This window comes from Arthrobacter sp. ISL-69 (genome assembly GCF_018613775.1).
GTDB lineage: Bacteria > Actinomycetota > Actinomycetes > Actinomycetales > Micrococcaceae > Arthrobacter.
The window spans coordinates 1-56,871 of the sequence record NZ_JAGGPO010000017.1 but is presented as its reverse complement, the minus strand read 5'-3'; the positions used below and the strand labels follow the sequence as shown (position 1 = coordinate 56,871).

Below are 56,871 nucleotides of genomic sequence, written 5' to 3'. Positions count from 1 at the left end.
CATGAAACGGTCGTACCGCTCCACCAAATTCCTGGGCATCCTGGACAAGGTCCGGGAACGGATTCCGCATGCCGCCATCTCGACGGACATCATCGTCGGCTTCCCCGGCGAAACCGAAGAGGACTTCCAAGCCACGCTGGACGTCGTCGAAAAGTCGCGCTTCGCCACTGCGTTCACGTTCCAGTACTCGAAGCGCCCCGGCACCCCCGCCGCTGACCTGCCGGACCAGCTCCCCAAGGCCGTGGTCCAGGAGCGCTTTGAGCGCCTGACCGCCCTGCAGGACCGGATCGCGGCCGAGGAAAACGCCCGCCAGCTGGGCCGCCGGGTGGAGGTCATGGTCACGGCACAGTCCGGCCGCAAGTCGGAGGAAACACACCGGCTGTCGGGCCGGTCGCAGGATCAGCGGCTGGTGCATTTCTCAGTCCCGGAGGGTGCGGAGAAGCCCCGGCCCGGAGACCTTGTGACCGTCACCATCACGGAAGCTGCTGCCTTCCACCTGGTGGCCGATCCGGCATCGCCGGCAGACTACGCGCTCCGCCGGTCGCGTGCCGGTGACGCCTGGGACAGGTCCCAGGCGGACTCCTGCGGCGCCCCGGTGCCCGGCGCCGGCTCCGCTGCGAACGGCGGCAAGAGCGGCGTGTCCCTCGGTATGCCGGCGCTCCCCGTCCGCCGCAGCTAGGCAATGGCCACGCCCACAGGGAACGGCCAGGACGCCTTTGTGCCGTCGGCTGACGCGCGCGGTTCTGACGCCGGTCAGCCGCCTGTCATTGCGGTGGTCGGCCCCACCGGATCCGGGAAATCGGACCTCGCCGTGGCACTCGCGCTGGAACTTGACGGCGAGGTCATCAACGCGGACGCCATGCAGTTCTACCGCGGCATGGACATCGGCACAGCCAAGATCACGGTGGAGGAGCGCAGGGGAGTCCGGCACCACCTGCTGGACACCCTCGACGTCACCCAGGAAGCCAGCGTGTCCGATTTCCAGCGGGAGGCGCGCGCCGCCGTCGCCGATGTCCACGCCCGGGGCAGGCGGGCCATCCTCGTCGGCGGATCGGGCCTGTATGTCCGGGCCGCGCTGGACGTGCTCGAGTTTCCCGGAACGGATCCGGACATCAGGCGCCGTCTCGAAGCGGAGGCCGACGAAACCGGCCTCGCCGCGCTGCGCACCAGGCTGGACGCCGTGGACCCGGTTTCCGCCGCCCGGCTGGGAGACGCCCGCAGGGTTGTCCGCGCGCTGGAGGTCTTCGAGCTGACAGGACGCCCGTTCAGCTCCTTCATGCCGGCCCGGGAGTACTTCCAGCCGGCAGTCCAGATCGGGCTCGAGGTGGACCGGGAGCTCCTGAAGGACAGGCTGGCACAGCGTGTCCACGGCATGGTCGCCAACGGACTGCAGGCCGAAGTGCAGCGGTTGGACGGAGCAGGCCTGAGGAACGGCAAAACCGCGTCCCGTGCCCTGGGCTACTCCCAGTTCCTCAAAGTACTCGATGGTGAATGGGATGCCGGCCAGGCCACGGAAGACACCATTGTGGCCACGCGAAAATTCGCCCGCCGGCAACTCACCTGGTTCAGGGCCGATCCCCGCATCACCTGGCTCGACTGGCAGGACCCGGACCTGGTGGACAAAGCAGCGGCCATCTGCCGCTGAGCCGTGCTGCTCAGCCCGCGCCAGCCCCTTGCGCACGGTTTTCGGGCCCGTCCACCCGTGACTGTAATCTTGAACCATGGACGAAACCCTTGCACCCACCCCTGACCGCACACTCCAGGGGCTGAGCGGCCTGGCCTTCTCCAAGGGCCACGGCACCGGCAATGATTTCGTGCTTGTTGCTGACCCCGGGGGCACCTGGCCCATCGCACCCGAGCAGGTCGCGGAACTCTGCGACCGCCACCGCGGAATCGGCGGCGACGGGCTGATCCGCGCCGTGCCGTCGCGCTACCTCCCCGAAGGGCGCGAGCTGCAGACGGTCCACCCGGACGCCGAGTGGTTCATGGACTACCGCAACGGCGACGGCTCCCTGTCGGAAATGTGCGGCAACGGCGTGCGCGTCTTCGTCCACTTCCTCGTTGCCGAAGGACTGGTCCGGCTCGAGACCGGCGATGCGCTGACCATCGGCACGCGAGGGGGCGTCAAAACGGTCGTGCGGACCGAGAACGGCTACGCCGTCGACATGGGACCGTGGGAGTTCATTTTCCCGGGAGAGGCCACGGCACGGGCCATGGACTCGCTTGTGACCGCCGACGGCCTGGAAGTGCCGCGGCCGGCGCTGTCTGTCAGCATGGGGAACCCGCACACTGTGGTGGCGCTTGCAGAGCTCAGCGAACTTGAGGCAACCCAGCTGTTCAAGGCACCGCACGTTGACCCGAAGCCGGCCAACGGCACCAATGTGGAGTTCGTCGTACCCTCCGAACCGCTGGTGCATGACGGGGTGGGGACCATCACCATGCGCGTCCACGAGCGCGGCGTGGGGGAGACGCAGTCATGCGGCACCGGCGCCTGCGCAGCTGCGGTTGCCATCCGTCACTGGGCCGGGCAGGGCGCTCCGGAAGCCTGGAACGTCAAGGTGCCGGGCGGCGTCGTCGGCGTGAAATTCTTTCCGGGGCCGGAAGGCCACGAGCATGTGGAACTCAGCGGTCCGGCCGTGATCGTGGCTAGTGGGACGCTTTCCTGACCCGAAGGATCCTGAACGACTTCGAGGTGCTCTCCCGGGTGACGGTGAAGCTGCTGTCCAGTTCGGTGCCCAGCCAGCGCTGCAGCGAATCCGAACCAAGGTTTTTCTGGACTACCAGCCAGGCGGACCCGCCCGGGGCCAGCCGGGGCAGCCACAGCAGCAGCAGGGAGTGAAGTTCGTCCTTGCCTATGCGGATGGGCGGATTGGACCAGATGGTGTCGAAGCGGAGGCCCGGATCAACGTCGGCCGGCAGGCTGGCCGTGACGTTGCCAAGCCCCAGCAGGCCGGCGTTTTCGTTGGTCAGTGCGACACAGCGCTCATTCACGTCCACGGCATGGACGTGTGCGTGAGGGGCCCTGAGGGCCATGGTCAGGGCGATCGGACCCCAGCCGCAGCCGATGTCCAGCAGGTTGCCCTGGGGAGACGGGGCCGGCACGTCAGCCAGCAGCACAGCGGTGCCCTTGTCGATCCCGTCGGGGCTGAAGATGCCACTGGAGGTCTGCAGCTTGCGGGTTTCACCGGCGAGCTCCACGGTTAGCGGCTTGCGGGTGAACGGCCCGGCGGGCTGGGCGCTGAAATAGTGTGCAGACTCCATAACTCGCCAGATTAGTTGTCCCGGGCGCGGATGGGAAACGCGGGGGAACGGGACAGGGAAACCGGTCTGCTAGTCTTGAATTCATGTTCTTGATCTTTGAGTAGCCGGCACGGGCCCTGGCCCGTCCCGCAGCGACGCAGGTAATCACCTTCCGCTCAGTGCGCTGTCCTGCCGTGATCCTCCGGCCGGACGTGCTGCCCGAACTACTTGGAGTCCAGCAATGCTGATCATCTGACCTGCCATCGGAATCCCGTCATCCGGACGGCGCGCGTGAACTTCCCCGTGGGAACACTGCTCCGTGCGACAGACTGTCCGCTGAACATTCCGGTGTCACCGACGCCACCGCATCCTGCGCAACGGCGCCTGCCAGGCAGGCCGCCTCGCCACCGCCCATACCGCCGCCCGCTGCGCCGCAGCCGCCGGCACCCCAGGAGCCCGAATGACCAATAGTCGTCAGCCCAGCGCGAATACCGCCCCGCAGACAAGTAATCAGCATTATTCTGAAGGTGTCGAATCTTCAAAGGAGAACATGACCAACCAGCCCAACACCGGATCAGATTCAGCCTCACAGGACATGAGTCCTGAGGAAATCCAGGCTGTCATCGACCGGATTCTGTCCAAGGATGTCCCTGCCCGCTCCGCCAAATCCGACCCGGAAGATCCGCAGGGAGTTTTGGGGTCGGCGCAGGCGATTTCCCGCCAGGACAGTGAACACAGCATCTTCGACGGGGACCAGCAGGACCTTGAAGAACGCCGGGCCCTGCGCCGTACGGCAGGCCTGTCCACCGAACTCGAGGACGTCACCGAGGTTGAATACCGGCAGCTGCGCCTTGAACGCGTGGTCCTGGCCGGTCTCTGGTCCGAGGGAACCTTGGCGGACGCCGAAAACTCACTGCGTGAACTTGCCGCGCTCGCGGAGACAGCAGGCTCGGAAGTGCTTGACGGCATCGTCCAGCGCCGCGCGAAGCCCGACCCCGGCACCTTCCTGGGTTCCGGCAAGGCCCTGGAACTCAAAGACATCGTGATGTCCACGGGTGCCGACACCGTGGTGGTGGATGCCGAGCTGGCACCCTCACAGCGGCGCGGACTTGAAGACATCGTGAAGGTCAAGGTCATCGACCGCACGGCCCTGATCCTGGACATCTTCGCCCAGCACGCCAAGAGCCGCGAAGGCAAGGCGCAGGTGGAGCTTGCGCAGCTCGAGTACCTGCTCCCGCGCCTGCGCGGCTGGGGCGAATCAATGTCCCGGCAGGCCGGTGGCCAGGTGGGCGGCGCGGGTGCCGGCATGGGGTCCCGTGGCCCCGGTGAAACCAAGATCGAACTGGACAGGCGGCGGATCCGCACCCGGATGGCCAAGCTGCGGCGTGAAATCGCCGCCATGAAGCCGGCGCGGGAAACCAAGCGGGCCAACCGCCGTCGTAATTCCGTCCCGTCCGTTGCCATCGCCGGGTACACGAACGCCGGAAAGTCCTCGCTCCTGAACCGGCTGACCGACGCCGGTGTCCTGGTGGAGAACGCCCTGTTCGCGACGCTGGATCCAACTGTCCGCAAGGCGGAAACGGCCGATGGCCTGGGCTACACCCTGGCCGACACTGTGGGCTTCGTCCGTTCCCTTCCCACGCAGCTGGTGGAAGCCTTCCGGTCCACCCTGGAGGAAGTGGCAGACGCGGACCTCATCCTGCACGTCGTGGATGTCTCGCACCCCGATCCGGAAGGCCAGATCGCCGCGGTCCGCGCCGTGTTCAGCGAAGTGGACGCGCGCAAGGTCCAGGAAATCATCGTGCTGAACAAGGCCGACGCCGCGGATCCGTTCGTGGTGGAACGCCTGAAGCAGCGCGAACCCCGCCACGTGGTGGTCTCCGCACGGACGGGGCAGGGCATTGCTGAACTGCTGAAAGCGATCAGCGAGGCCATCCCGCGGCCGAGCGTCAAGATGGAACTGCTGATTCCCTACAATCGCGGGGACCTGCTCAGCAAACTCCACGAAACGGACGCCGAAATCCTTCGCCTGGACCATGAGGAGGAGGGCACGCGTGCCCTCGTCATGGTGCGCGAGGGGCTTGCCTCTGAACTGGAATCCTTCATCAGCAATGTCTGATCCCGGGGCTGGAGAAACCAGCGGCTCTGCCGGCGAGCAGTTCGTCATCGAGCTGCTCGACCGGGCGGTTTCCGGCATGGGCGGACAGAGCCGCAGCGGCCAGCACGAGATGGCCCGGCAGGTGGCACGCGCTATTGACAGCGGCGACCACCTGCTGGTCCAGGCCGGAACGGGCACCGGAAAGTCCCTGGCCTACCTCATTCCGTTGATCGCCCATTCACTGGTCAGCGACAAACCCACGCTCGTCTCCACGGCCACCCTCGCCCTGCAGACCCAGATCGTGGGCAGGGACCTCCCCAGACTCCTGGAAACGATCACTCCCGCCCTTGAACGTCCCGTCAAGGTGGCACTCGTCAAGGGCAGGTCCAACTACGTCTGCCGGCACAAACTCGACGGCGGGTTCCCTTCCGAGGAGCCGTCCGAGGGACAGCTTTTCTCGCTGGGTGAGGACACCAGCGTCCCGCACTTTGCCGCTTCTTTGGGCGGCCCTGCGTCGCAGCTGGGTAAGGAAGTGGTCCGGCTCCGCGAGTGGGCGGAGAAGACGGCCTCGGGGGACCGTGACGAGCTGATGCCCGGTGTGACGGACCGTGCATGGCGGCAGGTGTCCGTGACGTCGATGGAATGCCTCGGAGCGCAGAAATGCCCCATGGCGGCCGAGTGCTTCAGCGAACTGGCCCGGCAGAACGCGGCCGAGGCCGACGTGGTGGTCACCAACCACGCCATGCTGGCCGTCAGTGCCTTCGAAGGCCTCGCCGTGCTGCCGGAGTACGACGTCGTGGTGGTTGACGAGGCCCACGAGCTGCAGGACAGGGTGACGGGAGCAGTCTCCGGCCAGCTGTCCGTGGCCATGGTCCACGCCGCCGCTTCGGGCGCCCGCAAAAACACCGGCATCACGGTTGATGCGCTCAACAACGCAGCCGCGAACCTTGAGGTGGCCATCGCCGGAGTTCCGAGCGGCCTGCTGCCCAACGGGCTCAACGACGAACAGCTCGACTGTGTGGACCAGCTGCGGGAAGCCTGCCGCGCGGCCCTTTCCGACTCCAAAGGGGACAGCGCCAACACGGCCGACGGCGGGCGGCAGCTTGCGCGGTCACGCCTGATGGTCATCCTCGAGCTTTGCGAACGCCTGATTGCCGCCCGGGAAAACCGCGAGGTGGTCTGGTTCTCGCGGGCCAGCACCTTTGACCCGCAGCAGGGCTACTCGCAGCCGGACGACGCCGCGCCGGCCCTGGTCAACATCGCCCCCCTGAGCGTGGCCGGGAAGCTGCGCGACGGGCTGTTCGCCGGCCACACAGTGGTCCTCACATCAGCCACGCTCGCGATCGGATCGGCCTTCGAACCGGCCGCGGGAGGGCTCGGGCTGGTGGGGCCCGGGGCGCCCAGCTGGACCGGTGTGGACGTCGGATCCCCGTTCGATTACCCCAAGCAGGGCATCCTGTATGTTGCCAGCCACCTGCCGAAGCCCGGACGCGGAACGTCGCCCGAAGCGCTGGACGAGCTCGAGAAACTGATCCGGGCCTCCGGCGGCGGGGCACTGTGCCTCTTCTCGTCGCGCCGGGCCGCGGAGGACGCTGCCGAGGCCATGCGGCCGCGCCTGGATGTCAGCATCCTCTGCCAGGGGGAATCAACCATGACCGCCCTGGTGCGCCAGTTCGCCGACGAACCGGACACGTGCCTTTTCGGCACCATGTCACTCTGGCAGGGGGTCGATGTTCCCGGCGGTTCGTGCAGGCTGGTGGTCATCGACCGGATCCCGTTCCCCAGGCCGGATGATCCCCTCATGACGGCGCGCTCCCGGGCGGTGGCCCAAGCGGGCGGCAACGGGTTTATGTCGGTGTCGGCCACGCATGCAGCCATCCGGCTTGCCCAGGGGGCAGGCCGCCTGATCCGTTCTACGGGCGACAAAGGCGTGGTGGCTGTCCTTGACTCCCGGCTGTCCACGGAACGCTACGGGGGCTTCCTCAGGGCTGCCCTGCCGCCGTTCTGGCCGACCACTGATCCTGCGATTGCGGTGGCGGCCCTGAGCCGGCTGGCTAAGGCCCCCGCGTAGTCCGGGCTGGCGGCTGACGCGGGGGAGCGGCGGCTACAGCGAGCGGAGAACCGAAACGACCTTGCCCATGATGTTGGCGTGATCGCCGAGGATGGGCTCGTATTGCGTGTTCTGCGGGAGCAGCCAGGTGTGGCCGTCGCGCTGGCGGAATGTCTTGACGGTGGCTTCATCATCGAGCAGGGCGGCCACAATGTCGCCGTTGACGGCATCACTCTGCCGGCGGACCACCACCCAGTCGCCGTCGCAGATGGCCGCGTCGATCATGGAGTCGCCGGACACCTTCAGCATAAAAAGCTCGCCGTGGCCGACGAGCTGCCGCGGCAGGGGCATGACGTCCTCGACCATCTGGTCTGCCAGGATGGGGCCGCCTGCCGCAATCCGGCCCACCAGGGGGACCATTGCCGTATCCGTCGCCGTGGCCAGTTCGGAAACGGACAAGCCGCCAATCGTGCGCAGCCGGGCAGGCTTCTCCACGCCGGAGATCTTGGCGGTTCCCTCGTCCAGGGTCAGCGGCATGAGCACTTCCATGGCGCGCGGACGCTTGGGGTCGCGCCGGAGGTAGCCCAGCTTCTCGAGCTGTGAGAGCTGGTGGGTGACGCTGGAGAGGCTGGCCAGGCCCACGGTGTCGCCGATTTCACGCATGGACGGCGGATAGCCGTTGTCGTTGACGGACCGCTGGATGGTTTCCAGAATCTTCTTCTGCCGCACCGTGAGGCCCTTGGGCTTCGCTGGTGACTGCTGGCTCCGCTGCGTAGCCCTGCCGCCGGTGGCTTGTGCTGCCATGTTCGCCAACGCCTTTCGTTCCACCCGGCCTCCGTGGCTGCAGCTGCCGGGAACTTCCGGCCTGAAAATGTCAGACCCTGCTGATCAACTGCAGAAGTGGTTGTTCTGTAGCTCAAACGTAGGTCAGCCGCACACGTTTTTCAAACATTTGTTCTAGTGAGTCTCGACAATGTTCGTTAATAAGTGCTAGAACAGAACCAGCAAAGTTCGAATATGTGTTCTAGTCGCAAACCCCATTCGGTTCTATGTTCGAAGAGTTCGATGTTCGAAGGCCGGGACGGGCGGATGGCATCTTTGGGAACATGCCGGGCGGCACAGTCAGGTCCAGGAGGGCTCAGTTCATGTCAGCAACAAGCGCTATTCAGGGTTCCGGTCAGCAGCGTTCGAAAGAGCAGCGTTCCACCAGCCGGGTAGACCACGGCTCCGGAATGCAGGTCTTTAACTGGGAGGACCGTCCTTCAGGGAAGGCCAGGTCCGCCCAGCCGCCGCTCCGCCTGACCCGCCGGGGCCGCATCGTCCTGGTGGGCCTCCCGCTGATTCTGCTGTCGGTGGTGCTCATTTCACTGGCCGGCTTCCTGAACTCACCGGCCAAGGCCGCGGATTCCGTGTCCGAGCTGTCGCTGACCCCAACAGTGTCTGTCACGGTGCAGCCGGGGGAGTCCCTCTGGGGAATTGCCGGGACCGTGGCGCCGGAGCGCGATCCCCGCGACGTGGTGGCGGACATCGTCCAGCTTAACAACCTTGACGGCGGCAAGGTCATGCCGGGCCAGCAGATCTTCGTCCCCTCTAAGTAGAACAGCGGCCCGGACGCCTCCGTGTCCGGGACGTGGCGGGACCTGCCGGGCCCGCCGGGACCTGCCGCCCTGCTGTTGCGGAATCCGGTCCCCGGCGTACCGGAGCGGGCCGGCAGGCGTCACAGTTTCAGTGGCCCGGCCACCCTCACTTAAACTGTTGAAGTGACTGACCAGCTAGAGCGACTGAACCGACTTCCCCTCCGGACCAACCTGCGGGGCCTCACCCCGTATGGAGCGCCGCAGCTGGACGTTCCCATCCTGCTCAACGTCAACGAGAACACCCATGGCGTTCCGGCGGATGTCCTCGCGGCCATTTCCGAGGCCGTGACGGCAGCTGCTGCGGGACTGAACCGGTACCCGGACCGTGAGTTCACCGAACTCCGTGAGCGCCTTGCAGAGTACCTCGGGCACGGCCTGGGAGCGGAGAACATCTGGGCCGCCAACGGGTCCAACGAAGTGCTTCAGCAGATTCTGCAGGCCTTCGGCGGGCCGGGCCGCACAGCCCTTGGCTTCCCGCCCACGTACTCCATGTACCCGCTCCTGGCGAGCGGAACGGACACGGAATACATCGTCGGCCAGCGGGCCGACGACTACGGCCTCAGCGCCGAATCGGCAGCCCGTCAGGTCAGGGAACTTCAGCCCAACATCGTTTTCCTGTGCTCGCCCAACAATCCCACCGGCACCGGCCTGGGACTGGATGTGGTCGAGGCCGTCTACGCCGCCGGCGAGGCCAGCCAGACGGTTGTGATCGTTGATGAGGCGTACCACGAGTTCGCCCACGACGGCACGCCCAGCGCGCTGACGCTCCTTCCCGGCCGTGAGCGCCTGATCGTGTCCCGCACCATGAGCAAGGCCTTTGCCCTCGCCGGAGCACGGCTCGGCTACATGGCCGCCGCCCCCGAAGTTACTGACGCCCTGCGCCTGGTGCGGCTGCCGTACCACCTGTCCGCCATCACCCAGGCCACGGCCCTGGCCGCGCTAACCCACCGTGAAGCCCTCATGGCCGACGTCGAGGACATCAAACTGCAGCGCGACCGGATCGTCACGGAGCTGACGCGAATGGGTCTCAAGCCCGCCGCGTCCGATTCCAACTACGTCTTCTTCGGCGGGCTGGAAAACCCGCACGAGGTCTGGCAGGGACTGCTGGACGCCGGGGTCCTGATCCGGGATGTGGGGATCCCCGGCCACCTGCGCGTCACGGCCGGAACTGAGACGGAAACCACAGCGTTCCTGGAAGCCCTCGAACTGATCCTGACCGGGCAGCCCAGCGTCCCGGCCTAAACTGGAATCAGACCCACGTCACCAGGGCTACCGGTTCTCCCAAGCCGGCTCCCAGACAACACTTCTCCTTCATCTAAAGGACACAACACATGAGCACCACCGGATCCATTGCTGCCGAGGCCCGGACCGCACGCATGGAGCGTGCCACGAGCGAATCGTCCGTGCTGGTCGAGATCAACCTTGACGGCACGGGCGTCTCGGACATCAGCACCTCGGTTCCGTTCTACGACCACATGCTGACTGCCCTGTGCAAGCACTCGCTCATCGACATGACCGTCAAGGCGACCGGTGACATCCACATCGACGTCCACCACACGGTGGAGGACGTTGCCATCACGTTTGGCGAGGTACTCCGCACCGCCCTGGGCAACAAGGCCGGGATCCGCCGGTTCGGCGAAGCAACGGTTCCCCTCGACGAAGCCCTAGCCCACGCCGTGGTTGACGTCTCCGGGCGACCCTACCTCGTGCACGGCGGCGAGCCCGCGGGCCAGGAATACCACCTGATCGGCGGACACTTCACGGGTTCCCTGACCCGCCACGTCTTCGAGGCCATCACCCTGCACGCTGGTATCTGCCTGCACATGAACGTCATCGCCGGCCGGGACCCGCACCACATCGTCGAGGCCCAGTTCAAGGCCTTCGCCCGTGCGCTGCGGGCGGCCGTGGAGCCGGATCCCCGCGTTGAAGGCATCCCCTCCACCAAGGGTGCACTGTGACCGGCCCGGTCCTCCAGGATGGGGCCATCCTGGATCCTGCCGGGAGCGCGAAGCCTGCGTCTCCGGAAGGAAAACCCACCGTCACCGTGCTGGATTACGGTTCCGGCAACGTCCGCTCGGCGGTCCGTGCCCTTGAGCGTGCAGGTGCCGAGGTCATCCTCAGTGCCAAGCCGGAGGATGTCCTGAATGCTGACGGACTGCTGGTCCCCGGCGTCGGAGCCTTCGAGACGGTCATGCGCGAACTGAAGGCCGTGGACGCCATCCGGATGATCGGCCGGCGCGTCGCCGGCGGCCGCCCGGTCCTTGGCATCTGCGTGGGCCTCCAGGTGCTGTTCGAAGCCGGAGTGGAGCACGGCACCGAAGCTGAAGGCATGGGGGAGTGGCCCGGAAAGGTGGAACTGCTGCCTGCCGAAGTGGTTCCCCACATGGGCTGGAACACGGTCACGGTGCCGGAAGGCTCCAAACTGTTCGACGGCGTCGAAAACGAGCGCTTCTACTTCGTGCACTCCTACGGCGTGCAGCACTGGGACTTCGATGTCATCCAGCCCCGCATGGCGGCGCCGCTCGTCACCTGGTCCGAGCACGGCGCCCCGTTCGTCGCCGCCGTGGAGAACGGGCCGTTGTGCGCCACCCAGTTCCACCCCGAAAAATCCGGCGACGCCGGTGCCCGGCTGCTCCGCAACTGGGTCAACGGCCTGCGCCGCGGCAATGGCCCCGCCGCGCAGACAGCCACGCCAAAAGCCGCTGCCGCAACCGGACCGGCCGCCTAGATGTGGTCGATTGTCCTGACGGGCCTCGCCGGCCTCCTGGTTGGCGGAGCTCTGTCCTTCCGGCAGCAGCGCAAGCCGCTCTGGACCCAGATCGTTTTCTACGTACTGGCCGGAATGGCCCTGCTGGCCGCCTACCTGCTTACCCTGCAGGCGAACTAGCCCGGCCTGCATCGCTCCACAAACGCAGCTTCACTACAACCTGAGGACCCGAAGATGACCACCGAAACGCCGCTGCCCGTACTCGAACTGCTGCCCGCCGTCGACGTCGTGAACGGCCAGGCGGTCCGCCTGGTCCAGGGCGAGGCCGGCAGCGAAACGAGCTACGGCACCCCGCTGGAAGCTGCGCTGAACTGGCAGGAACAGGGCGCCGAGTGGGTGCATCTGGTGGATCTGGATGCAGCCTTTGGCCGCGGCTCGAACGCCGAGCTGCTCCGCGAAGTCGTGGGCCGGTTGGATATCAAGGTGGAGCTGTCCGGTGGCCTGCGCGATGACGAGTCACTGGAGAAGGCCCTGAACCTGGGTGTTGCCCGGGTGAACCTGGGTACTGCCGCCCTGGAGAACCCGGAGTGGACGGCGCGCGCCATCGACCGCTATGGCGACAGGATCGCCGTCGGCCTCGACGTGCGTGGAACCACCCTGGCGGGCCGCGGCTGGACCAAGGAAGGCGGCGACCTGTGGGACGTGTTGGCTCGGCTCGAAGAAGCCGGGTGCGCACGCTACGTGGTCACCGACGTCACCAAGGACGGCACCCTTCAGGGGCCCAACGTTGAACTGCTCCGCCAGATGGTGGAGAAGACCGGCAAACCGGTCGTGGCCTCCGGCGGCATCTCCAGCCTTGACGACCTCAAGGTCCTGCGATCCCTCGTCCCGCTGGGCGTCGAAGGCGCCATCGTGGGCAAAGCGCTGTACGCCGGGGCATTTACGCTGCCGGAAGCGCTGGACGTAGCAGGCCGCCGCTAGGCAGGCAGCCACCATGGACCAGCGACCCTCATTGCCTGCCGGCGGCAACCCGGCCGGCCAGGAGTCTCCGACCGGGGACCTTGCCGGCGGCCCGTCGAAGGCTGCGCCGCGGGCATCCCGCGAGCTTCCGGGCCACATCGCCGCCGCGCTTGCAGGTTCCGGCGGCGCCACAGACTCCGCCGGGCAGCCCTGGGCAGGCCGCAGCCTCGCCGGTGAAGACGCTAAGATCCACAACTTCGAGGACGACGACGGTACGGCCGACGCCGGGTACCTCGCCGCGGTTGCGGCTCTTCGCTCGGCGGCAGGCGACGAAGCCGCCGTGGTCGCATCGTTGGCCGCGGCCCGGGTCTTCGTTCCCATCGTTGCCCAGCTTGCCGAGGAAGGCGAAGCCGCCGCTACGCCGCACAGTGACAGCCCGCACGGTGAGACCCTGCACGGTGACAAGCAGGCGGATATGGCGCTCGTGACGCTCAAGGCACCGGATGGCCGGACGGCGATGCCGGTGTTCACGTCGGCGGCGGCGTTGGAGTCGTGGCATCCGGAAGCCCGGCCGGTGGCAGTCTATGCCGCGAGGGCGGCGCTGTCCGCCGTGGCCGAAGGTGCGGAACTCCTGGTCCTGGACCCCGGCTCGGAGTACACGTTCGTTGTCCGCCGGCCGGCCGTCTGGGCCCTCGCCCAGCAGCGCGAGTGGCTGCCGTCCTATGCGGATCCCGAGCTGGCTCTTGCCATGGGCGAGGCAACGGCGGGCTATCCGCCGGTAAGGCGTGTCGAACTTGAACCCGGCGGCGGCGTTGCCTCGGCCACAGCCGGCGGGGCCGTCGTCCCCGGCGGCGGCCCGGGGCCTGAGCTCAGGGTGGTGCTGTACCTGGAAGACGGACTCGACGCTGCCGGTGTCCAGTCAATAGTGGCGGGACTGAACTCCGATTGGTCCCGGAATGCGGTGTTCGCCGAGCGCGTTGACTCGATCGAGGTAAAGTTGCAGCGCGCAGCAGAGTAGCTGGCGGTAAGGGGGACACGTCCCGGACTTGCCGCCGGCAGGATGAAGGACGTAACCCGTGAATTTCGCTCTCTACAAAGAGCTCCTGGCGATCAAGCCTGTGCGGCGCCTGTTGATCGTGGGAATGATAGCCCGCATACCGCACTCCGCGGCGGGTGTGCTGCTGACTTTGCACATCGTCCTCACCCTGGGTGAGGGATATGCCGCCGCCGGCGCAGCGGCAGCCGTCATGACCATCGGCATCGCCGTGGGCGCGCCGTGGCGCGGACGCCGGGTTGACACAGTGGGCCTTCGGAGGGCTCTGATTCCTTCGGTGATCTCCGAAGCCGTCATCTGGTCCGTGGTGCCGCACGTGCCGTACGAATGGCTGCTGGCATTGGTGTTCGTCGGGGGACTCCTCACGCTGCCCATCTTCAGCGTGGTGCGCCAGTCCCTTGGCGTACTGGTTGGCGGCGATCAGCGGCGGACGGCATTCGCCTTGGACGCAATCACCACCGAACTGGTCTTTATGATCGGCCCCGCCGCCGGCGCGATTGTGGCCACCACCGGCCATTCGGTCATCGGTCTGACGGTGGTTGGCGTGTCCACCTCAGTGGCCGGACTCTTCCTGATGTGGTTCAACCCTCCCACCCGCAGTGCGGCGGCGGATGCTGGCTACGAAGCGGACCAGCAGGAAGGCGCCGAAGTGGCCGTGGTCGCAGCGGCTCCGGCGCATCTGCAGGAAGCTGCGGCGGAACTCGCGCCCATGGCGGCTGGCGGGCTCCGGCGTTCGGGGCTGCGGGACAAGGTGGCCCACAACTTTGCCTGGTTCACCGCAGCGGTGGCCGCAGTCTTTGCCGTGGCGGCCGGGGCCGGGATGGTGCTCAGCGGCACGGACGTGGGCATTGTCGCTGCGTTGGAGACCGGCGGGCATCAGGCGGAGATCGGCCTGGTGTTTATCTTCTGGTGTGCGGCCTCCGTAGTTGGAGGGGTGCTCTACGGCGCCATGCACCGGCCAGTTTCGCCGATTCTCCTGCTGCTCGGAATGGCTGCCCTGACCATCCCGATGGGCTTCGCCCAGGACACCCTGACGCTGTGCCTTCTTTCGCTGCTTCCGGGGCTGCTGTGCGCACCAGTCCTGTCCTCCGCCTCGGAAAAGGTGGCCGACCTCGTGGAGGAGAGCCGCCGCGGCGAGGCGATGGGCTGGTACGGGTCCGCGCTCACTGCCGGAGTTGCACTGGGTGCTCCGCTGGCAGGCGTGTTCATCGACGGCATCGGGCCCTCCGCCGGGTTTGTCTCGGTGGGTACCGCCGGCGTCGTCCTCTGCCTCCTGGGCCTGGTGCTGCAGCACCTGCGCCGCCGCCGGATGGCCGCCTGACGGCTGACCGGAACCGGCCTGAAACAACGACGGCGGGCGGACCTTCGTTGGTCCGCCCGCCGTCGCGTTCTGTGGATCGCCTAGTTGACCGGCCCGGTGTACTTTTCGCCCGGCCCCTTGCCCGGGGCGTCCGGAATGATCGACTCCTCCCGGAACGCAAGCTGCAGGGAACGGAGTCCGTCGCGCAATGGACCGGCGTGCTGGGAACCGATCTCCGGGGCGGCAGCGGTAACGAGTCCGGCCAGAGCCGTGATCAGCTTGCGGGCCTCATCAAGGTCCTTAAGCTCTTCGGCGTTCTCCTCGGCGGCGAGCCCGAGCTTGACTGCCGAGGCGCTCATGAGGTGCACAGCGGCGGTGGTGATGACCTCGATTGCGGGAACTTCGGAGATATCGCGGATCTGCTGCGACACCTGTTCCTGGCCGCCTCCCTGGCCGGTGGAGGGCTCGAAAACGTGTGAATTACTGTCTGAAGTGCTCATACTGGTAAGCTTGTCACAGACCGACTGAATGTCGTTATTTTGCTATGTGAAACTCGTGGCTGCGAATGTGCAGCTTTCGTGGTTCTTCTGTAGAATTGATTTTCAGTTTGCAAGCGGAGTTCTCTCCCACCCGCGTCAGCCGTTTTCCCAGGAAGCAATTCCCGCGGAAGCAAGGTTGCCGGGTACCTGGTCGGGCATTCCACGGCGGCGTCAGCCGGGTGGAACGCGTACAGCCTCCCCGGAGGCGTTGTACATCCGATCTTCGAGGCCTTCGATTGCTCCGGCAATTGGGGGCCTTCTCTATTTTGTCGGTGGAATACTCACCTCAACCACAGGAGTTCTAACATTAGCGAGCCAAGAATCAATGAGCGTATCCGCGTCCCCGAGGTGCGGCTGGTCGGCCCTGCAGGCGAACAAGTAGGAATTGTCCGTATTGAGGACGCCCTGCGTTTGGCTGCCGAGTCCGACCTTGATCTCGTTGAAGTTGCACCGCAGGCCAAGCCTCCGGTGTGCAAGCTGATGGACTTCGGCAAGTACAAGTACGAAGCCGCCGTCAAGGCACGCGAGGCCCGGAAGAACCAGACCAACACGGTTCTGAAGGAAATCCGTTTCCGGCTGAAGATCGACACCCACGACTACGAGACGAAGCGCGGCCACGCCCTCCGCTTCCTCGGCGCCGGGGACAAGGTCAAGGCCATGATCCAGTTCCGTGGCCGCGAGCAGCAGCGTCCGGAAATGGGCATCCGCCTGCTCCAGCGCTTCGCCGACGACGTCGCCGAAGTGGGAGTTGTCGAGTCCAGCCCCCGCATCGACGGCCGAAACATGGTCATGGTTGTAGGACCGCTGAAGAACAAGGCTGAGGCCAAGGCCGAAGCACGCCGTGCGACGCAGCGCGCTGAAGCAAAGGCCCAGAACGAAGCCAAGGCCAGCGGCCGGGTGGATGTCAGCCGCGACCAGCCCGCCATGACGCAGTCCCTCGCGGACCTGCTGCCTGAGGGTTACGTTGTTTCGACTGAAGAGGCAGCGCCCGAGGCAGACGTTGAGGCCACTACGGCGTCAACGAGCGTCGAGGCACCCGCCGAAGCGGTTGCGGCACCGGAAGCCGAAGCCCCGGCCAAGGAGGCTCCGAAGCAGGAAGCTCCGGCTGAGGAAGCGCCCAAGCAGGAAGCTCCCAAGCAGGAGGCTCCCAAGGTAGCGAAGCAGGCAGCGCCGAAACGCGAAGCCCCCAAGGCTGCAGAAGCACCGCGTCCAGCAGTCAGCAAGCCGGTTGTGGCCAAGGCGCCTGAAGCGCCGCGGCCTGCTGCGGCTGCCCCTGTGGCGCCGAAGCCTGCTGGAGTTCCCGCGCCGCCGCCCAAGCCGGTAGCACGGCCCGCAGCGCCCAAGCCTGCAGCACGGCCGGCCGCTCCCAAGCCGGGCAGCAAGAAGACCAACTAGTTCAAAGCTGCGCGAAGTGCCTTCGCGCAGCAAGCAACCAGCACGCCGCCCGCAGGGGTGGCTGCACGAAAGACTGCAGACATGTCTGCGGATACGTAAGGAGATCGGTTCCCATGCCGAAGATGAAGACCCACAGTGGTGCTAAGAAGCGCTTCAAGCTGACCGGCAGCGGCAAGCTGCGCCGCCAGCAGGCCAACCGCCGCCACTACCTCGAGCACAAGTCCTCCAGGCTGACCCGTCGCCTCGCCGGCGACAAGATCGTCTTCAAGGGCGACGCCAAGGTCATCCGGAAGATGCTCGGCATCTAAGTTCCAAGTTCTCTGACTGTTAGCCACCTGGCAGCAGTCAACTACCAAAAAGGCTTCTCAGGCCAGCCGGTTGTTCCGGCAGTAGTCGCTTGGGATCAGAATTCTGAAGGAGTACGCACGTGGCACGTGTGAAGAGGGCGGTAAACGCCCACAAGAAGCGCCGGGTTATCCTTGAACGCGCAAAGGGCTACCGTGGACAGCGTTCACGCCTGTACCGCAAGGCTAAAGAGCAGCTGCTGCACTCGTTTGTGTACAGCTACGGTGACCGCAAAAAGAAGAAGGGCGACTTCCGCCGCCTGTGGATCCAGCGCATCAACGCTGCATCGCGCGCCAATGGCCTGACCTACAACCGCCTGATCCAGGGCCTGAAGGCCGCTGAGGTCGAGGTTGACCGCCGCATGCTGGCAGAACTGGCCGTCTCTGACGCCAACGCATTTGCCGCCCTGGTGCAGATTGCCAAGGACTCGCTGCCTGCTGACACCTCCGCTCCGGCCGTCGCTGCCGAAGCCGCCCCGAAGGCAAAGGCTCCGAAGGCCAAGGCCGCCAAGGCCGCCAAGGCAGAGGAAGCTCCCGCTGAAAAGGCCCCCAAGGCCAAGGCTGCTAAGAAGCCGGCTGCTGACGAGGCTGCCGAGTAACATCCCCGTTCAAGAACCGGCTGCCAAAGCAACTAAGGTTCTTATATGAACGAAACCGGGCGCCCGCAAGACTTTCCACTTTCCAACCCCCGAGCTGATCGGGTGAGGAAGGTGGCACAACTTGCCGGGCGCCCGGCCCGTTTAAAGCGCCGCGAGTTCCTGGCGGAGGGTCCGCAGGCGGTCCGCGAGGCCCTGACGCTGCATCAGAAGCGGATTGCTGCGGGGGAGCCCGGCATCGTCTATGAGGTCTACGCGAGCGAGTCCTGCCTGGACCGGCACCCGGACCTGGAGACACTCGCGGAGGGCACCACCGCCTACCTCGCCAGCGACGAAGTGCTCGCCGCTATGGCAGACACAGTCACCCCGCAGGGCATTCTCGCGGTCTGCGGTTTCCTGGACGTGAGCCTTGAGCAGGTACTCGACGCCGGTCCGCAGCTGGTTGCCGTCCTGTGCCAGGTCCGCGACCCCGGTAACGCGGGAACCGTGCTCCGCGCGGCCGATGCCGCCGGCGCCGACGCCGTGGTCCTGACCGCGTCCAGCGTGGACATCTACAACCCCAAAGCTGTCCGTTCGACGGCGGGATCCCTCTTCCATCTGCCGATCGTCCTGGGCGCCGACGTGGCCGAGCTGGTGGCCCGATGCAAGGAACGGGGGATCGGGGTCCTCGCCGCAGACGGTTACGGCCAGCTGAACCTGGACCGACTCCAGGACGAGAACGCGGCCCGCCGTCTGGGGGACTCCGCCGCGGAATCTATTTATGCGCTGGAAGAGCCCACAGCCTGGCTTTTCGGCAACGAGGCCCAGGGCCTGTCCGAGGATGAAATCGCGCTGGCCGATTACCGGGTGGCCGTACCCGTCTACGGGAAAGCGGAGAGCCTGAACCTCGGAACCGCCGCCACGGTCTGCCTCTACGCCAGCGCCCGGTCGCAAAAGCGCAGCTGACCAGCAGCCGCACCCACAACGCAAAGGCGGGGGCCCCCCTTCCGGTGGGCCCCCGCCGTCGTAATCTTCACCATTGGGCATCTCTATGCCCTGAGCGGTGGTGAGTGTAGTTATGTGGTGGTCTTGTTCCGGCCGGTGATGAAGCCGTAGATGCCGGCTACGACCAGGCCGCCGACGATGGCCAGAAGCCAGGAACCGAGGTTCCAGAATTCCATCCTGCCGCCGCCGAACAGAAGGTCGCCGATCCAGCCGCCGATGATGGCGCCGACGACACCAAGCACGAGGCTGGTGACCCAGCCGCCGCCGACCGTACCAGGCATGATTGCCTTGACGATTGCTCCTACAATGAGTCCGAGAATGATCCAGCCAAGAAAGCCCATGTCTCCTCCTACATATTCGTCGGAACTCACTACGGGTCCCGATTATGGCTTCAAGCTAACACAAGGTTTGATTCCTTGTCAGCAGGCTTAGTTTCATTGTTTTTGGTGTCATCCGCCGTGACGCGTGGTGTGTCCGGTCGCGGCTGGCGGGTACGGTATTCATTGCGGGCATCAGCGTTGTGCGGTGATCGCACGTGCAAATTTTCCGGCAATCCCTGAAGAGGTGAAGCTCACTTGGCTGCAAATGGCGGTACCAAGGCGATCGTCGCGGCTCTGGCTGCAAACCTGACCATCGCTGTACTGAAGTTCGTTGCTTTTTTCCTGACGCTGTCGTCGTCAATGCTGGCCGAGGCCATCCACTCCGTCGCCGACTCCGGCAACCAGATCCTCCTGCTGGTGGGCGGCAAACGCGCCAAGCGTGCCGCGAGCCCCGAACACCCCTTTGGCTACGGACGCGAACGGTACATTTATGCGTTCATCGTCTCGATTGTGCTGTTCAGCGTGGGCGGCCTGTTTGCTCTGTACGAGGCCTGGGAGAAGATTCAGCACCCCCACGCCATCGAAGGCGACTTCTGGTGGGTTCCCCTGGCTGTGCTGATCGGGGCAATCGTCGCCGAATCGTTCTCGTTCCGGACGGCGATCATCGAGTCAAACCATGTGCGCGGCAAGCAGAGCTGGGTGCACTTCATCCGCAACGCCAAGCAGCCCGAACTGCCCGTCATCCTGCTCGAGGACCTCGGTGCCCTGCTGGGCCTGGTGTTCGCACTGTTCGGCGTAAGCCTGACCCTGATTACCGGTAACGGTATCTGGGACGCCCTTGGCACCGCGATGATCGGCTTCCTGCTGGTGGCCATCGCCATCGTGCTGGCCCTGGAGACCAAGTCGCTGCTGCTCGGAGAATCCGCCACGAAGGCCGACTCGGCCAGGATCAGCGGCGCCCTCGAGGCCGACGGAACCAGGATCATCCACCTGAAGACCATGCACCTTGGCCCGGAAGAACTGCTGGTTGCGGCCAAGATCAGCGTGGGCGCCGCCGCCACCGGCGCGGAGATCGCCAAGGTCATCGACGACGCCGAAAGCCGGATTCGCGAGGCTGTGCCCATTGCGCGGGTCATCTACCTTGAACCCGACGTGGAACGCGCGCACGTCTGATCCAACCCGCCCGGGCTGCCACGCCCGCCGAAGGCCGCTGGACCGAACCTGTTAGGGCAGGCTAGGAGACCAGCGGCCTCTTGCGTTCCAGCAGGCCGCTGAGGAGGGCAACGGCGAGACCCAGGATGGCCAGGACCGCCCCCACGAGTGCAGGCGCCACATAGCCCCACCCCCACGCGATGACCAGGCCGCCCAGGAAGGCGCCGAGGGCGTTCGCCACGTTCAGGGCCGCGTGGTTGAGCGAGGATGCCAGGGACGGGGCATCGGGGGAGGCGTCCAGCAGCCGGGTCTGCAGGGCCGGGACCAGGAGGGAGCCTGCCCCGCCCACCACAAACACCATCACGAAGGCGGACCACGGCCAGTGGACCGCCACCGCATAGACGACCAGCGCGACCGCGATGCCGGGCAGGACCCAATAGATTGTGCCCATGACGGACTTGTCCGCGATGCGTCCGCCAACGATGTTTCCGGCCACCATGCCCAGGCCGTACAGCGCGACGACAAGCGGCAGCCAGGCGGCCGGGATGCCCGCCACGGAGGTCATGGTGTGCGCAATGTACGTGTAGGTGGCGAAGAAGCCGCCGAAGCCCACGATGCCGATGAGGATGGCGAGCCAGACCTGCAGCCGCTTCAGGGCGCCAAGTTCCCGACGGATGCTGGCGTCAGGGTGCGCTGCCTGGAACGGGACAAACTTCCAGAGCATGCCAAGCGTGACCAGCCCGATTACGCCCACCAGGACAAAAAGCAGGCGCCAGCCAAAGGCCTGGCCCAGCCACGTGGCGAACGGAACGCCGATGACGTTCGAGATCGTCAGCCCGGCCATGACCATGGAGATCGCCCACCCGCGCTTGGTCGGCGCGACCAGCGACGCAGCGATCACGGCCGCCACACCGAAGAACGCTCCGTGCGGCAGGCCGGCCGCGAACCGGGACAGCAGCATGGTGCCGTAATCCGGAGCGATGTAGGACGTGAGGTTGGCCAGGCTGAAGAACAGCATGAGACCCAGCGCGAGGTGCTTGCGGGGAAGCTTAGCGCCGACGGCTGCAAGGAGGGGCGCCCCGATGACAACGCCGAGGGCGTAGGCAGAGATGAGGTGGCCGGCTTCCGGGGTGCCGATGTTCAGGCCCTGCTCCACCTCCTTGAGCAGTCCCATCATGGTGAATTCCGTGACGCCGATGCCGAAACCGCCCATCGCAAGGGACACGATGGCCAGGGCAAGGTGTTGGGCTCCTGCCTTTGGCTTGGCGGGGCTGAGGGTGGGCGTGGAGGTCATTGGCCTGCTCTTCGAGAGTTCCGGTTCTGGCGGGTCTGCTTCAGGCGGTCACCGTTCCCGGCGGTGCGGGAAGCACACGTAGTGGCTGAGGCGCGACTGAATAAATCTGATTACTGCAACGATGGGGGAGTGGTCCGTATTCCGGTGTGGCGGCCATTTTCGGGAACGGCGGTGGAATCGGCCACAACCATTGTCCCCCATAGACTGTTGCAGTGACTGGACTCATCAATGTTGTTGGCGGAGCGGTTGTTGATTCGCTGAGTGCCCCTGCCCGGCTCCTGGTGGCGCGCCGGACGTCGCCGCCGCAGTTCGCCGGGATGTGGGAGTTCCCGGGCGGAAAGGTGGAGCCGCTCGAATCCGCGGAAGACGCCCTGCACCGCGAACTCCGCGAAGAATTGGGCATCGGCATCCGGCTGGGCACTGAATTGCTGGCGGAATCCGCCGCCGGCTGGCCGCTCAATGCCAAGGCCTCCATGCGGGTCTGGTTTGCCGAGATTGCGGACGGCGAACCCCGCCCGCTGGAAGACCACGACCAACTGCGCTGGATCAGCCTGGCGGAAAGTGATGAAGCTCTCACCCTGCCCTGGATACCGGCGGACTTCCCGATTGTCCGGGCCCTGCTGGCCGCCGTTGCCGGTTCAGAGCGGGTTCCACTGGAATCGTGAAATTATCCGAGTGCTGAACTCCGTTTCGGCGGAATAAATTCGGATCGGCCGCCTTCAGTGGCTTGGCAGAATTCTTAAGTTGGGTGCGGACGATGTCCGCACCCGCTTTTGCGGAAAATCGTTCCGGGAGGATTTGAGCCACCACAGGGAGCCCCATGATTTCCGTAGACCGGGTGTCGAAGAGCTATGGCTCAGGGGAGGCAGCGGTCCGGGCGCTTGACGACGTTTCGCTGACCGTCGGCCGCGGTGAGATTTTCGGCGTCGTCGGCCAGAGCGGTGCCGGCAAGAGCACCCTGATCCGGACCATCAATTCGCTGGAGCGCCCCGATTCCGGATCTGCCACAGTGGACGGCCGCGACGTCACGTCCCTGCTCAGCAAGTTCACCGAGATCGAGAACGCCAGCCTGCCGCAGGCACTCAACGACAAGGACGCCGCGATCGTGACGCTGGCATTCGCCCTGCCGGCCGGACTGAGCGCCGACGAGCAGCTGCTCGTGGAGGGCAAGGACAGTGCCTACTACAACGTCCTGGCCGTCAAGGCTGAAATGAAGGACGACCCGCGCGTGCAGAAGCTGTTCAAGATCCTGACGTCGCAGGAGATGAAGGACTTCATCAACACGAAGTTCAAGGGCCTGGTCATCCCGGCGAGCTGACCACCCGTTAGCCGCCAGCCATTCCGGCCACCCTACCAGCGTGGCACTGGCCACGCACCGCGGCTCCTGTCCTGCCCATGGCAGTGCCGGAGCCGGTGCGTTTAAGCCGCATGCGCTCCACGGGCGGCCGCCTGCGGGCTTCCGGCCGAGGGTCAGAACAGTGTGGGCTGGGCGGAATCCTCACTGGAGGCATGACCGCCCCTGCCGGCGTTTGCTGCGGTGCCTCGGAGGCCCGTTGTCCTCCCCGGGCCGGCTCCCGCTTCGGGCATGCTGCCGGCGGGATACTGTGCTTCCTCTTCCCTGGGGTCCTGGGCCAGATCGCGGTGGCTGAAGCCGTGTGAACCGGAAAAGCCATGCCGGGCCTTGAAATAGCGGATCCGCCCCGCGAGCCATTCGCGGTACTCCTTGGACGCGTATGACCCTGTGCCGTAGAGCCGGCGGTAACGGCCTGCCAGTTCGGGGTGGCGGGCAGCGATCCATTGCATAAACCATTCGCGCGTCCCCGGCTTCAGGTACAGGGCTCCGGCCGTAACACCCGTAGCACCTGCCGCGGCGAGTGAGCCAAAGAGCGAGTCCAGTGCTTCGTCGCTGTCGGAGAGCCAGGGCAGGATAGGCATGGCCATGACGCCGCACGGCAAGCCGGCTTCGCGTAGCCTCGAGACCAGCTTGAGCCGCGCCCTGGGTCCCGGAGTGCCGGGCTCGACTGCCTCGGCCAACTGTTCGTCAGTCATGGCCAGCGAAATCCCTATCCCGACCGGCACCTGCGCAGCGGCGTGCTTCAGCAGCGGGATGTCCCTGGCCAGCAGGGTGCCCTTGGTGAGGATGGACAGCGGCGTTCCTGAATCGGCAAGCGCGCTGATGATGCCCGGCATCAGCTGATACCGGCCCTCGGCGCGCTGGTAGGGATCCGTGTTGGTGCCCAGGGCCACGTGATGATGGCCCCAGGAAGGCTTGGCGAGTTCCTTCCGCAGGACTTCGGCTGCGTTGATCTTGACCACCACCTGGCTGTCGAAATCCAGGCCGGCATCAAAGTCCAGGTAGGTGTGGCTCTTGCGGGCAAAACAATAGACGCAGGCGTGGCTGCAGCCGCGATAGGGATTGACGGTCCATTCGAAGGGCATGCGGGAACCGGCCGCCACTTTGTTGAGCACCGATTTGGCGGTGACCTCATGGAAAGTGACCCCGGCGAATTCGGGGGTTGAGACGGAACGCACAAGTCCGGCCAGCGGCAGCAACGCGTCAACGGCTGGGGCGGCTGCTGATGCGTTGCCTGCGGTGTTGCCTGCGGTGTTGCCTGCAGTCGCCGGCCGGAGTGCTTGTGCGTCCCATCTCATGGCTACCATTCGAAGGTATGTTCGAATAGAAGTCAAGACCCTGACCCCCGTGTGGAGCCGCTGTTGCTACGCTGGGGCCATGATTCTCCTGACCGGGTTCGAACCGTTTGGCGGCGAAACCACCAACCCGTCCTGGACCGCCGCGGAGGCGGCGTCCGGAATCCTGCAGGGGGAGGGCCACGCCGTCGCTGCTGTGGAACTGCCGTGTGTGTTCGGGCAGTCCATCACAGTGCTGGAGGACGCACTGCGGCGCTACAACCCGGAGCTTGTGATCTGCGTCGGCCAGGCCGGCGGGCGGCCGCGGATCTCCCTGGAGCGGGTCGCCATCAACTGCGACGACGCCCGCATCCCGGACAACGCCGGAAACCGCCCTGTGGACGAGGAAGTGGTCGCCGGCGGCCCGGCCGCCTATTTCAGCTCACTGCCAGTGAAGGCGGCGCTGCTTGCCCTTCGTGCCGCCGGGATCCCGGCCGAGGTTTCCCAAACCGCCGGCACCTACGTCTGCAACCACATCTTCTACGCACTGATGCACTCGCTGAACACCGGAATCGGCGCCCCGGCAACGCGGGGCGGCTTCATTCATGTCCCGTATGAGACCCGGCAGGTGCCCCAGGCCAGCGGTACCCCGTCGCTGCCCGCAGCCGTGATGGCGGAGGCGCTCGCCGTCGTCGTCCGTACTGCCCTGGCCGCGACGTCGGACATCAAGCTGTCCGCCGGTACAGTCCACTAACCTCGCCTCGCGTCGAGGCGCTCGCCGGCCGCGGCGCTAGCTGCGTTCGCGAAGCTCCCAGACGACGCCCACCGTTGCCGACACGCTCGACTGCCCGGCCTCGATCCCCACGGAATCCGTGGCCATGGCGCGCTGCATTTTCGCCACCGGAATCGGTCCCGGGGCGCCGGGCTGCTGGGTGACGGAGACCACCGGACCAAGTTCAGTGTCCGCCAGCGACGCGAACTGACTGGCCGTGGCAAGGGCGTCCTGCCAGGCGGCCTCCCGTGCCCGTGCCGTGACGGCGGCAGGGTCCGCGAAGCCGAGGTCCAGCCCGTTCAGCCTGACGTCGTTGCCGCCGGCCCCCACCGCCCCGGCGATAACCTCCGAGGAGCCGGCAACGTCCCGCAGCCGGACGGACAGGATGCTTGAGGCCACATACCCCGCCACGGTCTGGCCCTCGCCTTCCTTCCAGACGACGTCGGCGCGGACGTTGAGGCCGGACGTGCTGATGTCCCGGTCATCCACACCGTGCTCCCGCAGGACTGCCGATATCCCGGCCGAGGCCCTTCCGGCCGCCGCATACGCGGCGCCAACGTCCTCCCGGCGGCACTCGACGCCGACGGACACAGTCAGGAGGTCCGGCACTGCCTCAGCCGTCCCTGAGCCCGTCACCGCTACTGTCCTCGCGATTTTGGTCATGTCATGCCTCAATTCCATCGGGGGCTGAGTTGCCCGTACGGCGTCGGGCCTTACGGCGCTTGTGCGGTTTGCGGGTGCGCATATCCACGTATCCGCCGGCCTCCAGTCCTGCGAGGCGTTCGAAGATGTTCGCGGAGCCGGGGTTTCCCGTCCGCAGCTGCGACCAGCCGGCTGCGATGAAGTACAGCGGCAGGAACGGCAGGCCGCAGCACCAGGCATATTGGCTGCTGTGCCGTTCCTCATGCCGCAACAGCACCCGATTGGCCAGGGCTTCCGGCGCGTCGGCACGGAACAGCACCACGTTCCCCACGGTGAACGCCTGGGCAAAGGGGAGGCGCCACCGGTAGCCGGTGGCGATCAGCAGGCCGCGCGGTCCGGTGCGGACAGCCGTGCGGGCACACCGGGCCAGCAGCAGGCCCAGAAGCGTCGATGCATTCAGCGCGTTGGCGATCTGCCGCAGCCGCTGTCCGGAGGTCATGAGGCCATGGTAGCGGCAGCCGGTGATCGCTGCTCCTGCCCGCCGTTCCTCCCTGCAGGACTGTCACGTTGGGTGCTGTGGCACGTTCAGCCGGGCGCCTTCAACTAGACTGGGGGAGAGTGCCCGCCGGACGAATTCCGGCGAGCCCTGCCCTTTGTCACTTCACGCGTCCGCGGAAAACGGTCGCGTGGAAAGACAAGTCAGTGACGGACACGCTGCCGGTGGACCCGAATGCAGCTGGACAGGTCGCTGGCGATACCCGACTCGTAGCTAAGAACAGTAGATGACTGAAACTTTGCCGGGCGCTGCCATCCCGAACCCTCTGGATGAAGCTGCCATTACTGCCGCCGTAGACCACGCCGTCGCCGCCATTGCTGCTGCCTCCTCCCTTGATGAGCTCAAGGCCGTGAGGCTCGCGCACACCGGGGAGAAGTCGCCGCTGAGCCTCGCCAACCGTGAAATCGGCGGCCTGGCGAAGGACCAGAAGGCCGCCGCCGGAAAACTCATGGGCGCCTCCCGCGGACGCGTCAACAAGGCGCTCGCGGACCGCACCGCCGAGCTGGAAGCCGAAAATGACGCACGGATCCTCGTCGAGGAGACCGTGGACGTCACTGCCGCCCCGCGCCGCCGCCGTGCCGGTGCGCGCCACCCGCTGTCCACGCTGCAGGACCGTGTGGCGGACATCTTCGTCGGGATGGGCTGGGAAATCGCCGAAGGTCCCGAGGTGGAATCCGAGTGGTTCAACTTTGACGCCCTGAACTTCAAGCCGGACCACCCGGCGCGCGAAATGCAGGACACGTTCTTTGTGGAGCCCCCCGAGGCCCACCTCCTGATGCGCACACACACTTCCCCGGTGCAGGTCCGTTCCATGCTGGAACGCGAAGTGCCGATCTATGTGCTGTGCCCGGGCAAGGTGTTCCGCACGGACGAACTGGACGCCACGCACACCCCGGTGTTCCACCAGTTCGAGGGCCTGGCCATCGACAGGAAGCTCAGCATGGCGGACCTTCGCGGAACGCTGGAGCACTTCGCCCGGCAGATGTTCGGTGACGAGGCCCAGATCCGCCTGCGCCCCAACTACTTCCCGTTCACCGAGCCGTCCGCGGAGCTGGATATCTGGCACCCGGGCGCCAAGGGCGGTCCCCGCTGGATCGAATGGGGCGGCTGCGGCATGGTCAACCCCAACGTCCTTCGGGCTGCCGGCATCGATCCGGACGTCTATTCAGGTTTTGCCTTCGGCATGGGCATCGAGCGCACCCTTATGTTCCGCAACGAGGTGGGCGACATGCGCGACATGATCGAAGGCGATGTACGTTTCAGCGAGCACTTCGGGATGGAGATCTAACAGTGCGTATCCCACTTTCCTGGCTGCGTGAGTTCGCGCAGGTACCGGCCGGAGCAACGGCCGAAGACGTGATGGCCGAACTGGTCAAGGTCGGTTTTGAAGAAGAAGCGGTGCACCGCCCCACGGATGCGCTCAGCGGTCCCATCGTGGTGGGCCAGGTCCTGAGCCTGGTCAAGGAACCGCAGACCAACGGCAAGACCGTCAACTGGTGCCAGGTCCGCGTGGTCCCCGAGGGCCAGGAGCAGACCCTCACCGGCAAGGGCATCGACCCGTCCGGGGTCCAGGGCATCATCTGCGGAGCCCACAACTTCGTGGAGGGCGACAAGGTCGTAGTCACCCTTCCGGGCGCCGTGCTGCCCGGCGACTTCCACATCTCCGCGCGGAAGACCTACGGCCACCTGTCCGCCGGCATGATCGCCTCCGTCCGCGAACTGGGCATCGGCGAGGACCACGACGGCATCCTGGTGCTGTCCCGGATCGGGCTGGACCCGGAACTCGGCACCGACGCCATGGAACTGCTCGGTCTCTACGACCAGGCTGCCGAGATCAACGTGACGCCGGACCGCGGCTACGCGTTCTCCATCCGTGGCGTGGCCCGCGAATACGCCCACGCCACCGGAACGTCCTTCACGGACCCGGCGGCAAAGGTGCAGGCACCGGCTGAACTGGCCGGCGGCCATGGCGTCAAGCTCAATGACGACGCTCCCATCTACGGCAAGCCCGGCTGCGACCGCTTCGTGGCCCGGACGGTCCGCGGAGTGAACGCGACCAAACCGACGCCGCTGTGGATGGTTTCACGCCTGCGGCTTGCCGGCATCCGCTCCATCTCCCTTCCGGTGGACATCTCGAACTACGTAATGCTGGAACTCGGCCAGCCGACGCACTGCTACGACCTGGACAAACTGTCCGGCGACATCGTGGTCCGGCGCGCCGTGGCGGGGGAGAAGATCACCACCCTGGACGACAAGGAGCGCAAGCTCGACGTCGAGGACCTGCTCATCACTGACGGTTCCGGAGCGATCGGCATCGCCGGCGTTATGGGCGGCGCCGCCACCGAAGTGTCGGATTCCACCACGAACGTCCTTGTTGAGGCGGCACACTTCGACGAAGTGTCGATCGCCCGGTCGCGCCGGCGGCACAAGCTGCCCTCCGAGGCGTCCAAGCGTTTCGAACGCGGCGTTGACTGGCAGGTTGCGGGCATCGCCGCGCAGCGGGTGGTTGACCTCCTGGTCGAGCTGGCCGGCGGTACTGCCGACGACGCCGGCACCGACGTCGGCACTGCGCCTGACGCCGTGACCATCGAGCTCCCGGCGGCCTTCCCGGCAGCACGGATCGGCATCGATTTCACCGACGCGCAGGTCGTCACCTCGCTCGAGGACCTCGGCGCTGCCGTGGTGACGAACGACGGCGGCTGGACGGTCACTGCCCCGAGCTGGCGGAACGACCTGGAAACCAAGGAAGACCTCTCCGAGGAAATCGCCCGGCTGGTGGGTTACGACCAGATTCCGGCGACGCTCCCCGTGGCGCCCCCGGGACGCGGCCTCACCCGCGTGCAGCAGCAGCGTCGCCGCCTGGTCCAGGCACTGGCCGATGCGGGGCTCACCGAGGTCCTGGCCTACCCGTTCGTGTCCAAGGCCGCCAACGACACTTTTGGCGTGGCCGAGCAGGGAACGGCCCGCAAGGCCGTCAAGCTGGCCAACCCGATCAGCGAGGAACAGGGCTACCTGCGGACGTCCGTCCTTCCCGGCCTGATCGAGGTGGCCAAGCGCAACCACTCGCGCGGCTTCCGCGACCTGGCGGTCTTCGAGGCCGGCCTGGTGTTCCTGCCGGGTGACTCCGTGGGTACGCCGTCCATCCCGCCGCTCGGCGTCAAGCCCTCCGATGAGGTGCTGGATGCCCTGTACGACGGCGTTCCGGACCAGCCGCTGCACATCGCAGCGGTCCTGACGGGCCATGACTCGCCGGCTGCCGCAGCCCACACGCCCCGTGCCTGGGACTGGGCAGACGCCGTGGATATAGCCCGCCTGGCCGGAGACGTCCTCGGCGTCGAAATCGTCGTCAGCCAGGGCCACCACCAGGCCTACCACCCGGGACGCACAGCCCAGCTGGCCCTGCGTTCGGGCGAAGGTGTCGGCTACGCCGGCGAACTGCACCCCAAGCTGCTGGCCGCGCACGACATGCCGGCACGTTCGGTGGCGCTCGAGTTCAACGCCGACGCCCTCTTCGACGCTGCAGCCGACGTCATCGTCGCGAAGCACATCTCCGGTTTCCCGGTGGCCACCCAGGACGTTGCCCTGGTGGTTCCCAAGGAAATCCCGGCCGACGACGTCCTGGCCGCCCTCCGTGAAGGCGCCGGCGAGCTGCTGGAAGACGTGGCACTGTTTGACGTGTACGCAGGAAAGGGCATCGAGGCCGGCAAGAAGTCGCTGGCCTTCGGCCTCCGCTTCCGTGCCGCGGACCGGACGCTGACGGCGGACGAGGCGTCTGCCGCCCGTGAGAGCGCCGTTGCAATGGCCGCCGAGCGCTTCGGGGCCGTTCAGCGCTAGGCGGGTCAGCGCCAAGCGCTCAGGGCTAAGACCGGAAGGGCGGGGCCATGGCGTCACAGCTTGTTGTGCGTGCCTGCCCGCCCTTTCGCGTACCCGGGCAGGATTCAGCACGGGCGGCAGCGGAGCTGGAACGCGATGCCCGGCAGTTCCTGGACCCGCCGGAGCTGCAGCGCGCCCGCGCCATGATGGCCGTGCCACGGCAGGATTTCCTGGCCGCAAGGATGGCCCAGCGCCTGCTCGCGGCGGAACTGCTTGGCGTGCGCGTGCAGGACCTGACCGCCCGTTACAGTTGCCCGCAGTGCGGCAGCGGTCCGGCCATCACCCACGGCAGGCCCGGCTACATGCTGGATGGAGCGCCCGCACCCCTGCTGCTGAGCCTGTCGCGGGCAAAAGGCTGGACCCTGCTGGCGGCCATGACAGAACCCGGTCCGGAGCAACAGCTGGGGGTCGACGTCGAAGATCCGCAGCGGCTGGATTTTGACGGATTCGACGCCGTGGCGCTGACGACGGCGGAACGCCAGGCTGTGGCATCCCTGTACGGGGATGACCTCCTGCGCGGACGCGCCCGGCTGTGGGCGCGGAAGGAGGCCTTCCTGAAGATGACCGGGGAGGGCCTCAGCCGGGCGCCGGAGACGGTTGACGTGCTTGAGCGCCCCGGCGTCAGGGACCTGGCCCCCGCTGACTCCGGACTGCCGGTGGACCTGGTGGCCGCCGTCGCCGTCGGGTGATTTCAAGGTCCGGCCGAAGTAGCCAGGCGCGCTAACGGGCCGGAAGGGGCGGCAGTGTCTCCTCGAACAGCCAGGGATGGAGCAGGGCTTCCGAATCGATGCCCGCCACACGGTCCGCGGTCTGGATGAACCCGGCGGTGGAAACGGATCCGTGGCGGTTGTTCGCGGCCCAGTCGTGCAGCAGCGCAAAGAAGGCGAGGTCGCCGCACCGGATCCGCAGTGCGTGCAGTGCGAGGGCGCCGCGCTTGTACACGCGGTCATCGAACATGAGCTCAGGGCCGGGGTCGCCAACCACGATGTCCTGGCTCCCGGCGTAGAGCTTCCGCCAGGCGGCAGCGGCGCGCTCTGCGGCGCTCATGACGCCGGCAGCCTCTGACCAGATCCACTCCGCGTAGCAGGCGAATCCTTCATGCAGCCAGATGTCGCTCCAGGCCGAAACTGTCAGGGAATTGCCGAACCACTGGTGGGACAGCTCGTGGGCGATCAGCCGCTGCGATTCCCAGCCGGTGTCCAGATGGTTGGGGCCAAAGATGGAGAGCGTCTGGGATTCGAGGGGTATTTCGAGCTCGTCCTCGGCCACCACCACCGTGTACTCCTGGAAGGGGTAGGGGCCGAAGCTGTTGACGAACGTCCGCATCATCTCCGGCTGGCGGGCCAGGCCGCGGCGTGCGGAATCTGCCAGGGCCGCGGGCACCGCGACGTGTTGCGGGACGCTGCCGGCAACGGGCGTCGTGTCCAGGGTGAGGACATCGTAGCGGCCGATCTGGACTGTGGCGAGGTAGGTCGACATCGGCTCGGCCTGTTCGTAGGTCCACGTTTCACGGCTGGACCCTGTCCTGCGGGAGATCAGCAGTCCGTTGCACACGGCACGGTAATTGACGTCCGTGGTCACTGCGATCCTGTAGCTGGCTTTGTGCCGCGGGTGGTCGTTGCAGGGAAACCAGGAGGCGGCGCCGTTGGGCTGGCCTGCCACCAGTACTCCGTCGGTAAGTTCCTCCCATCCCACTTCGCCCCACAGGCCGCTGCGGGGACCGGGATTTCCCTCGTACCGGATGTCCAGGATGAAGCGGTCTCCCGGGAGCAGGGCGGCGTCAGGGACCACCACCAGCTGCTCAGCGCGCTGGCTGAATTTCCGCACCTTTTTGCCGTTGAGTGAAATTTTGACGGCGCGCATTCCCGCGAGGTCCAGGACAATGGCCGACGCCGCCCGGTCCGCCTCCGCGTGCAGGACTGCCCGGCCGTTCAACCTGTTGCTGGCCAGTTTGTAGTCAAGGTCCAGTTCGTACCTGGTGACCCGGTAGGCGTTCGTGCCGTGCCCCGGGACGTAGGGATCCGGGGAACCTGACGGTTCGTCCGGCCGCCGCACGCCGTCGGGGCTGGATGTTGCTGCAAAACTCATAGAGCGGGCCTTCGTACTGCGAACGTTGCGGATCCGGGGGACATGCCGTGCTGGAGCTACTTGAGCCGCGGAGCCGGGACTGCCGGGCCTGCCCACGGGCTGACCGGATTGCCCATCCAGTACGTCGCGGCGGGAACGGTTTCGCCGCGCATGACCAGGGATGCCGGCCCCACGGTGCCGCCCCTCGCGATGCGTGCCCGCGGAAGGATGACGCCATGTGGTCCCATCGTGGCTCCGTCTTCGAGGGTAACAGTGTCGATGCTCATGATGCGGTCGTGGAAAAGGTGGGTTTGGACCACACACCCCCGGTTGACCGTTGAACTCTCGCCCAGCGTCACAAGATCGGCCTCGGGCAGCCAGTAACTCTCGCACCACGTGCCGCGGCCGATCTTCGCGCCCAGGCCCCGCAGCCACCAGACGAGGGCCGGCGTTCCCGAAGCCGAGCGGGCGAACCATGGTGCGCTGACCATTTCGATGAAGGTATCCACAACCTCGTTCCGCCAGATGAAGGAACTCCACAGGGCGTGCTCGCCGGCCCTGATCCTGCCCACCAGCAGCCATTTGGCGGCGACGGCACTGGCCGCGGCGACGGCACCTGCTGCAAGGAGCACGAGGCCGCCCAGCAGGGCCGCGATACCGTAGCCGGACACCGAGGCGAGCCAGTCGAACGCGAGCATCACGCCGGCGGCCAGGGCCACCGTGAGGATCACCGGGATGAACCGGCAAAGCTCCCACAGGGCGCGCGCCAGTTTCAGCCGCAGGGGCGGCTGGAACGTCAGGGTGTTGTCTGTGGCGATGGCCGTGCGCCGCAGCCGCACGGGCGGACTGCCGAGCCAGGAGGTGCCCGACTTGGCCTTGGCCGGGGTGGCCGAGAGGACGGCCACCAGCGAGTTCTTGGGGACGCTGCGTCCCGCACCGGTCATCCCGGAGTTGCCGAGGAAGGAGCGCTTGCCGATCTTTGCCGGGGCAATCCGCATCCATCCGCCGCCAAGCTCGTAGGACGCCACCATGGTGTCGTCCGCAAGGAACGCACCCTCGCCCACGGTTGTCATCTTGGGGAGCAGCAGGACAGTGGACGCCTCCACGTTCTTCCCCACCTTGGCTCCGAGCAACCGCAGCCAGACCGGGGTGAAGAGGCTGGCGTAAATGGGGAACAGGACATCGCGGGCCAGGTCCAGCACCCGTTCCGTAGCCCAGACCTGCCAGCCGATCCGGCTCCGCACCCGGAAGTAGCCTTCAGTGAGACCCACGCCCAGCAGGCGGGTCGTGGCGAGGATCAGCAGGAGATTGGTGATGAACCACGCCAGCGCCGCCAGCGGCAGCGAGGCCAGGACCTGGGGCACCGCAGCCGAGAGGGATTCGCTGCCGCGGATGAAGAGGAACACCACGAACGCCCCTGCGAAAGCGGACACGTAGGGGATGGTGGCCAGAACGGCGGAGGCTGCGGCAAATGCACCGAACCAGAGCCTGCCGATCAGTGGATGGGCGGGCGGCGTCTCCGGCCATGAGTGTTTGGCCTTGCCGATCCGCTCGGCGGGGGAACCGGCAACGAGTTGCCCGGCCTTGACTTTTCCGAGCACGGCGGAACCCGGCTCCACCTGGCCGCCGGCGCCGATGCTTGCGCCCGGCATGAGCGTGCTGCGCGCCCCAACCGCTGCGCCCGCCCCGACATGGACCCGGCCGATGTGGACGGAATCGCCGTCGATCCACCACCCGGACAGATCCACTTCGGGTTCGATGTTGCAGCCGCGCCCCAGCGACAGCATTCCGGTGACCGGCGGAAGGGAATGCAGCTGGACATCGTTGCCGATCTTCGCGCCAAGGGCCTTCGCATAATAGGGAACCCAGGGAGCGCTTGCGAGGCTGATGGCGCCGGACAGATCCTGGATCTGTTCCGCCAGCCACAGCCGCAGGTGCACCTTGCCGGACCGGGGGTAGGTGCCCGGAACCACCTTCCGGAGCAGGGTCCTGGCAGCCAGGACAGAGATGCCCATCCGGCCGGCCGGGCTCACGAACACCAGCCAGGAGGCGGCCACCCACCACCACGAGATGACCGGAGCCGCCGAGAAGCCGGCAAAGGCTGCCAGCAGGTTGTTGGCCGCCATGACGTAGGTGAGCCAGCGCATGCCCACCAGGATGTGCAGGGGGACGCCCATCAGCGTCTGGAAAATCTGCGACTTCAATGCCGTGGGGCGGACTTCCCGCTCGGGCGCCGGACCGGCCACCCCTTCAGGCAGGGATTGACGGGCGGCGTCGATCAGTGCGCCCACCCTGGGGGTGGCGTAGATGTCGGCCACGGTGATGGTGGGGTAACGGACCCGCAGCGCCGAGACCAGCTGCGCTGCTGCGAGGGATCCGCCGCCGTGGGCGAAGAAGTCCGCATCCAGGTTGGACGCCGGTGTCCCCAGGACGCGGCCCCACTGCTCCACGATCCAGCTGGCGTCGTCCGACAGGTTCAGTGGGGCATTGTCCGCGTCGGCAGCCCCTGCTCCGGCCAACGGCCAGGGCAGGGAGTGGCGGTCAACTTTTCCGCTTGTCTTCGTGGGCAGGGATTCAACCACCGTTAGAAGTGGGATGAGCGCTGCCGGAAGGCTGGCCCCCAGCAGACCACGCGCGGCGGTGAGGTCGATGTCCGCGGTGCCCGCAGGGGCAAGGTAGCCGACCAGGATCTGGTTCCCGGCCGCCGTCGTGCGCACCGCCGCCGCCGCGCCGGCAACCCCCGGCAGTGCCTGCAGCGCCGCGTCGATCTCGCCGAGTTCAATCCGCCGGCCACCGAGCTTCACCTGCTCGTCCGCGCGCCCCATAAAGACCAGGCCCTCCGCTTCGTAGCGGACCAGGTCTCCGGACCGGTAGGCCCGGGCCCAGCCAAGGGATGGCATTGGCGCGTACTTTTCGGCATCCTTGGCGGGGTCGAGGTACCGGGCCAGCCCCACGCCGCCGATGATGAGCTCGCCCACTTCGCCCGCTGCCACCGGAACGCCGCCCGCATTAACCACGGCAAGGTCCCAGCCGTCCAGCGGCAGGCCGATCCGGACGGGACCGGGCAGGCCCAGCGGCGCCGCGCACGCCACTACGGTGGCTTCGGTCGGTCCGTAGGTGTTCCACACTTCCCGGCCGTCCACGGCGAGCCGCTCCGCGAGCTCCGGCGGACAGGCCTCGCCGCCGAAAATCAACAGGCGCACGTTTTCCAGCGCTTCGGCCGGCCACAGTGCGGCGAGGGTGGGCACCGTGGACACCACTGTTATCCCGTGGCTGATCAGCCACGGACCGAGGTCCATTCCGGTGCGGACCAGCGATCGCGGAGCGGGGACGAGGCATGCACCGTAGCGCCAGGCCAGCCACATCTCTTCGCAGGAAGCGTCGAACGCCACGGACAGTCCGGCCAGGACGCGATCCTGGGGGCCAATGGGTTCGTCCCGCAGGAAGATCCGGGCTTCGGCATCGACGAATGCGGCCGAGGACCGGTGCTGCACGGCGACTCCCTTTGGCGTGCCGGTGGAGCCGGAGGTAAAGATCACCCAGGAGTCGTCGTCGGGCTTCGGCATCCGGGGATCCGGGAACGGCTGCGGGCGCTTGCCCCCTGTGACGATCTCGCCGTCGGCCCGGAGGATGGCAGCCACACGGGCTTCACCGAACACCAGCTTGGCACGTTCGTCGGGGTCATCAGCATCCACCGGGACGTACGCGGCCCCGATCAGCAGGACCGCCAGGATGGAGACGTACAGCTTGTTGGTGCCGGACGGGATGCGGACGCCGATCTTGTCGCCGGCCCCGAGGCCCGCCTGGTGCAGCTCACGCGCGGTTGCCCGGACGTCGGCCATCAGCTGTGCATAGCTCAGCCGCCGGTGGCCGTCGTCCAGGGCCGAGGCCTCCGGGTACTTCCTGGCCGTCTCCTGGAGGATGTCGATCAGCGTCCGCTCGGGCGGCGCGGCGGCGCCCGGCAGTTGCGGCAGGTACAGGTTCCGGAGGGCCGGACGCGCATCGGTGCCGGTCTCCGGCGCGGAGCCGGGAGCTTGCGGTTGTTCAGTCACGGGGTGATTCTTTCCGCACAAGATGAACAGAAGGTGTCGCAGTTCGCCGGGGGTTCGCAGGGTGTTTGCGCCGCGTTTACCGGGGTCGCCTATTACCGGCCCTCCTGTATCGGGTCAGGGAACCAGGATGACCTTGCCGGTGGTGCGGCGCTGTTCCAGGTCGTCGTGGGCCTGGGCTGCCTTCGCCAGGTCGTAGCGGCCGCCGATCCGGACCTTGAGGCTGCCGTTGGCGGCCGCCGCGAAGATCTCATCGGAGCGCCAGCGGCGTTCCTGGGCGTTGCGCAGGAAGTGGTTTATGGTCGGCCGGGTCAGGTACAGGGAGCCGCCGGCGTTAAGCCGCTGCGGATCGAACGGCGGAACCGGTCCGGATGCGGCTCCGAAGAGAACAAGCGTGCCGCGGACACGCAGGGCAGCCAGGGAACCGTCGAACGTGTCCTTCCCGACGCCGTCGTACACCGCGTCCGCGCCGGTTCCGTCGGTCAGTTCCCGGACCCGCGCGGCGAAGCCTTCGTAGCGCAGCACATGGTCGGCGCCGGCTTCGCGGGCCAGCTTCCCCTTGTCGTCGGTGGAGACGGTGGTGATGACGCGGGCGCCCTTCGCCTTGAGCAGCTGGATCATGAGCAGGCCGACGCCGCCGGCTCCGGCGTGCAGCAGCACCGTGTGGGCCGGCTCGACGCGGAAAGAGGAATTGATCAGGTAGTGCGCGGTGATGCCCTGGAGCGGAAGGGCGGCCGCGGTGAAGTCGTCCACGCCGCGGGGGACAGGCAGTGCCTTGTCCTCGTTGATGAGGATGTATCCGGCATAGCAGTTGGTGCCTTCGGCAGTGGCCACCCGGTCTCCGACGGAGAACACCGTTACGCCCTCGCCCAGCTCCTCCACCGTGCCGGCTGCCTCGGAGCCCGGAGTGAACGGATAGGGCACCTTGTACGTGCCGCTGCGCTTGTAGGTATCGATGAAGTTCACCCCGGTGGCGGCGACTTTTACCAGGAGCTGGCCGGGACCGGGCACCGGCCGAGCCACCTCTGCCAGCTCCAGAACATCCGGACCGCCCGCCTGGCGGGCGACGATTGCATGCATCATGTGTCTCCTTCCCTGGGCTGGGATTTCCAGGCCCGGATACTGGATCCATCCTAGGGACACCGCTGCCAACGACGAAGTGACGGCCGGTAACCGGCCGTCACTTCGGGTCAAACGTGGAATGCGGGTGGGCGCCTAAGCGGCGTGCGCCTAGTAGCGGCGGGTGACGGTAGCCATGGGGCATTCGAAGTGGCGGCCCGCGGAGAGGCCCACGTCATTGAGGTAGCGGACGATGATGCCGTAGGACTGCAGCAGGGTGGTCTCCGTGTAGGGAACCTGGTGCTTGGCGCAGTATTCGCGGACGATCTTGGCGGCCTTGTCCAGCTGCGGTCGGGCCATGTCCGGGAACAGGTGGTGCTCGGCCTGGCGGTTGAGGCCGCCCAGCAGGATGTCCATGAAACGGCCGCCGGAGATGTTCCGGGACGTCAGGACCTGGCGGCTGAAGAAGTCCACGCGGCTGTCCGCGGGCAGGACCGGCATGCCCTTGTGGTTCGGGGCGAAGGAAGCGCCCATGTAGAAGCCGAAGACGGCGAGCTGGACGCCGATGAACGCCAGGGCCATGCCCCACGGCAGGAAAGTGAAGGTGAGGACCGGCAGCAGGCTCAGGCGTGCCAGGAGGATCGGGATTTCAACCCAGCGGTGCGTGACCTTGGCGCGGCGGAAGATGAACTTGACCGAATCGATCTGCAGGCCGAGGCCCACCAGGAACAGGAGCGGGAAGAAGAACCAGCCCTGCTTGCGGGTGAGGAAGGCGAACCGTCCCTGCCGGGCGACAACCGCTTCGGTGTGGAAAGCGATGGGCCCGGGCGCGATGTCGGGGTCCTTGGAAATGACGTTCGGGTGGTTGTGGTGAGCGCCGTGCTTCTGTTCCCACCAGGAATAGCTCATGCCGGCCACGGACGTGGCGAGCAGCCTTGCGGCCCAGTCGTTGGCACGGCGGGAGGCGAAGATCTGGCGGTGCCCGGCCTCGTGGGCCAGGAAGCTCAGCTGGGTGCACAGGATGCCCAGGGCGGCGGCGATCAGGAGCTGGAACCAGCTGTCACCGATGAGCGCGAAACCGAACCAGGTGGCGGTCATGAGGAGCACCAGGATGGAGAACACCGTGACGTAGAAGCCGACGCGTCGTTCGAGCAGGCCCGCTGCCTTGACGCTCTTGAGGAGTTCTGAGTAGCTCAGGACAACCGCATTAGGCTGCCGGACGCGCGACTGGGGGCGCTCCGAAGTAGTTGTGGGGGTCATGGACTCGGGGCCTCGTAACTGTTACGGGCAACGCTGCAGCCGACATTCGGACCGCACGGTCAGGATCACCCTTCTCCAAGCATACGCTCACGCTCATAATGAGGGCAGGTGGGAGTTGATGCATAAATATCGGCCTCTATGCATAGTCTTGCTGTATAGTCATTCCCATGACTATTTCTGTTGCCGTTTCCGGTGCAAGCGGTTACGCCGGCGGCGAGGTGCTTCGGCTCCTGGCCGGACACCCTGACGTCACCATCGGCGCCATCACAGCGCACAGCAACGCCGGTTCCAGACTAGGCGAATTGCAGCCGCATCTCCATGGTTTGGCCAGCCGCATCCTTGAGGACACCACCGTGGAGAACCTCTCGGGCCACGACGTGGTGTTCCTGGCACTGCCGCACGGGGCCTCCGCGGAAATCGCGGCGCAGTTGCCCGAGGGCACGGTCGTGATCGACGCCGGCGCCGACCACCGGCTGGAAGATCCCGCAGCCTGGGAAAAGTTCTACGGTTCCGCGCACGCCGGGACGTGGCCTTACGGGCTGCCCGAACTTCCGGGCCAGCGGGAAAAGCTCAAGGGAGCCAAGCGGATCGCCGTGCCGGGCTGCTACCCGACGTCGGCCCTGCTGGCCCTGACGCCCGGGTTCGCCGGCAGGCTCCTGCAGCCCGACGACGTCGTGATTGTCGCTGCCTCGGGCACTTCGGGTGCCGGGAAAGCCGCGAAGGTCAACCTCATCGGCTCCGAGATCATGGGGTCCATGAGCCCCTACGGCGTGGGCGGCGGACACCGGCACACCCCCGAGATTGAACAGGGGCTGGGCAATGCCGCGGGCGCGGCTGTGACGGTATCCTTCACGCCCACCCTTGCCCCGATGAGCCGCGGCATCCTCACCACCGCAACGGCAAAGGTGAAGCCCGGCGTCACGGCGGCAGAGCTGCGCAGCGCCTGGGAAGAGGCGTACGACGACGAGCCGTTCGTGCACCTGCTCCCCGAAGGACAGTGGCCCGCCACGAAGGCCGTCCAGGGCTCCAACCACGCCGTGATGCAGCTTGCCTTCGATGCCCACACCGGCCGCGTCATCGTCACGTGCGCCATCGACAACCTGACCAAGGGGACCGCCGGCGGCGCCGTGCAGTCCATGAATATCGCCCTTGGCCTGGCGGAAACCGCCGGCCTCAACCTGCAGGGAGTTGCCCCGTGACCGTTACCGCATCCAAGGGATTCCGGGCCGCCGGCGTCAAAGCCGGACTGAAGACGTCCGGGAACCCGGATCTTGCCCTCGTCGTCAACGACGGCCCCTCGAAGGCGGCAGCGGCGGTGTTCACGTCGAACCGCGTGGCCGCGGCCCCTGTGCACTGGTCGCGCCAGGTGGTCAAGGACGGCCGCGTCGACGCCGTCATCCTCAACTCGGGCGGCGCCAACGCCTGCACCGGCCCGCAGGGCTTCCAGAACACCCACGCCACTGCGGAAAAGACCGCCGAAGTGCTGGGCGTCTCGGCCACGGATATTTTTGTCTGTTCCACCGGCCTGATCGGTGAGCAGCTGCCCATGGACAAGATCATCCCGGCCATCAGTGCGGCGAAGTCGGCCCTCAGCGCCGACGGCGGCCCTGCCGCTGCCACGGCGATAATGACCACGGATTCCGTGTCCAAGGAGGCCGTCTTCACCGGCAAGGACACCGAAGGCAACGAGTACACCATCGGCGGCATGGCCAAGGGCGCCGGCATGCTTGCTCCCGGGCTGGCCACCATGCTGGTGGTCATCACCACCGACGCGGACGTCCAGCCTGAAATGCTCGACGTCGTGCTCCGGGACGCCACCCGGGTCACCTTTGACCGGGCGGACTCGGACGGCTGCATGTCCACCAACGACACCGTGGTGCTGCTGGCATCCGGCGCCTCGGGTGCCGTGCCCGCCGCCAGGGACTTCGGTGCCGGACTGACCCAGGTCTGCGCCGAGCTGGCCCGCAAGCTGATCGGCGACGCCGAGGGCGCCAGCCACGACATCGCGATCCGCACTTTCAACGCCGCCAGCGAAAGGGACGCCGAGATCGTCAGCCGCGCCGTGGCCCGTTCCAACCTGTTCAAGGCCGCCATTTTCGGCAAGGACCCCAACTGGGGGCGCGTGCTCTCCGCCGTTGGCACCACCGATGCCGCATTCGAACCGGACCAGCTGAACGTTTCCATGAACGGCGTGCAGATCTGCCGGAACGGAAGCATCGGCGAGGACCGCAGCCTCGTGGACCTCGAGCCCCGCGAGGTTCTCGTGGAGATCGACCTGCGGGCCGGAGAGGCAGAGGCCACGATCTGGACCAACGACCTCACGCACGACTACGTCCACGAAAACAGCGCCTACTCAAGCTAGGTGGCGCACCCACCTTCCGGGGAGACAGCATGAACACCCAGACACGCGACACCACGTCGATCGGCGCCGATTCGGCAAAAACTGCCCAGGACAAGGCCGGCACGCTGATCGAGGCCCTGCCATGGATCCAGCGATTCGCCGGCTCCACCATGGTGATCAAGTACGGCGGCAACGCCATGGTCAACGAGGAGCTGCGCCGTGCATTTGCTGAGGACGTGGTGTTCCTGCACCATGTGGGAATCCACCCCGTCGTGGTGCACGGCGGCGGTCCGCAGATCAACGCCATGCTCAGCCGCCTGGGCATAGAGTCCGAATTCAAAGGCGGCCTGCGCGTCACCACCCCCGAAGCCATGGACGTGGTCCGCATGGTGCTGACCGGCCAGGTGGGCCGCGAACTCGTGGGCCTCATCAATTCCCATGGCCCCTACGCCGTCGGCATGTCCGGAGAGGACGGCGGCCTGCTGCGCGCCGTCCGCACGGGAACCGTCGTGGACGGCGAAGAAGTGGACCTGGGCCTCGTCGGCGAGGTCGTCGGCGTCAACCCGGAAGGCATCGTTGATATCCTCGCTGCCGGCCGGATCCCGGTGATTTCGACTGTTGCCCCGGAAATCATTGACGAAGGCAGCAGTGAGGAGGGTACCCGGCGGTTCCAGACCACCGGGCAGGTCCTCAACGTCAACGCGGACACCGCGGCGGCCGCCGTCGCCTCTGCCCTGGGCGCCTCCAAACTGGTCATCCTCACCGATGTCGAGGGCCTGTACGCGAACTGGCCGGACAGGTCATCGCTCATCTCGTCCCTGACGGCGTCGGAGCTGCGGGAGATGCTGCCGCGGCTTGAGTCGGGCATGATCCCCAAAATGGCCGCCTGCCTGAAGGCGGTCGACGAAGGAGTGGAGCGGGCGCACATTGTGGACGGGCGCCTGCCGCACTCCATGCTGCTGGAAACATTCACTGCTGCGGGCATCGGCACGCAGGTTGTCCCGGACGAGGAAACGAACGCATGAGCCAGATTGAAAAGTCCCCGGTTGTCGAACTGGTGGAGACCCGTGGCCACACAACCGGGGCCGAGTGGCTGACCCGGTACTCCTCCTCACTCATGGGCGTCTTCGGCACGCCGCAGCGTGTCCTGGTCCGCGGCGCAGGATGCCTGGTCTGGGACGCGGACGGCAAGGAGTACCTCGACCTGCTGGGCGGCATCGCCGTGAACGCCATGGGCCACGCCCACCCGTTCGTGACGTCGGTGATTTCCAGCCAGCTGGCCACCCTGGGCCACGTCTCCAACTTCTTCACCAGCCCCACGCAGATCGCGCTGGCCGAAAAGCTGCTCGAACTCAGCAAGGCACCGGCCGGTTCCAAGGTGTTCTTCGCGAACTCCGGAACCGAAGCCGTCGAAGCGGCGTTCAAGCTGGCGCGGCGCAACTCCGGCGCCGGTCTGTTGTCCGGCGAAGCCGGGAGCGGGAAAACACGGACCAAGATCATCGCCCTTGAGGGCGCCTTCCACGGCAGGACCATGGGTGCCCTGGCGCTGACCGCCAAGGAAGCGTACCGGGCGCCGTTTGAACCGCTGCCCGGCGGTGTGGTGCACATTCCGTTCGGGGACATCGACGCCCTCGTGGCCGCCATCGATGAAACGACGGCGGCTGTCTTCCTCGAACCGATCCAGGGCGAAGCCGGTGTCCGGCCGCTGCCCGCCGGCTACCTGCAGGCCGCGCGCGAAGCCACCACGAAGGCAGGCGCACTGCTGATTCTCGACGAAGTCCAGACCGGCATCGGCCGCACCGGCAAATGGCTTGCCAGTGAAGACGCCGGGATCGTGCCCGACGCCGTGACCCTCGCCAAGGGCCTGGGCGGCGGCTTCCCGATCGGGGCGCTTGTCACCTTCGGCCCTGAGACGTCCGCACTCCTGACGGCCGGCCAGCACGGCACCACTTTCGGCGGGAACCCGGTGGCTACAGCCGCCGCGCTGGCCACGCTGCACGCGATTGAGAGCCAGCGCGTCCTGGACAACGTCCGCAGTGTGGGGGAACGCCTCCGCGCGAAGCTGGCCGAGGTGGACGGCGTCACGGAAGTGCGCGGCGAAGGCCTGCTGATCGGCTTCGACCTGGACGCGGACGTCGCGCCCGCCGTGGTCACCGCCGGATTGGAGGCCGGTTTCATCGTCAACAGCACCGGTCCGCGGACCATCCGCCTCGCCCCGCCGCTGATCCTGACCGCCGAACAGGCCGACAGCTTCGTCCAGGCACTGCCCATGCTCCTCCAGACCGCAAAGGATGCCCAGTGAACGCCCCTGTGACAGCATCAGTAACCACCCGTCACTTCCTCAAGGACACCGACCTCACCCCGCCCGAGCAGGCCGAGGTCCTGGACCTCGCCGTGCGCATGAAGGCCGCGCCCTACAGCGTCCAGCCGTTCGCCGCTGAAGGCAGCGGACGGAAAACTGTCGCCGTCATCTTCGACAAGACCTCCACCCGGACCCGGGTCTCCTTCGCCACCGGCGTAGCGGACATGGGCGGAAACGCCCTGATCATCAACCCGGGGGAGGCGCAGATCGGCCACAAGGAATCGGTGGAGGACACGGCCAAGGTCCTGGAGCGCATGGTCTCCACCATCGTCTGGCGGACCGGCGCACACGCCGGGCTCGTGGCCATGGCCGAAAATTCCAAGGTCCCGGTCATCAACGCGCTGTGCGACGACTACCACCCCTGCCAGCTGCTGGCCGACCTGCTTGCCGTCAAGGAACACAAGGGCGAGCTCAAGGGCCTCACCATGAGCTACCTTGGCGACTCCGCCAACAACATGGCGAACTCCTACCTGCTGGCGGGCGTGACAGCCGGGATGCATGTGCGCATCGCCGGTCCGGACGGCTACCTGCCGTCCGCCGACATCGTGGCTGCGGCGGAAGAGCGGGCAGCGGAAACGGGCGGCTCGGTCCTGATCACCACGGACGCCGCGGAGGCGCTCAAGGGCGCCGACGTCGTCGCCACCGATACCTGGGTGTCCATGGGCCAGGAGGCCGAGAAGGAAGCCCGGCTCCAGCTGTTCCGCGAATACTCCGTGGACGAAGCGGCGATGCAGCTGGCGGCGCCGGACGCCGTCGTGCTTCACTGCCTGCCGGCGTACCGGGGCTATGAGATCTCCGCGGGAGTCATTGACGGCCCGCAGTCGATCGTCTGGGACGAGGCGGAAAACCGCCTGCACGCCCAGAAGGCACTGATGGCCTGGCTCATGCACCAATCGGGGCTGGCCGTTGTTGACGGGCTGGCACCGGTCGGGGGACGCGGATAATGTCCGTCCCCCCGGCGGCGCAGGGCCCGAGTCCGGCCACCAAAACGGCCAGGCTGGCGCGGATTACCGCGATCCTGACCGGCGAGTCGGTCCGCTCGCAGGCGGAACTGGCCGCGCTGCTGGCGGACGACGGCGTCCAGGTCACCCAGGCCACGCTGTCCCGCGACCTCGTGGAGCTCGGCGCAGTCCGGGTCCGCGGCAAGGACGGGGTACTCGTCTACGCCGTTCCGGGGGAGGGCGGGGAGCGTGCGGCCAAGTCCGGCGTCACGCAGGAGATCCTGGACGCCCGCCTGGCCCGGCTGTGCGGCGAACTGCTCGTCACGGCCGAAGCTTCGGCGAACATCGTGGTGCTCAGGACCCCGCCGGGAGCGGCGAACTTCCTCGCCCTGGCCATCGACCATTCGGTCATGCCCTCCATCCTGGGGAGCATCGCCGGGGATGACACCGTGCTGCTGGTCACGCGGGACCCGATGGGCGGCGCGGAGGTGGCCGCCCGCTTCCTGCAGTTCGCCGAGGAAGCCGGCAGCCAATAGCCCGGCGGAACGCCGCGGGATTGGGCCCGCCACAGCGATGTGACAGGCTCTTAGCAGGCAGCTTCACCAACAACTTTCATCAGACATCAAGCATCACCAAACAACTAAGGAGCATTTCCGTGACTGAGCGTATTGTTCTGGCCTACTCCGGTGGCCTGGATACTTCCGTAGCCATCGGCTGGATCGGCGAAGCCACCGGCGCCGAGGTCATCGCCGTGGCGGTCGACGTCGGACAGGGCGGCGAGTCGCTGGAGACCATCCGCCAGCGCGCGCTGGGCTGCGGCGCCGTCGAAGCGTACGTGGCCGACGCCAGCGATGAGTTCGCCAACGAATACTGCATGCCCACGCTGAAGGCCAACGCCCTCTACCAGGGCCACTACCCGCTGGTCTCCGCGATTTCCCGCCCGGTGATCGTCAAGCACCTGGTCAAGGCCGCCCGCGAGTTCGGCGCCACCACCGTGGCCCACGGCTGCACCGGCAAGGGCAACGACCAGGTCCGCTTCGAAGTCGGCATCCAGACCCTCGGCCCGGACCTGAAGTGCATCGCTCCGGTCCGCGACCTCGCCCTGACCCGCGACAAGGCCATCGCCTTCGCCGAGGAAAAGGGACTGCCGATCGAGACCACCAAGAAGAACCCGTACTCGATCGACCAGAACGTCTGGGGCCGCGCCGTCGAAACCGGCTACCTCGAGGACATCTGGAACGCCCCCACGAAGGACATCTACGACTACACCGCCACCCCGGAATTTCCGCCGGCCCCGGATGAGGTCACCATCTCCTTCGAAGCCGGTGTTCCGGTAGCGATCGACGGCGTCAAGGTCACCCCGCTGCAGGCCATCAAGGAACTCAACCGCCGCGCCGGCGCCCAGGGCGTGGGCCGCATCGACGTCGTCGAGGACCGCCTCGTCGGCATCAAGTCCCGCGAGATCTACGAAGCTCCGGGCGCCATGGCGCTGATCACCGCGCACAAGCACCTCGAGGACATCACCGTTGAGCGCGAGCAGGCCCGCTTCAAGGCCACTGTCGGCCAGCGCTGGTCCGAACTGGTCTACGACGGCCAGTGGTTCTCCCCGCTCAAGCGCTCCCTGGACGCCTTCATCGAGGACACCCAGAAGTACGTCTCCGGCGACATCCGCATGACCCTGCACGGTGGCCAGGCAGTAGTCAACGGCCGCCGCTCCGACACCTCGCTCTACGACTTCGACCTCGCCACCTACGACACCGGCGACACCTTCGACCAGTCGATGGCCCGCGGCTTCATCGAGCTGTGGGGAATGTCCGCCAAGGTTGCCTCCGGCCGCGACATCCGCGTCGCAGGAAAGTAGCCCCTGTGGCTGAAAAGAAGTCAGAAGCTACCAACACGGGCGCCCTGTGGGGTGGCCGCTTTGCCGGCGGCCCCGCGGACGCCCTGGCGGCACTGAGCAAGTCCACCCACTTTGACTGGCGGCTGGCCCGCTATGACATCGCCGGATCCAAGGCGCACGCCCGCGTGCTGCACAAGGCCGGGCTGCTGGACGACGCGGAGCTCGAAGGCATGCTCGCTGCCCTGGCGCAGCTGGACGACGACGTTGCCTCCGGCGCCTACCTGCCGGCGGAGTCCGATGAGGACGTCCACGGCTCGCTGGAACGCGGACTCATCGAGCGCGCCGGAACCCAGCTGGGCGGCAAGCTCCGCGCCGGGCGGTCACGCAATGACCAGGTGGCCACGCTCGGCCGGATGTTCCTGCGTGACCACGCCCGGATCATTGCCCGCGGCGTGCTGGCAACGATCGAGGCGCTGGTGGGCCAGGCCAAGGCGCACCAGGGTGTGGCCATGCCCGGACGGACCCACCTGCAGCACGCCCAGCCGGTCCTGCTCAGCCACCACCTCCTGGCCCACGCCTGGGCGCTGCTGCGCGATGTGCAGCGGCTCCAGGACTGGGACAAGCGCGCTGGCGTTTCGCCCTACGGTTCGGGGGCCCTCGCGGGCTCCTCGCTGGGCCTGGACCCTGAGGCCGTGGCCGCGGACCTGGGCTTCTTCTCGGCAACGCACAACTCGATCGACGGCACCGCCTCGCGCGACGTCTTCGCCGAGTTCGCCTGGGTCACCGCCATGATCGGCGTGGACCTGTCCCGGGTCTCGGAGGAAGTCATCCTGTGGGCCACGAAGGAATTCTCCTTCGTCACCCTGCACGATTCCTACTCCACCGGGTCCTCGATCATGCCGCAGAAGAAGAACCCGGATGTGGCTGAACTGGCGCGCGGGAAGGCCGGCCGGCTGATCGGCAACCTGACCGGGCTGCTGGCCACGCTCAAGGGCCTCCCGCTCGCGTACAACCGCGACCTGCAGGAGGACAAGGAGCCGGTTTTCGATGCCGCCGACACGCTGGAAGTCCTGCTCCCGGCAGTCTCCGGCATGATCGCGACGTTGAAGTTCAACACCGAACGGATGGAGTCGCTGGCACCCCAGGGCTTCGCGCTGGCCACGGACATTGCCGAATGGCTGGTCCGCCAGGGCGTTCCGTTCCGCGAGGCGCACGAGCTCTCCGGAGCCGCGGTCAAGCAGGCCGAAAGCCGGGATGTTGAGCTGTGGGACCTCACGGATGAGGAATTCGCCGCGATCTCGGAGCACCTGACGCCGGAGGTCCGCACGGTCCTCAGCACCGAAGGTTCGCTCAACAGCCGCAACTCCCAGGGCGGAACGGCACCGGCCGCCGTCGAGCGCCAGCTGCTCGCGCTGGAAGCAGAGCTTGCCGGCGTGCGGGAGTACGGCGGCTAACAGCCGCACGCTCTCTCACTTCCTGCAGCTTTACGGCCAACGCTCTCTCACTTCCTGCAGCTTTACGGCCAACGCTCTCTCACTTTCCTCAAGAAAGTGAGAGAGCGTTGCCGATTTTCCTGCGAAAAGTGAGAGAGCGTTGCGCGTTAACGAGCGAAAACTCCCCGCTACCATGGCGCCATGAGCGAATCCTTCCGCCAGTACCTCCGTGCCCTGCCGGACTTCCCGGAGGACCTTCCGGATTTTGACGCGGCGGCGGCCCCCGCGGACCCGGCCGAACTGTTCCGGTGGTGGCTCGCGGAAGCGCTGGCCGCGGGGGAGCCGCAACCCCACGCGTGCAGCCTGGCCACCGTGGGTGCCGGGGCGCAACCGTCGTCCCGGATGCTGATCCTGAAGGACATCGACGACGGTGGCTGGCACATCGCGACGTCCCGCACCTCACGCCAGGGGCGGGAACTCGCAGCAAACCCGAAGGCGGCGCTGAATTTCTACTGGCCGCTGCAAGGCAGGCAGGTCCGTGTGGCCGGCCGCGTCGTGGAGCTTTCCGCGGAGGCTTCGGCGGCGGACTGGGACGCCCGGCCCGCGGCGGACGGCAGCCGGAACCCGGACTGGCAGCTTTATGCCATCCAGCCACTGGAGATTGAGTTCTGGCAGGCCCGCCACGACCGCCGCCACGTGCGCCACCGCTATGGTCCGGGCCGGGAAAACGGGCTGCGTTAAGTCGGATTAACTGTCCGCTACGATTGCCGTATGACCGCAATCACACCCGACGCACTGCTCACCGAACTCCACAAAGCTGCCGACGTCGTTGCCTCCCAGGCCGGCAAACTCACCGAAGCCGACGTCCCGGCACCGTCCACGTTGCCCGGCTGGACGCGCGGGCACGTCCTGGCGCACATCGCCGGGATCTCCAACGCCATGGCCCGGCAACTCGAATTCGCCGGCCGCGGGGAGACGGTTGATCTCTACGACGGCGGCTATGACGGCCGCACGAAGGCCATCGGGATGGCTGCCGGGCACACCCTGGCGCAACACCGTGCCGATTTGGACTCTGCGCTGGAACGGGCACTGCGGGCCTTCGATTCTTTGGATGCTGCCGGCTGGCAGGCGCCGATTTCCTACCGCGGCGGAGTGGTGCTGGACGGCGGTTCCGCACTGTGGCGGGAACTCGTGATCCACACCTCGGACCTCAACACCGGACTCGGTCCGGAAACCTGGAGCCGCACGTTCTGCGAGCAGCTGTTCGGATTCCTGGCGGCGCGCGTGCCTGAGGGGCAGAAGTTCGTGCTCCAACCCCTGGGCCTGCCGCCGGTGAGCATTGGCACGGGAAACCGGTCCACTGTCATCAACGGAATGCTGACCGACATCGCCGCCTGGCTGGCGGGACGCGAACCTTCGCTGGGAAGCCTGCGTGCATCTGCTGCTGCCGACGGAGTTGACCTCCCGGAGCTCCTGCCCTGGCCCTCGGGCGTTCCGATCACCAAATAGCCGGCAGCGCACGCCGCTGGTGTCAGCGTTTTTCCCGTCCCAGCAGGCTCTCCTTGACCGTGAGCCCCCACCTGAATCCGCCCAGGTTGCCGTCCGTCCGCACCACGCGGTGGCACGGCACGAACAGGGCTGCCGCGTTGAAGGCACACGCGCTGGCCGCGGCGCGGACAGCCTTCGGGTTCCCGGACAGTTCAGCGTATTCGGTATACGTCACCGGCCGTCCGGGGCTGACGGTCCGGAGCACGTCCCAGGCATGGCTGCGGAACGGCCCGGACTTCTGCAGCACCGGCACCCGCATGGCGGGCTCCGGATCGCCGGCGTAGAAAGCATCCACGGCGTCAGAAATTTCGCCCAGCTCAAGAACCGGAACGAACTCATCCGGCAGCAGCTCAGGATGGATCTGGCCGGTCAGCTCCGCCGGCTCCGCGGTCCAGCCGGACGCCAGCACGGCACCGTCGCGGGCAATGATGGTAAACGGGCCGTCCGGAGTGGACATGGTCAGCAGTTCGGCTTTCATGGCTTTGTTTCCTTGGGTTGAGTCTTCGTGGGTCACGTCTTTTGGGTCACGTCTTTTGGGTCAAACTGCCGGAACGGCAGACACCGTGGGTGCCGGGAGCTTGGGTTTGGACTTGGTGCGCAGGGCCGCGGCGCGCCAGAGGTGCATGGTGGCATACGAACGCCAGGGCCTTACTTCGGTGAAGTCCGAACTGTGTTCGCCGGGCAGCCGGTGGTCCTCCTGTGTTGCAGCGTCGAGCGCGAGGATCCCGTTTTTCACCGCGGCGTCGTTGGCCAGGAACACGTCCGGGGCACCGATCACCCGCATGGCAACGTATCCCACGGTCCACGGTCCCACCCCGGGGAGCGGGAGGAGCTTGGCCTGCAACCCGGCGAGGTCGTCGCCGTAGCCAAATTCCAGGCCGCCGGAGGCCATCGCGGCAGCGGCGGTACGGAGGGAATCGATCCGCCGCTGCGGACCACGCAGCAGGCCGAAGCCGGGGTCGGCGATCTGGGCGGCCGTGGGGAACAACCTGTGCAGGCCGTCCGCGGGCACCAGGCTCTCGCTTCCGCAAGCGGACAGCTGGGTCAGTGCGGTCCGGGCAGCCGCGACGGTGATCTGCTGTCCGATCATGGCGCGGATCAGCAGCTCCTGCGGATCCACGGCCCCGGGCATCCGCATGCCGGGCAGGGCCTTTACCGCCGGAGCCAGCCGCGGATCGGCTGCCAGCGCGCTGTCGATGGCCACCGGGTCGGCATCGAGGTCGAGGAGCCGCCGGACCCGGCTCAGCAGTGATGGCAGATCCCGCAGGTCCACCGCCCCGATGGTGAGGACCAGGGGCCGCCCCGGGGCGCCGTCGTCGTACTCAACGCTGAAGCGGGCATCGGCGTGGGGGAGCCGCAGGGTCCTGGCGTAGGAGGTTGCGGTGCCGGTCTCGATCCCGGGGATGGACCGGACCGCGAGGAAGCCGAAGATGCCCGGATCGAACGGTTCACGGTAAGGCAGGCTGAGCGTCAATGCCGTGGTGGCGGCCGGTGCCCGGTGGTGGCGGGCGGTGCCCCGCAGCGCCGTCGGCGTCATGGCGAAGACCTCGCCGATGGTTTCGTTGAACTGGCGGACGCTGCTGAACCCGGCTGCGAAGGCAACGTCGGCAAGCTTCATCCGGGTGGACACCAGAAGGGTCCGGGCGGTCTGCGCCCTGCTGGCCCGTGCCAGCGACAACGGACCGGCGCCCAGCTCGTGGCTCAGGATCCGGTTGAGCTGCCGTGAGGAGTATCCGAGCCGCGAGGCCAGCCCCTCCACGCCGTCGCGGTTGATCACGCCGTCGTTGATGAGCCGCATGGCCCGGCCCGCAATGTCGGAACGGATGTTCCACGCGGGCGTGCCCGGAACGGCTTCCGGAAGGCAGCGCTTGCAGGCCCGGTACCCCGCGTCATGGGCGGCAGCGGAGGTTTCGTAGAACGTGACGTTCTCCGCCTTTGGCGTCCTGGCCGGGCACGACGGACGGCAGTAGATGCCCGTGGTCCGGACAGCCGTGTAGAACTGCCCGTCGAAGCGGGTGTCGCGGGCATCGATTGCCCGGTAGCGCTGCCAGAAGTCCATGGCTCCATCCTGTCAGCTCGCCGCACCCGGTGCTAGCGGAAATCGGACACGGCCGTGGCGGCCTAGTTGAGGCGGTCTTTGTTAAAGTCGATGCATGAGCAGCAGCCCGCCACGAGCCGGACACGAACACTCCGTGCGTCAGCTGCTGTCCGGGGACGCCCGGCACGTGGCGCCACAGCTGCTCGGTGCAGTGCTCAGCTACGCCAGTCCCGAAGGTTCGGTCTCGGTGCGGATCACCGAGGTGGAGGCCTACCTCGGTCCGTACGACTCGCAGCACCCGGACCCCGGTTCGCACACTTTCCGCGGACCCACTGGACGCAACAAGCCCATGTTCGGACCGGCCGGGCACCTGTACGTCTACTTCACTTACGGGATGCACTACTGTGCCAACATTGTCTGCGGACCGCCGGGCGTTGCCTCTGCGCTCCTGCTCCGCGGCGGGGAAATAGTGGGCGGCCAGGAACTTGCCCGCGCCAGGCGTCCGACGTCGAAATCCCCCAAGGACCTGGCCAGTGGACCTGCCCGGCTGGCCACGGCGCTGGGACTGACGACGGCGGACAGCGGCCGGGACGCCCTCAGCGAACCGTTCAGGTTGGAGCTGCCGGTGTCCCGGGCACGCGACATCAGCACGGGGCCGCGCGTCGGGGTTTCAGGTGCGGGCGGCAGCCACGCCTATCCGTGGCGGTACTGGCTGACCGGTGATCCCACGGTCTCGCGCTACAAGGCCGCGAAAGCCCGTCCGGTTTAGGCGCCGTCGCTACTGGGGTTTACGCGCCGCTGCTACACGGGGCGGACCGTGAAGAATGGCCGCCACCGGCATAGGGTGGATGCGTGAATCAAAGCGAGCCGGGCCAAGCCAGAAGAACCGTTCCCGTGGACCAGCTGATCAACAGCCTGTGCGCCACGGTACCGGACTACCCCAAGCCGGGAATCGTGTTCAAGGACCTGACGCCCGTCTTTGCCAACGGTGCGGCGCTGCACGCTGTTGTGGACGCACTGGTTGAGCCGTTCAAAGGACAGTTCGACGCCGTCGCCGGAGTTGAGGCCCGCGGCTTCCTGCTGGCAGCCGCTGCCGCTTACGCCACCAACACGGGCGTCATCACAGTCCGGAAAGCCGGCAAACTCCCTCGCAAGGTGGTCGCGGAGGACTACGCGCTGGAGTACGGCACCGCAACCCTTGAACTGCACACCACCGACCTGCCGGCCGGAAGCCGTGTACTGATTCTCGACGACGTCCTGGCCACCGGCGGCACGCTCGGCGCCGCCACGAGGCTGTTCGAACGCTGCGGAATCCACGTTGCCGGGGTGGGCGTGGTTATGGAGCTCGGCGAGCTGCGCGGGCGTTCGGCACTTACCGGCCACCGTGTCCGCTCGCTCATCAGGATATGACGTGGTCCCGCCGGGACCGGTGCCGTGGGGAGTCCGGCCGCGGGGAGTTTGGCGCCGGAGTTTGGCGCCGGAAAACGGCGAAACTGAAATGTTTCAGGCGCGTTCATCAAAATGGTTGTAGAATGGACGGTCCGTCTTTTGCGATAGGGGAAAGTCTCGATGCTCGACGCTGATTTGGCCCATGAACGGGACTATGTTGCTGGACTGTATGCCCGCTTGGATGAACTGCGCGCGGAAAAGCGCACTCAACTGGCCCAGGTCCGCCGTGCCGGAGCCGTGGGAACCATGCAGAATGTTTCCGAACGGGACGCCTTCGCGGCCCTCTATGAGGACCGCCTGGCGCAGCTCGATGCTGTAGACGACCGGCTGGTATTCGGCCGCCTCGACCTGGACTCGGGGGAGGCCCAGTACATCGGCCGTATCGGCCTCACCACCGACGACCTCCAACGGCTCATGGTTGACTGGCGCGCGCCCGAAGCCGGGCACTTCTACCAGGCCACGGCCTTCGACCGCCAGGGCGTACGCCGCCGCCGCCACCTGATCCTGCAGGGCCGCGAGGTCAAGGCCATTGAAGATGACGTCCTTGACGCCGGCATGCTGGCCGACAATGAATCGCTGCAGGGGGAGGGTGCGCTGCTGGCGGCCCTGAACTCCAAGCGCACCGGACGCATGTCGGACATCGTGGGCACCATCCAGTCCGAACAGGACAGGATCATCCGCTCCTCCATCTCCGGAGCCGTCGTCGTCCAGGGTGGCCCCGGAACGGGCAAGACCGCCGTCGCACTGCACCGGGCCGCGTACCTGCTCTACACCCACCGCGACCGGCTCAAGACTGCCGGCGTGCTCCTCGTGGGCCCGTCGTCGTCGTTCATGAAGTACATCGAGCGCGTCCTGCCGTCCCTCGGCGAGACGGGCGTTGTCATGGCGAGTGTCGGGCGGCTGATGCCGGGCGTCAATGCCGTACCGGAACAGGAATCGGACGTCGCAGCGGTTAAGGGACGGCTGTCCATGGCCGAGGTGGTGGCCAATGCGGTGTCCAACCGGCAGCGCATTCCGGCCGAGAACCGGATCCTTGAAGTGGACGGCCGCAAGCTGGTCCTGACCCCGCGCCAGGTGCGCCGGGCACGGGAAAAGGCCCGCGCCACCCACAAGCCGCACAACGAGGCGCGCCTGACGTTCGTGAAGATCCTGCTTCGCGAGCTGACCGAACAGATGACCGAGCTCGTCGAGGCCGGCAGCATCGGCAACAACGCGGACCGCTCGTATCTGGCCGAGGACGTCCGCACGGCGCGCGATGTCCGGATCGCACTGAATCTCTGCTGGATGCCGATGACACCGGAAAAGCTCATCTCCGAGCTGTTCAGCAAGCCGGCCATCCTGGAAGCCTGCACCCCTGACCTCACCGACGCTGAACGCGCCCTGCTCAGCCGTCCGGCTGACAGCCCGTGGACCGAAGCGGACGTGCCGTTGCTGGATGAAGCCGCCGAACTGCTCGGCGAGCTTGATCCCGCGGCCGGCCGCGGACTGGCCCAGCAGGAGCACGACCGCGCACGGGACATCGCCAACGCGAAGCAGACGCTGGTGAACATGGAAACCGCCGGCGTGGACGTGCTGATGACGGCCGAGGAACTCGTCGACCAGAACCAGGAGCGCGAAGCGCGGCTCACTGCGGCGGAGCGGGCAACCAGCGACCGCACCTGGGCCTTCGGGCACATTGTGGTTGACGAGGCCCAGGAACTCTCGCCGATGCAATGGCGCCTGCTGGTCCGGCGCTGCCCGTTGAAGTCGTTCACGATCGTCGGCGACATCGCCCAGACCAGTTCCGTAGCGGGTGCCAATTCGTGGCAGGGCGCGCTGGAACCGATGTTCGGCGACCGCTGGCAGCTTGAGGAACTCACGGTCAACTACCGCACGCCGTCACAGATCGCTGAAGCAGCCGCCAGGATGGCCACCGCTGCCGGGCTGGTTGTTTCGGCCCCCAAGGCCGTCCGCGAAGGCCGCTGGTCACCGATCATTGACCGTGTGGATGACGGTTCGGTGGTCAGCCGGCTCGTGGAGGTCATCCCGGACGAGCTGGACGCGCTCGACGGCGGCTTGCTCGCCGTGATTGCCGACGGCGAACTGCTGCCGCAGGCCACGTCGGCGCTGCGCGCCGCCTACGGCCGACGCGTCGGTACCGGTGCCGGCAGCTACGAGCAGGACATTGTCGTCATCAGCCCGAGGGAAGCCAAGGGCCTGGAGTTCGACGGCGTTGTGGTGCTGGAGCCGGCCATGATGCTCAACCATGAGCACGGACGGGTGGGCGATCTTTACGTTGCCATGACCCGGCCAACGCAGCGGCTGCGGCTGATCGCAGCCGCCCCGGTGCCGGCAGGCATCGAACGCTAATCCCCGATGGCGGGAGGACCGGACCCTACCGGCCTCCTGCCGCCCGGCGGCACCGTCGCACTGCGCTGGCCGGACTTGTCACGCTGCGCTGGCCGGACTTGTCACGCTGCGCTGGCCGGACTTGTCACGCTGCGCTGGGGACCAGCCAATCCTGCTAACTTAGATCACGTGTCCCAACTAAATGATCTCGAGTCCCAGCAGAACGATCCGGGCTTTGCCAACATCTGGCAAGAGCTCAACTGGCGCGGCCTAGTCCACGTTTCCACTGATGAAGTGGAACTGGAGAAGCTGCTCGCCGGGGACCCGATCACCTATTACTGCGGGTTCGACCCCACAGCACCCAGCCTGCACCTGGGCAACCTCGTGCAGTTGCTCCTGATGCGCCGGCTTCAGCTGGCCGGGCATAAGCCCCTGGGCCTCGTTGGCGGGTCGACAGGACTGATCGGTGACCCGCGGCCGACGGCGGAACGCACCCTGAACACCAAAGACACCGTCTCCGAGTGGGTCGGGTACCTCCAGGCGCAGGTCCGCCGCTTCCTGAGCTTCGAAGGCGAAAACGCCGCCAGGATGGTCAACAACCTGGACTGGACCGCCCCGCTAAGCGCTATCGACTTCCTTCGCGAAATCGGAAAGCACTTCCGCGTCGGCACCATGCTTCGCAAGGATGCCGTTGCCTCCCGCCTCAGCTCGGATGAAGGCATCAGCTACACCGAGTTCAGCTACCAGATCCTCCAGGGTATGGACTACCTGCAGCTCTTCCGGGACTACGGTTGCGTCCTGGAGACTGGGGGATCGGACCAGTGGGGCAACCTGACCAGCGGTACCGAACTCATCCGCAAGGTTGAAGGCAAGCACGTGCACGCACTCGGCACGCCGCTCATCACCAATTCGGACGGCACCAAGTTCGGCAAGAGCGAAGGCAACGCCATCTGGCTCGATCCGGAGATGTGCAGCCCGTACGCCTTTTACCAGTTCTGGCTTAACACGGCCGATGCCGACGTTGCGGCGAGGCTGAAGGTCTTCACTTTCCTGACCCGCGCCGAAATCGAAGCCTTGGAAGTTTCCATCGCCGAACGTCCCTTTGCACGGGAGGGCCAGCGGAGGCTTGCGTTCGAAGTGACCTCGCTTGTCCATGGCGTGGAAGCAACTGAGAAGGTCATCGCCGCCTCGGCGGCACTGTTCGGTGGCGGGGACCTCGCAGCTCTGGACGAGCGCACCCTTGCGGCCGCAACCGCTGAACTGCCTTTGGCCCGCGTTAACGCCGACGGCCTCGGCATCGTTGACCTGCTCGTGGCCTCCGGGCTCTCGGACAGCAAGTCGGCTGCCCGCCGGACCGTGGGTGAAGGCGGCGCCTATGTAAACAACACCAAGGTGACCGATCCCGACGCCGTCATTCCAGGAACCGAACTACTGCACGGGCGCTACCTGCTGCTGCGCCGGGGGAAGAAGAATCTTGCGACCGTGGAAGTAGCATTGTCCTCGAACTAGCAGTCTCCAGGAGTCAACCGCACGCTCCTTTCCGGCCGATTTGCACGGCCGGGGAGGAGCGTGTATTGTTTTCTGAGTCGCCGCCGCTGAGTGGTGACAGACCCCCTACAAATGAGAAGCAATTCTTCATGCGCAAGGCGCAGAGATGGAAAATTGCTTCACGTTTTGCTGGGCGGATTCATTCCACCGAGTGAATTTCTGGAGAATATCCGGATTTGCAAAGTGGAAATGAATGAAATAAGCTAGAAACATCGCAGCGAAGAAATACTAACAAAGAATTCATCGGAATTCAAATATTTGTTTGAGAAGTATTCGAATGTGTCTGTTGTTTGAGAACTCAATAGTGTGCCAAGTTTGTTGATACCAATTTATTTATATGGATTGGTTGAATTGACTGGATTGTGCCACCCCGTGGTGTGATCTGGTTGTTTTTCAGCTGGTTTCAAATTTTGTGCAGCCTGGTTCCGCGTTTTCCCGTGGTGCTTGGTTGTGTCTGTTTTTGTTTT

The 56,871-nt window shown here is 66.6% G+C and carries 52 protein-coding genes (1 of these 52 only partly in view); 38 read left to right on the top strand and 14 right to left on the bottom strand.

Annotation, left to right across the window (positions count from 1 at the left end):
• The 3 genes from miaB to dapF all read left to right on the top strand — a co-directional run.
• Positions 1–679, top strand: partial view of a tRNA (N6-isopentenyl adenosine(37)-C2)-methylthiotransferase MiaB gene (gene miaB, locus J7I79_RS11375; protein WP_214953223.1) — the end only. Its footprint begins 890 nt before the window's first position; the window shows 679 of its 1,569 coding nt (coding positions 891–1,569); its start codon lies off the left edge, out of view; the stop codon is at positions 677–679.
• Positions 680–682: 3 nt separating this feature from the next.
• Positions 683–1,645 (top strand): tRNA (adenosine(37)-N6)-dimethylallyltransferase MiaA, encoded by a 963-nt coding sequence (gene miaA / locus J7I79_RS11370; protein WP_214953221.1) that lies wholly within the window; start codon positions 683–685, stop codon positions 1,643–1,645.
• Between the two features lie 76 nt (positions 1,646–1,721).
• Positions 1,722–2,666 carry a diaminopimelate epimerase gene (gene dapF, locus J7I79_RS11365; RefSeq protein ID WP_214953219.1) on the top strand — a complete coding sequence of 315 codons (945 nt, stop codon included), beginning with the start codon at positions 1,722–1,724 and terminating at the stop codon, positions 2,664–2,666.
• Here the strand turns inward: dapF and J7I79_RS11360 are convergent.
• Complete coding sequence (locus tag J7I79_RS11360) at positions 2,647–3,261, bottom strand: class I SAM-dependent methyltransferase (protein ID WP_214953217.1); 615 nt, start codon at positions 3,259–3,261, stop codon at positions 2,647–2,649. The genes dapF and J7I79_RS11360 overlap by 20 nt on opposite strands.
• A 529-nt stretch (positions 3,262–3,790) precedes the next feature.
• On the opposite strand from J7I79_RS11360, the gene hflX reads away from it, so the two are divergent.
• Entirely contained in the window at positions 3,791–5,359 is a 1,569-nt protein-coding gene (gene hflX, locus J7I79_RS11355) for a GTPase HflX (protein WP_214953216.1), read from the top strand.
• Positions 5,352–7,409 (top strand): ATP-dependent DNA helicase, encoded by a 2,058-nt coding sequence (locus J7I79_RS11350; RefSeq protein ID WP_214953214.1) that lies wholly within the window; start codon positions 5,352–5,354, stop codon positions 7,407–7,409. Before hflX ends, J7I79_RS11350 begins: the two co-directional genes overlap by 8 nt.
• A 33-nt stretch (positions 7,410–7,442) precedes the next feature.
• Here J7I79_RS11350 and lexA read toward each other — a convergent pair whose 3' ends face one another.
• A complete protein-coding gene (gene lexA / locus J7I79_RS11345) occupies positions 7,443–8,192 on the bottom strand; it encodes a transcriptional repressor LexA (protein WP_104172827.1) in 750 nt (249 codons plus the stop codon).
• Between the two features lie 428 nt (positions 8,193–8,620).
• On the opposite strand from lexA, the gene J7I79_RS11340 reads away from it, so the two are divergent.
• The 8 genes from J7I79_RS11340 to J7I79_RS11305 all read left to right on the top strand — a co-directional run bounded on the left by J7I79_RS11340 (position 8,621) and on the right by J7I79_RS11305 (position 15,067).
• Positions 8,621–8,986 carry a LysM peptidoglycan-binding domain-containing protein gene (locus J7I79_RS11340; RefSeq protein WP_214953484.1) on the top strand — a complete coding sequence of 122 codons (366 nt, stop codon included), beginning with the start codon at positions 8,621–8,623 and terminating at the stop codon, positions 8,984–8,986.
• A 162-nt stretch (positions 8,987–9,148) separates the two neighbouring features.
• The gene (locus tag J7I79_RS11335) at positions 9,149–10,267 is read left to right on the top strand and encodes a histidinol-phosphate transaminase (RefSeq protein ID WP_214953212.1); all 1,119 of its coding nucleotides are present in this window, start codon (positions 9,149–9,151) and stop codon (positions 10,265–10,267) included.
• An 89-nt stretch (positions 10,268–10,356) separates the two neighbouring features.
• A complete protein-coding gene (gene hisB, locus J7I79_RS11330; protein ID WP_104172458.1) occupies positions 10,357–10,983 on the top strand; it encodes an imidazoleglycerol-phosphate dehydratase HisB in 627 nt (208 codons plus the stop codon).
• Positions 10,980–11,753: an imidazole glycerol phosphate synthase subunit HisH gene (hisH, locus tag J7I79_RS11325; protein WP_214953210.1), complete on the top strand. Its 774-nt coding sequence runs from the start codon at positions 10,980–10,982 to the stop codon at positions 11,751–11,753. Before hisB ends, hisH begins: the two co-directional genes overlap by 4 nt.
• Entirely contained in the window at positions 11,754–11,912 is a 159-nt protein-coding gene (locus J7I79_RS11320) for a hypothetical protein (protein WP_214953208.1), read from the top strand. It abuts the gene before it with no gap.
• A gap of 54 nt (positions 11,913–11,966) precedes the next feature.
• On the top strand, positions 11,967–12,713 hold the full coding sequence (priA, locus tag J7I79_RS11315; protein ID WP_214953206.1) for a bifunctional 1-(5-phosphoribosyl)-5-((5-phosphoribosylamino)methylideneamino)imidazole-4-carboxamide isomerase/phosphoribosylanthranilate isomerase PriA: 747 nt from the start codon (positions 11,967–11,969) through the stop codon (positions 12,711–12,713).
• 13 nt (positions 12,714–12,726) lie between these two features.
• Positions 12,727–13,710 carry an SseB family protein gene (locus J7I79_RS11310; RefSeq protein WP_251042693.1) on the top strand — a complete coding sequence of 328 codons (984 nt, stop codon included), beginning with the start codon at positions 12,727–12,729 and terminating at the stop codon, positions 13,708–13,710.
• A 58-nt stretch (positions 13,711–13,768) separates the two neighbouring features.
• Positions 13,769–15,067, top strand: coding sequence for an MFS transporter (locus tag J7I79_RS11305; protein ID WP_214953205.1), 1,299 nt, complete (start codon positions 13,769–13,771; stop codon positions 15,065–15,067).
• A gap of 80 nt (positions 15,068–15,147) precedes the next feature.
• On the opposite strand, the gene J7I79_RS11300 is transcribed toward J7I79_RS11305, so the two are convergent.
• Positions 15,148–15,546 (bottom strand): DUF1844 domain-containing protein, encoded by a 399-nt coding sequence (locus J7I79_RS11300; RefSeq protein WP_104172453.1) that lies wholly within the window; start codon positions 15,544–15,546, stop codon positions 15,148–15,150.
• A 387-nt stretch (positions 15,547–15,933) separates the two neighbouring features.
• Between J7I79_RS11300 and infC the strand changes: the two genes are divergently transcribed.
• From infC to J7I79_RS11280, 4 genes are all read left to right on the top strand, one after another.
• Entirely contained in the window at positions 15,934–16,980 is a 1,047-nt protein-coding gene (gene infC / locus J7I79_RS11295; protein WP_396020193.1) for a translation initiation factor IF-3, read from the top strand.
• Positions 16,981–17,093: 113 nt separating this feature from the next.
• Entirely contained in the window at positions 17,094–17,288 is a 195-nt protein-coding gene (gene rpmI, locus J7I79_RS11290; RefSeq protein WP_009358635.1) for a 50S ribosomal protein L35, read from the top strand.
• 119 nt (positions 17,289–17,407) lie between these two features.
• Positions 17,408–17,923 (top strand): 50S ribosomal protein L20, encoded by a 516-nt coding sequence (rplT, locus tag J7I79_RS11285; RefSeq protein ID WP_214953203.1) that lies wholly within the window; start codon positions 17,408–17,410, stop codon positions 17,921–17,923.
• A 45-nt stretch (positions 17,924–17,968) separates the two neighbouring features.
• Positions 17,969–18,865 carry an RNA methyltransferase gene (locus J7I79_RS11280; protein WP_214953201.1) on the top strand — a complete coding sequence of 299 codons (897 nt, stop codon included), beginning with the start codon at positions 17,969–17,971 and terminating at the stop codon, positions 18,863–18,865.
• Between the two features lie 110 nt (positions 18,866–18,975).
• On the opposite strand, the gene J7I79_RS11275 is transcribed toward J7I79_RS11280, so the two are convergent.
• Entirely contained in the window at positions 18,976–19,245 is a 270-nt protein-coding gene (locus tag J7I79_RS11275) for a GlsB/YeaQ/YmgE family stress response membrane protein (protein WP_214953199.1), read from the bottom strand.
• 234 nt (positions 19,246–19,479) lie between these two features.
• Here J7I79_RS11275 and J7I79_RS11270 point away from each other — a divergent pair, with 234 nt between their 5' ends.
• Positions 19,480–20,397: a cation diffusion facilitator family transporter gene (locus J7I79_RS11270; protein WP_104172449.1), complete on the top strand. Its 918-nt coding sequence runs from the start codon at positions 19,480–19,482 to the stop codon at positions 20,395–20,397.
• A gap of 61 nt (positions 20,398–20,458) precedes the next feature.
• Here J7I79_RS11270 and J7I79_RS11265 read toward each other — a convergent pair whose 3' ends face one another.
• Positions 20,459–21,670 (bottom strand): MFS transporter, encoded by a 1,212-nt coding sequence (locus J7I79_RS11265; RefSeq protein ID WP_214953197.1) that lies wholly within the window; start codon positions 21,668–21,670, stop codon positions 20,459–20,461.
• Positions 21,671–21,882: 212 nt separating this feature from the next.
• Between J7I79_RS11265 and J7I79_RS11260 the strand changes: the two genes are divergently transcribed.
• Positions 21,883–22,335 (top strand): (deoxy)nucleoside triphosphate pyrophosphohydrolase, encoded by a 453-nt coding sequence (locus J7I79_RS11260; RefSeq protein ID WP_214953195.1) that lies wholly within the window; start codon positions 21,883–21,885, stop codon positions 22,333–22,335.
• A gap of 155 nt (positions 22,336–22,490) precedes the next feature.
• Positions 22,491–22,988 carry a MetQ/NlpA family ABC transporter substrate-binding protein gene (locus J7I79_RS11255; protein WP_214953193.1) on the top strand — a complete coding sequence of 166 codons (498 nt, stop codon included), beginning with the start codon at positions 22,491–22,493 and terminating at the stop codon, positions 22,986–22,988.
• Between the two features lie 152 nt (positions 22,989–23,140).
• Here J7I79_RS11255 and J7I79_RS11250 read toward each other — a convergent pair whose 3' ends face one another.
• Positions 23,141–24,322 carry an Rv2578c family radical SAM protein gene (locus J7I79_RS11250; protein ID WP_214953191.1) on the bottom strand — a complete coding sequence of 394 codons (1,182 nt, stop codon included), beginning with the start codon at positions 24,320–24,322 and terminating at the stop codon, positions 23,141–23,143.
• A gap of 79 nt (positions 24,323–24,401) precedes the next feature.
• On the opposite strand from J7I79_RS11250, the gene pcp reads away from it, so the two are divergent.
• Positions 24,402–25,052 carry a pyroglutamyl-peptidase I gene (pcp, locus tag J7I79_RS11245; protein WP_214953189.1) on the top strand — a complete coding sequence of 217 codons (651 nt, stop codon included), beginning with the start codon at positions 24,402–24,404 and terminating at the stop codon, positions 25,050–25,052.
• Positions 25,053–25,088: 36 nt separating this feature from the next.
• Here the strand turns inward: pcp and J7I79_RS11240 are convergent, their stop codons facing one another.
• Together J7I79_RS11240 and J7I79_RS11235 are read right to left on the bottom strand one after the other, a co-directional pair.
• Positions 25,089–25,733: an SIMPL domain-containing protein gene (locus J7I79_RS11240; protein ID WP_214953187.1), complete on the bottom strand. Its 645-nt coding sequence runs from the start codon at positions 25,731–25,733 to the stop codon at positions 25,089–25,091.
• A 1-nt stretch (position 25,734) separates the two neighbouring features.
• Positions 25,735–26,211 carry a DUF4157 domain-containing protein gene (locus J7I79_RS11235; protein WP_214953185.1) on the bottom strand — a complete coding sequence of 159 codons (477 nt, stop codon included), beginning with the start codon at positions 26,209–26,211 and terminating at the stop codon, positions 25,735–25,737.
• A gap of 283 nt (positions 26,212–26,494) precedes the next feature.
• Between J7I79_RS11235 and pheS the strand changes: the two genes are divergently transcribed.
• Genes pheS through J7I79_RS11220 form a run of 3 tightly spaced genes read left to right on the top strand, consistent with a single transcriptional unit; the run spans position 26,495 to position 30,830 of the window.
• Positions 26,495–27,556, top strand: a complete 1,062-nt coding sequence (gene pheS, locus J7I79_RS11230) for a phenylalanine--tRNA ligase subunit alpha (RefSeq protein WP_214953183.1) — start codon at positions 26,495–26,497, stop codon at positions 27,554–27,556.
• Between the two features lie 2 nt (positions 27,557–27,558).
• Positions 27,559–30,102 carry a phenylalanine--tRNA ligase subunit beta gene (gene pheT / locus J7I79_RS11225; RefSeq protein ID WP_214953181.1) on the top strand — a complete coding sequence of 848 codons (2,544 nt, stop codon included), beginning with the start codon at positions 27,559–27,561 and terminating at the stop codon, positions 30,100–30,102.
• A 47-nt stretch (positions 30,103–30,149) separates the two neighbouring features.
• A complete protein-coding gene (locus J7I79_RS11220; RefSeq protein ID WP_214953179.1) occupies positions 30,150–30,830 on the top strand; it encodes a 4'-phosphopantetheinyl transferase superfamily protein in 681 nt (226 codons plus the stop codon).
• A gap of 31 nt (positions 30,831–30,861) precedes the next feature.
• On the opposite strand, the gene J7I79_RS11215 is transcribed toward J7I79_RS11220, so the two are convergent.
• The 4 genes from J7I79_RS11215 to J7I79_RS11200 all read right to left on the bottom strand — a co-directional run bounded on the left by J7I79_RS11215 (position 30,862) and on the right by J7I79_RS11200 (position 38,576).
• The gene (locus J7I79_RS11215) at positions 30,862–32,229 is read right to left on the bottom strand and encodes a M1 family metallopeptidase (RefSeq protein ID WP_214953177.1); all 1,368 of its coding nucleotides are present in this window, start codon (positions 32,227–32,229) and stop codon (positions 30,862–30,864) included.
• 56 nt (positions 32,230–32,285) lie between these two features.
• A complete protein-coding gene (locus tag J7I79_RS11210) occupies positions 32,286–36,260 on the bottom strand; it encodes a Pls/PosA family non-ribosomal peptide synthetase (protein ID WP_396020192.1) in 3,975 nt (1,324 codons plus the stop codon).
• 114 nt (positions 36,261–36,374) lie between these two features.
• The gene (locus tag J7I79_RS11205; protein WP_214953175.1) at positions 36,375–37,340 is read right to left on the bottom strand and encodes a quinone oxidoreductase; all 966 of its coding nucleotides are present in this window, start codon (positions 37,338–37,340) and stop codon (positions 36,375–36,377) included.
• A gap of 147 nt (positions 37,341–37,487) precedes the next feature.
• On the bottom strand, positions 37,488–38,576 hold the full coding sequence (locus tag J7I79_RS11200) for an acyl-CoA desaturase (protein WP_214953173.1): 1,089 nt from the start codon (positions 38,574–38,576) through the stop codon (positions 37,488–37,490).
• A gap of 167 nt (positions 38,577–38,743) precedes the next feature.
• Between J7I79_RS11200 and argC the strand changes: the two genes are divergently transcribed.
• From argC to J7I79_RS11150, 10 genes are all read left to right on the top strand, one after another.
• Positions 38,744–39,775: an N-acetyl-gamma-glutamyl-phosphate reductase gene (gene argC / locus J7I79_RS11195; protein WP_214953171.1), complete on the top strand. Its 1,032-nt coding sequence runs from the start codon at positions 38,744–38,746 to the stop codon at positions 39,773–39,775.
• Positions 39,772–40,938 carry a bifunctional glutamate N-acetyltransferase/amino-acid acetyltransferase ArgJ gene (gene argJ, locus J7I79_RS11190; protein ID WP_214953169.1) on the top strand — a complete coding sequence of 389 codons (1,167 nt, stop codon included), beginning with the start codon at positions 39,772–39,774 and terminating at the stop codon, positions 40,936–40,938. Before argC ends, argJ begins: the two co-directional genes overlap by 4 nt.
• A 29-nt stretch (positions 40,939–40,967) precedes the next feature.
• On the top strand, positions 40,968–41,942 hold the full coding sequence (gene argB / locus J7I79_RS11185) for an acetylglutamate kinase (protein WP_214953167.1): 975 nt from the start codon (positions 40,968–40,970) through the stop codon (positions 41,940–41,942).
• Positions 41,939–43,219: an acetylornithine transaminase gene (locus tag J7I79_RS11180; protein ID WP_214953166.1), complete on the top strand. Its 1,281-nt coding sequence runs from the start codon at positions 41,939–41,941 to the stop codon at positions 43,217–43,219. The genes argB and J7I79_RS11180 overlap by 4 nt, the downstream gene beginning before the upstream one ends.
• Before the next feature lie 8 nt (positions 43,220–43,227).
• Positions 43,228–44,223 carry an ornithine carbamoyltransferase gene (argF, locus tag J7I79_RS11175; RefSeq protein WP_214953477.1) on the top strand — a complete coding sequence of 332 codons (996 nt, stop codon included), beginning with the start codon at positions 43,228–43,230 and terminating at the stop codon, positions 44,221–44,223.
• A complete protein-coding gene (locus J7I79_RS11170) occupies positions 44,223–44,756 on the top strand; it encodes an arginine repressor (RefSeq protein ID WP_104172432.1) in 534 nt (177 codons plus the stop codon). Before argF ends, J7I79_RS11170 begins: the two co-directional genes overlap by 1 nt.
• 119 nt (positions 44,757–44,875) lie before the next feature.
• Positions 44,876–46,081 carry an argininosuccinate synthase gene (locus J7I79_RS11165; RefSeq protein WP_104172431.1) on the top strand — a complete coding sequence of 402 codons (1,206 nt, stop codon included), beginning with the start codon at positions 44,876–44,878 and terminating at the stop codon, positions 46,079–46,081.
• A 5-nt stretch (positions 46,082–46,086) separates the two neighbouring features.
• Positions 46,087–47,514 (top strand): argininosuccinate lyase, encoded by a 1,428-nt coding sequence (gene argH, locus J7I79_RS11160; RefSeq protein ID WP_214953164.1) that lies wholly within the window; start codon positions 46,087–46,089, stop codon positions 47,512–47,514.
• 180 nt (positions 47,515–47,694) lie between these two features.
• Positions 47,695–48,234, top strand: coding sequence for a pyridoxal 5'-phosphate synthase (locus tag J7I79_RS11155; RefSeq protein ID WP_214953162.1), 540 nt, complete (start codon positions 47,695–47,697; stop codon positions 48,232–48,234).
• 30 nt (positions 48,235–48,264) lie between these two features.
• Complete coding sequence (locus tag J7I79_RS11150) at positions 48,265–49,002, top strand: maleylpyruvate isomerase family mycothiol-dependent enzyme (protein WP_214953160.1); 738 nt, start codon at positions 48,265–48,267, stop codon at positions 49,000–49,002.
• A gap of 22 nt (positions 49,003–49,024) precedes the next feature.
• Here J7I79_RS11150 and J7I79_RS11145 read toward each other — a convergent pair whose 3' ends face one another.
• Together J7I79_RS11145 and J7I79_RS11140 are read right to left on the bottom strand one after the other, a co-directional pair.
• Complete coding sequence (locus J7I79_RS11145) at positions 49,025–49,519, bottom strand: methylated-DNA--[protein]-cysteine S-methyltransferase (protein ID WP_214953158.1); 495 nt, start codon at positions 49,517–49,519, stop codon at positions 49,025–49,027.
• 60 nt (positions 49,520–49,579) lie between these two features.
• Complete coding sequence (locus tag J7I79_RS11140; protein ID WP_214953156.1) at positions 49,580–51,100, bottom strand: AlkA N-terminal domain-containing protein; 1,521 nt, start codon at positions 51,098–51,100, stop codon at positions 49,580–49,582.
• A 94-nt stretch (positions 51,101–51,194) separates the two neighbouring features.
• Between J7I79_RS11140 and J7I79_RS11135 the strand changes: the two genes are divergently transcribed.
• From J7I79_RS11135 to tyrS, 4 genes are all read left to right on the top strand, one after another.
• A complete protein-coding gene (locus tag J7I79_RS11135) occupies positions 51,195–51,848 on the top strand; it encodes a DNA-3-methyladenine glycosylase (protein WP_214953154.1) in 654 nt (217 codons plus the stop codon).
• 83 nt (positions 51,849–51,931) lie between these two features.
• Positions 51,932–52,489, top strand: a complete 558-nt coding sequence (locus tag J7I79_RS11130) for an adenine phosphoribosyltransferase (RefSeq protein ID WP_214953152.1) — start codon at positions 51,932–51,934, stop codon at positions 52,487–52,489.
• Positions 52,490–52,648: 159 nt separating this feature from the next.
• Positions 52,649–54,877, top strand: a complete 2,229-nt coding sequence (locus J7I79_RS11125) for an AAA family ATPase (RefSeq protein ID WP_214953150.1) — start codon at positions 52,649–52,651, stop codon at positions 54,875–54,877.
• Between the two features lie 168 nt (positions 54,878–55,045).
• Entirely contained in the window at positions 55,046–56,365 is a 1,320-nt protein-coding gene (gene tyrS, locus J7I79_RS11120) for a tyrosine--tRNA ligase (RefSeq protein ID WP_214953148.1), read from the top strand.
• Positions 56,366–56,871 lie beyond the last annotated feature (506 nt).

Coding starts and splice junctions, on each gene's coding strand:
- miaA (WP_214953221.1), top strand. CDS start 683: ATGGCCACGCCCACAGGGAACGGCCAGGACGCCTTTGTGCCGTCGGCT.
- dapF (WP_214953219.1), top strand. CDS start 1,722: ATGGACGAAACCCTTGCACCCACCCCTGACCGCACACTCCAGGGGCTG.
- J7I79_RS11360 (WP_214953217.1), bottom strand. CDS start 3,261: ATGGAGTCTGCACACTATTTCAGCGCCCAGCCCGCCGGGCCGTTCACC.
- hflX (WP_214953216.1), top strand. CDS start 3,791: ATGACCAACCAGCCCAACACCGGATCAGATTCAGCCTCACAGGACATG.
- J7I79_RS11350 (WP_214953214.1), top strand. CDS start 5,352: ATGTCTGATCCCGGGGCTGGAGAAACCAGCGGCTCTGCCGGCGAGCAG.
- lexA (WP_104172827.1), bottom strand. CDS start 8,192: ATGGCAGCACAAGCCACCGGCGGCAGGGCTACGCAGCGGAGCCAGCAG.
- J7I79_RS11340 (WP_214953484.1), top strand. CDS start 8,621: ATGCAGGTCTTTAACTGGGAGGACCGTCCTTCAGGGAAGGCCAGGTCC.
- hisB (WP_104172458.1), top strand. CDS start 10,357: ATGAGCACCACCGGATCCATTGCTGCCGAGGCCCGGACCGCACGCATG.
- J7I79_RS11320 (WP_214953208.1), top strand. CDS start 11,754: ATGTGGTCGATTGTCCTGACGGGCCTCGCCGGCCTCCTGGTTGGCGGA.
- priA (WP_214953206.1), top strand. CDS start 11,967: ATGACCACCGAAACGCCGCTGCCCGTACTCGAACTGCTGCCCGCCGTC.
- J7I79_RS11310 (WP_251042693.1), top strand. CDS start 12,727: ATGGACCAGCGACCCTCATTGCCTGCCGGCGGCAACCCGGCCGGCCAG.
- J7I79_RS11300 (WP_104172453.1), bottom strand. CDS start 15,546: ATGAGCACTTCAGACAGTAATTCACACGTTTTCGAGCCCTCCACCGGC.
- rpmI (WP_009358635.1), top strand. CDS start 17,094: ATGCCGAAGATGAAGACCCACAGTGGTGCTAAGAAGCGCTTCAAGCTG.
- J7I79_RS11280 (WP_214953201.1), top strand. CDS start 17,969: ATGAACGAAACCGGGCGCCCGCAAGACTTTCCACTTTCCAACCCCCGA.
- J7I79_RS11275 (WP_214953199.1), bottom strand. CDS start 19,245: ATGGGCTTTCTTGGCTGGATCATTCTCGGACTCATTGTAGGAGCAATC.
- J7I79_RS11265 (WP_214953197.1), bottom strand. CDS start 21,670: ATGACCTCCACGCCCACCCTCAGCCCCGCCAAGCCAAAGGCAGGAGCC.
- J7I79_RS11255 (WP_214953193.1), top strand. CDS start 22,491: ATGATTTCCGTAGACCGGGTGTCGAAGAGCTATGGCTCAGGGGAGGCA.
- J7I79_RS11250 (WP_214953191.1), bottom strand. CDS start 24,322: ATGAGATGGGACGCACAAGCACTCCGGCCGGCGACTGCAGGCAACACC.
- pcp (WP_214953189.1), top strand. CDS start 24,402: ATGATTCTCCTGACCGGGTTCGAACCGTTTGGCGGCGAAACCACCAAC.
- J7I79_RS11240 (WP_214953187.1), bottom strand. CDS start 25,733: ATGACCAAAATCGCGAGGACAGTAGCGGTGACGGGCTCAGGGACGGCT.
- J7I79_RS11235 (WP_214953185.1), bottom strand. CDS start 26,211: ATGACCTCCGGACAGCGGCTGCGGCAGATCGCCAACGCGCTGAATGCA.
- pheS (WP_214953183.1), top strand. CDS start 26,495: ATGACTGAAACTTTGCCGGGCGCTGCCATCCCGAACCCTCTGGATGAA.
- J7I79_RS11220 (WP_214953179.1), top strand. CDS start 30,150: ATGGCGTCACAGCTTGTTGTGCGTGCCTGCCCGCCCTTTCGCGTACCC.
- J7I79_RS11215 (WP_214953177.1), bottom strand. CDS start 32,229: ATGAGTTTTGCAGCAACATCCAGCCCCGACGGCGTGCGGCGGCCGGAC.
- J7I79_RS11205 (WP_214953175.1), bottom strand. CDS start 37,340: ATGATGCATGCAATCGTCGCCCGCCAGGCGGGCGGTCCGGATGTTCTG.
- J7I79_RS11200 (WP_214953173.1), bottom strand. CDS start 38,576: ATGACCCCCACAACTACTTCGGAGCGCCCCCAGTCGCGCGTCCGGCAG.
- argC (WP_214953171.1), top strand. CDS start 38,744: ATGACTATTTCTGTTGCCGTTTCCGGTGCAAGCGGTTACGCCGGCGGC.
- argB (WP_214953167.1), top strand. CDS start 40,968: ATGAACACCCAGACACGCGACACCACGTCGATCGGCGCCGATTCGGCA.
- J7I79_RS11180 (WP_214953166.1), top strand. CDS start 41,939: ATGAGCCAGATTGAAAAGTCCCCGGTTGTCGAACTGGTGGAGACCCGT.
- J7I79_RS11170 (WP_104172432.1), top strand. CDS start 44,223: ATGTCCGTCCCCCCGGCGGCGCAGGGCCCGAGTCCGGCCACCAAAACG.
- J7I79_RS11155 (WP_214953162.1), top strand. CDS start 47,695: ATGAGCGAATCCTTCCGCCAGTACCTCCGTGCCCTGCCGGACTTCCCG.
- J7I79_RS11150 (WP_214953160.1), top strand. CDS start 48,265: ATGACCGCAATCACACCCGACGCACTGCTCACCGAACTCCACAAAGCT.
- J7I79_RS11145 (WP_214953158.1), bottom strand. CDS start 49,519: ATGAAAGCCGAACTGCTGACCATGTCCACTCCGGACGGCCCGTTTACC.
- J7I79_RS11140 (WP_214953156.1), bottom strand. CDS start 51,100: ATGGACTTCTGGCAGCGCTACCGGGCAATCGATGCCCGCGACACCCGC.
- J7I79_RS11135 (WP_214953154.1), top strand. CDS start 51,195: ATGAGCAGCAGCCCGCCACGAGCCGGACACGAACACTCCGTGCGTCAG.
- J7I79_RS11125 (WP_214953150.1), top strand. CDS start 52,649: ATGCTCGACGCTGATTTGGCCCATGAACGGGACTATGTTGCTGGACTG.